Raw genomic sequence first — 56,949 nt, forward strand, 5'->3', positions numbered from 1 at the left:
GTGGCACGCTTCGCGCCGGACCTGCGCGCCAATCTGGATGCCGGCGACGCCAATTACCTGGCCCTGCTCGATGGCGCCGACGCCTATGTCGAGCGCAATGGCCTCGATCTACCGCCGGAGCCGGAGGCGCGGGTCATCCCGTCGGACCCGGACTGCGTGACGCAGCCACTCGCCGAACTCGATCTGGCCGAAGCCGGGATCAGCACCATCATCTGGGCCACGGGCTTCTCGCAGGATTACGGCTGGCTCGAGGTCGATGCGTTCGATAGCGACGGCAGGCCCGACCACCAGCGCGGCGTCTCCAGCGAGCCCGGCGTCTATTTCCTGGGGCTGCCGTGGCTTTCCCGTCGTGGCTCGAGCTTCATCTGGGGTGTCTGGCACGATGCCAAGCACATCGCCGATCATATCGCCAAGATGCGCGGTTATCTCGCCCACTACGACGCGGCCGAACTCGCACAATCGGCACCGGCGGACGACGAGACGATCCCGCACGCCGCGCCACGTCCTCAGAGGGTCAGCTGATGCCGACGCATACGCGTATTCGCATGTTCAACACCCAGGAAACCTACCCCAACCAGACGCTGGACAATGACCTGTGCCAGGCGGTGCGCGCCGGCAACACCGTCTATGTCCGCGGCCAGGTGGGCACGGATTTCGACGGCAATCTGGTCGGCCTGGGCGACCCGCGCGCCCAGGCCGAGCAGGCGATGGCGAACGTCAAGCAACTGCTCGAGGAAGCGGGCAGCGATCTGTCGCATATCGTCAAGACCACCACCTACATCACCGATCCGCGCTTTCGCGAACCGGTCTACCGCGAAGTCGGCCAATGGCTGCGCGGGGTGTTTCCGATCTCGACCGGACTGGTCGTCGCCGGTCTGGCGCAGCCGGAGTGGCTGATGGAAATCGACGTGATCGCGGTGATTCCCGAGGAGGACGCATGACCTTTTCGATCGCGGCGCGCTGCGCCGAAACCGGCGAGACCGGCTGCGCGGTCAGCTCGTCGAGCATCTGTGTCGCGGCGCGCTGTGCCTTTGCCGGCCCCAATGGCGCGGTACTGACCCAGAATGTCACCAATCCGGCACTGGGCCCCAAGGGGCTCGAGCTGATGGCGGGCGGACATTCCCCGCAGGAGACGCTACAGCAACTGCTGGCGGGCGAAGCGGCCCCCGAATACCGGCAGCTGTTGCTGATCGACGGCCAGGGCCGCACCGCGGTCTACGATGGCGACAATGCGCTTGGCGTGGTCGGTCGTGGCGATGGCGTGGATTGCGTTGCGGCGGGCAACCTGCTCGCCGATGCCAAGGTGCCGCAGGCCATGGTCGAGGCATTCGAGCAGAGTGAAGGACCGCTGGCGGAGCGACTGCTGGTCGCGATGGAGGCGGGGCTGGCTGCCGGCGGCGAAGCCGGTCCGGTCTACTCGGCGGGGCTCGTCGTCGCTCGTCCCGACGAACCGTGGCCGGTGATCAACCTTCGCATCGACTGGGCAGAGGCCCCCATCGCCGGTCTCCGCGAGCTGTGGTCGCGTTATGCCCCGCAGCTCGAGGACTACGTGACGCGAGCCAGAAAGCCCGACGCGGCGCCCAGCTACGGCGTGCCGGGAGATCAGTAACGCGGCGTGCCCCGCCGCGCGGACCGATTCAACAAGTGAATTCTCAACAACAAGGTAATGACACCATGCTTGACGCAGCCCAGATCGAACAGTTCCACCGAGATGGCTATCTCGTCGTCGAAAACGTGCTCGATGCCAGCGAGCTGAACGCCCTGAACGAGGCATTCAATCACTGGGTCGACGAAAGCCGCGAGCAGACCGCCGCCTACGGCGAGACGCTGGATCACCGGGCCCGCTTCGACGTCGGCAGCGACCACAGTGCCGAGCACCCTTCGCTGCGCCGCGTCGCCTCGCCGACCGAGATCTCGCCGGCGTATCTCCAGGTGGCGGCCGACTCCCGCATGACCGACATGGTGCATGAGCTGATCGGTGCCGCTGGCGTGCGCCTGCATCACAGCAAGGTCAATTCCAAGCTGCCCAGCACGGAAACCCAGGTGAAATGGCATCAGGATTTTCTGTTCACGCCGCACAGCAACGACGACCTGGTGACGGCGCTGCTGATGGTCGGCGAAGTGACCGCCGAGAACGGCCCGCTGCAGGTCATCCCCGGTAGCCACAAGCAGCCGCTCTATTCGCACTGGCAGGGGGGACGTTTCACCGGCAGCGTGGATGACGAGGTCGTCGAGCGCGAGTGCCAGTCGCCGGTCGAGTGCATCGGCCCGGCGGGCTCGGTGTGCTTCATGCACACACGGTTGCTGCACGCCTCCGCACCGAATGCCTCGAACCTGCCACGGACCCTCTTCATCACCGTGTACGCCGCCGAGGATGCCCTGCCCTACGGCGACAATCCGCTGCCGAGCCAGCATCAGGGCATGCTGCTGCGTGGCGAGGAGACCGGCACGGTACGCACCACGGCCAACGTGCTCCGGCTGCCCCAGAAGCCGAAGGGGGCGTCGTTCTTCGTTCAGCAATCGGGGCTGGATGCGGCGAGCTGAGGCGATCGGCCCGGCGGCCGATGCGAAGGCGGCGAGATAGCGACTGCGTGTCGAGGGCTGGAACCTGCCGTGGCTGGACGCTGTTACGGGTCCAGCGCATGATGCCTCGGCGATAGCTCGTATCAAGGAATTTCCATGCTTCATGCCACGCTAAAGCAGTTGCGCTATTTCGTCATCGCCGGCGAGCTGGGGAGCGTGACGCGCGCGGCCCAGAAGATCAACGTGTCTCCACCGTCGATCTCTGCCGCCATCGCGCAGCTCGAGGATATGGCGGGCGTCCAGCTCTTCGTGCGCCACCATGCCCAGGGCCTGTCGCTGACCCGAGGGGGCGAGCTGCTGTTGACCCGGGCGCGCTCCCTGCTGCACGACGCCGAGGGGCTCATGCAATTCGCCGTGTCGCTGGGGCAGGACGTGGCCGGGCCATTGAGCATGGTCGCCTTCCCGACCTTTGCTCCCATTTTCATGCCCCGGCTCATGCAGGAGTTTCTGAAAGCCTACCCGCGGGTCGAGCCACAGTGCGACGAAGGCCATCAGATGGACATCATCGAGGGGCTGCGCAGCGGACGCTACGAGCTCGGGATCGTCTACGACATGCAGGTCCCCGACGATATCGAGTTCCAGGCGCTGTGCCGTTTCCCGCCCTATGCCGCCGTCGCGCCGGATCATCCGCTGGCCGCGCACGAGCGTGTATCCATCGAGACGTTGAGCGACTACCCCATGGTACTGCTCGATTGGCCGATGAGCCGGGACTACTTCCTTTCGCTGTTCGTCGACGCGCCGCATCAACCAAAGATCGCCCACCGCGCGACATCGATCGGCATGGTCAGGGGGCTCGTCGCCAATGGCTTTGGCTTCACGCTGCTGAACGTGCCTCCCGGCCGCCACCTGGCGCTGGACGGCAAGGCCTTTCGGGCCATTCCGCTGGAGGGCGAGGTGCGGGCGCTGACGGTCGGAATCGCCACCTTGAAAGGCATTCGCCTAAGCCCCGTCGCCCAGGCAATGCAGGATTTTCTGAAGGAAAGCGAGTTGGTAGACCTCATGAGCGACGGCGACAAGCCCCCGAAAGAGACCGACGGCTAAACACAGGATCACACCTTCAAGAAACGCCATGAACAAGAAAGGGTTCTGTCAGGGGATATCGAACCCGATCACTCATCAGCCGGCTTCACATTACAATCACCAACAGGAAGACCTATCATGACCGAATCGACACACCCCGACGAATGGCAGTTGCGCGTGGACATGGCCGCCCTGTTCCGTATCGTCGCCAAGCAGGGTTTGCATGAAGCGGTGGCCAACCACTTCAGCGCAGCGGTTTCCGCCGACGGTCGGCGCTTTCTGATGAACCCGAAGTGGAAGCATTTCTCCACCATTCGGGCAAGCGATCTGGTGCTGTTCGATCTCGATGGCGAAGCGCCGGATCTGAACAAAGTCGTCGATCCCACGGCCTGGTCGATCCACGGCCAGATGCATCGATTGATGCCGCAGGCCCGCGTTGTGCTGCACCTTCATCCCCCTTATGCCACCACTATCGCCACGCTGAAAGATCCCAGGGTGCTGCCGATCGACCAGAACACCGGGCGTTACTTCAACCGCGTCGCGATCGACGATGGCTTCAGCGGCATGGCCAACAGCGAAGCCGAAGGCGAACGCCTCGCCGGGCTGCTGGGCGACAAGACCCGCCTGATGATGGGCAATCACGGCGTCATGGTCGCGGCCGAGACCGTCGGCGAAGCATTCGACGACATGTACACCCTGGAGCGTGCCTGCCGCACGCTGGTGCAAGCCTACGCGACCGGCCAGCCGCTGAACGTACTGCCCGATGAAGTCGCCGAAGCCACCGCGCGCGACTGGGAGTCGATTCGGGACTTTTCGATCGCCCATTTCGAAGAGATGAAGGCGATTCTCCATGCCGAAGATCCCACCTTTGCGGAGTGAGAAGATCGATCACCATTTGCAATCGACTTCGTTCAAGGGGTGACTCCCCTTCCCAACGCATCGAGGTGACACGGCTTTTGCTCGTCGTGCCGCCCGAACAGGCGGCCCAAAACGACACACGGCGCCTCCCGAAGGAAGGCGCCGTGTGGTTGAGACGCTGGTAAAGATAGCGCCAGACCTGGACGACTATCTGGCCATCTACAACACGCAACGGCCGCATCAGGGCCGCAACATGAAGGGGGCGACGCCCTATGCCGTCTTCAAGAAGGGACTCCCTAAGGCGACGAAGAAGGAGCCCAGGAAAACGGCAGAAAACACTGCTTAACTATAGGGAGCCCACGGGGGCATGTGTCAGGCGAATACCATCACTGTACATATCGATATTATCGGTCAAAGACTGGAATCCGATAATACGGGTCTCCAGCTCACTGACCACCTCTATCAGATGCGGCAGCGAGCGTCCTAGCCGATCCAGTCGCCACATGACCAGCACGTCTCCATCGCGTAAGAAATCCAGGGCGGCCGTCAGGTCCTGTCTATCCGCCTTGGCCCCAGAAATGGTGTCATCGAAGGCGTGCAATGACGCCTTCATAGACATATATAAATTATTTATGCTACAAAACGATTACCTCTCGCGACTAGTCTTATATTTAATAACAGACTCCTTTTTATTAACTTTAGATGGCGCTGTATTTATTCCTTTACCTGACTTTAACTCTAAACCTAGAAGCTCTTCATCAAGAAGGCTTTCGTTATGAGAACTATTATTAGACCAGAGAACTTCGCTGCCAGATGACGCACGAATTCTAGACTGAAAAAGCCTTCCAATTTTTTCCATACGCTCGGGATCTGTAGTTATCTGACCGACAGGCACTGTGACACTGCTGTTACTATTAGGCTGAACATGGTATTGGGCAACTGCCAACAAACCAGGAACGATAAGGATTTCAACACGATCTTGAGGACTTCCGTCTCTTATAGAAACGCCATGTGGAAGGCGGGCATTAAACGCCTTTTTGACTGTTTTAATCTCACTTGAATCTTGTATATTGAATAAAGTAACTAAGTTTTGTTTTCTATCCGCAGAAGAGCTAAGTTCGTTTTCGAAACTCCTAACAAAATTTTCCAGGTCTGTGCCACTAGCTCCCCATAAAGGGACCGAAGCGGAATACCAATACGCATTAGGAACATCTTCAGCATGTTCGCTAGCTGCTTCACCGAGAGATCGATATATTGTTCTAGCATTTGTCGGCAGGTAAACAGGACCTAGAATTCCTCTTGTAGAGCTAGACCCATAACCAGTCTTTCTTTTATCTCTATCACTTAACCATGACGCAAAATCAAAACCCTTTGAATCGACATAGTTAAGCAATACCTCGTCACCGATAGCCTCGCAGAAATCATTAAAACTAAAGCTATTTTCTGGGATAGAAAGACTAGCGAGATAGTCTGCAACTTGTGCCTCTAATTCATTAGAAAGTGCATGCTTTCGGATGTCGCCAACACGCTCTACAACATCACGATAAACGCGGACCCCCTCCCCGGGTACAACGTCAAGATAAATCTCCATATCAATAGGAACTTGCACTGTTCTAACAGGGCGGCAATGGGATACCTTATATAATCGTGTATTATCGGCCCGCCCACCTCTTGTGCTATCTAAGTGAGCCCTGTACTGCCTTCCAAACTCCTCTACAATAGATTCAATATTTACAGATCCAAACTTAGAAGGCGGAGGAATCTCTGGCAAACCGTATTTAACACCTTGGTAGTTCCGGCGAGGAATTAAACTCAACGTCAACATGTCAAAAATAACATTTTCCTCCCGTATACTATACGTTGTTAGGGTAGGAACACCTTGACCACCATTGGACTTCAATCTAAGAACTGAAGATGCTTTAATCAAGCCCTCAGGATCTATCTCTACAAGACGTTTTTTTAATAGGCTATCTAGAAGACCGTTAAACTCAAATTCAGATAAGCCAAAGAACTCCCTAATTTCAAAGGGAGTGACGCTATCAAAAATAAGTATCAGTTTACATGAAAACTCTTCAATAGCCGGCAGCGGCCTCTCAGTTGTCCACGAACAATTTAGACTAAACTGTTTTGCGGGGAGCAGCAAAGAAACAGTATTGACATGTCGCTTTAGACCAGAACCATTACTTTGGAAATCACCAGAATAATTATCCATTGTTCATGATCTCCACCTGTGAGTTGCTCAGCTGATCGAAAAATGTAGAATTTGAAACAATCTGGTAGCTGGAATTACCCTCGCCAGATCTAGCTCGAATGTAAGAAAGAACCTCACCGAGAGCGCTTGTCACGTTGCGTTTTTCCCACATATGAGCAGCTCCAACTATTACCAGTCTTTCCTGTGCGCGAGATATTGAAACGTTTATCCGCGCTCGATCTTTAAGAAAACCTTGGTTCTGACTGGCGTTATCTCTCACCAAGCTTAGAATAACTATTTTATTTTCTTGTCCTTGATAGGAATCAACTGTATCAATACGTATAAAGTCACGCATTGCTACCGCCCACTCAGCCTTGCTAAGCTCCTTTTCAAGCAAATCTTTCTGTGCACGGTACATTGTAATTATCCCTATAGGGAATCCCTTTTCTCCACTAACAGAGTCACGCAAAAAACCTACAGTTTCAGAACCAGAAAGAAGCTTTAAAAGCTCCATGATTTGATTAACTTCATTGTGATTAACATAGCGCCCTTGCCCTAGTTGGGATTCACCTGTTGCTAAACTCCCTTTTGAACTATCTAGCCAAACCACTGATGAGTTCCAGGGTGAGGGCAGGCTATTAAACCAGCTCGGAGAAGGGCCTCTGCCAGTTATTAATGAACCCACTTCGTCACGATAAAAACAGCTGGACACTAACTTTCCTATAGGCTCAACCATTCTATACTGCGTATCAAGCGTAACCCCCTTTGTCGCATGAAATGCACGCTCAAAATCAGTAACCCTAAAAATGGACGTGTCGGCACCATTACCAACCTCACGGGAAGCTGCTCGCAAGTGAGGTTTCTCATAATGTGGAGGAAGTTGTCGATGGTCACCGACCAAAAGGACGCGCTTTGCTGACTGAAGTGCTATCATTAACTCACTTGCTTGAGCCCTTGCAGCCTCATCGACTATCACCCAGTCGAACTCGGCATTTGCAACTCCATATCTAGTTTTACCCATGCCTACAAGTGTTCCACAAACTAGCTGACGGGTTTGAATCAAAAACTGATCATAATTCGCATCACCAGTTGCCAATACATCAAGCCACTCGTGACTAAGATCTAGCAAGTTTGTTAGTTTTGATACGGCAGCAGGATTATTTACATTGTACTCCTTGCACAATTGGCTCACTATACCTGGCATTAATTCATCTTGCTTTAATAATTCATCTGCAGTATCAGGATAACGCTTGAGCAATATTTTCCTAACAAGATCTTTCAGGCTTTTTTCTTGTCCATCAAGATCATGGGCAGCTTCGCCGCCAGCCCCACCATTAACATCAAGGTGCCTTTTACTTATCTCATCTTTAAAATATTTAAGCGAAGTTAAAATGGGAGATAGTGTGCGGTGCACCGCAAGCAATTCATTAACCAAGGAATCTGGAAGACCGAAACGATTCGAAAATACTTTTATCCTTTGGTCGTACTCTCTATGAAAAGCATGCCTCATCTGTCTTTGAAGAGCACTCGAATGAGTATCCAGCATGTCCGTTGCTACCATGCGTTCCTGTCCCATCCTTACTACAGAAAGGTCAGTATTTTTATCGCTACAAACTTCCCTCGCTTTAATTGCGACAGCATCTACGGAAGTATGGGATTGGCCTACGAGCAAAACATTTCTAGCCCCTAAAGAATCAAATATATAGTGTATGAACTGAGATACGAAAGAGGTTTTACCTGTACCCGGAGGGCCCTGTAGAACACCGACTGGTCCATATTTAACTAGCCTTTGAAAGGCCTCTATCTGTTTATCATTTAATTTTTTATCATCATCATCATATTTTTCCCTAAGAAACTCGCTTGTAGGCGGCTCATTTTTGGCTTCGAGTTCGGGGGGGGTTGAAGGATCGAAATATTGTGACAGCCGAGGTATTACAGAAGCATGTTCAAGCACCCGCTCTAAAGCCTTCTGCTTTCTATCCCGTGAAGCTTTACTCTGTAAAGACTCCAATTGTAGGGACACACCTTCTTTTAGCATCTTCTGAATACGTGAACGGAAAGGCTTTATAGCCACATGGTCTGGAGTAGTTTCTGAAATATCAAGCTCACCTAAGCTTTGATCTTCATCAGCTAACGTGACAAACACTTTCTCATCACTATCGAAATCTAGAGGTTTACCATCCAGTGTTTGATAAGGAACAACAATCCTCCCGGTCTGGCTTTCATTAACCTCCCCCTTGCTAACTTCCAAAGTTAATAAGTTCTCACCTTCAGTTGCTAAGAGAGAATTCCAAATAACACGCGGGGGAATTGAAGGCATCATGCCATCAATGGAATATTCCTCGTCCTCACCATCGCTACCAGAAGAATACTTTTCTTCAAGCAAAGTAAGAACAGGATCAAGACTTAGCAATAAGTTCAAAAGGTTTGTTGAAGCTTTGGCATCAAGATTACCGCGACCAACTTTTATTGGAGTGGATAATTGGGCGCTGGATTTACTAGCAGCACTTATCAGGTCACTTAAAGGTAAGTTTTTTGTTATACGGATTTGATGAATTCGCCGGACCTCAGGATTTATAACAACTGTTAATGAGGCATTGACAGCAGTTATATAGCAAAACATCAGATCTGGATCTCTACGATCCCATTTGCAGTTAAAGTAATATATTCCCGCATCAGCTTCAAAATTTATTGGCTGATCAGGGAAGTTCTGTCCGCCCCAAAAAATAGTAAGCGGCTCAGCCGCAATTTTAACCTCAGATTTATTAGCATCTTCAACAGGGTTAATTGAATTTTCCAAAGCCTCTTGTAGAGGAGATAATGAAACAGGGATTCCCCTTGGCTGAGAAAGGCCTCGTGAAAGTTCTTCATTTAGGGCAGTCGATGAGGCACTCTCGGGAACAACTTCTCGCACTAACTTATATACGGCGTAGCGGTCCCTTGCCATAGCATCAGCCGCAGCCGGATTTTCGGGGCCATATTCAAGATTATATGGTTCAGATGAACCACCAAAATCTAATAAATCCAGGAGAAGAACTTCTGGGAAATAATCAATCTCTTGATTGGAATCATCTTCAGGTCCAACAGCCGACACTATCAATAAGTTCTCAGGATGGATATCACCATGAGCGACACCTTGGTCATGGCATTGTTCAACAACCTTAATCAGGGACAACCCCAATTTAAAGATCTGAATACTACTGAGTTTCTTTGAACATTCAATCCAAGATTCACCCGATTCAAATTTAGTAACAATATAGAGCCCCCCAGCCTCTAATAGCCCATGATCTAGAACTTTAGGTGTTGATAGCAAGCTATCTTGTACTTTTTCCACCCTAGAACGAAAATTTACGACTCTACGGTTTATACCAGGCAAACTAGGATTGACAACAACCTGAGGCCAAAGTTTGCACAAAGCTTTTTCATTCTCAAAAGTGCATCTATATGTCAACTTACTTCCTGCACCTGGGTTTTCACCGGGCAAAGGTGGAAAATACTGGTATATATTAAACGTGCTCCACCCTCTTTTAATAAAATTACCTTTAAAAAGAGACGCAAGAAGGTCGGATGTATCCACCTCACCTTCATACTCACGCTTCGTGATTGAATTAAAGTCTGCCAATTGTTGGCTAGCACTTGAGAAGCGTTCATCAGGACTCCAATCAAGTCCCTTTTTAAACCATTCATCCAAGAGACCATCGTAAGGATCTTCCTTTGGAGGCGCCCAAGTTGGAACCGAATTTTCTTCAAATTCGAGGCTGGATTCAGGATAGCAAATCCGATATGCCACAGCTGCTAACATGAAAACATCAAGTCGAAATGGATCTATAATGTCCCCATCTTCCCACAATGCATCTTCTGGCAGGTGCAAATGGGAGCCTTGAAGATGAATACGCAAATCATTAACTGTGCCTCGCTCAGGGAAAAAAGAAGCAGAAAACCCTGAGACAAGTATGCTGCTTTGTTCAGTGGCGTACCATAAGTTATGCAGGTCTATATCTCTATGGCCAATACCTAACCCATGTAACTCAGCAAAAGGTGCAAGTAAAGCACGGACCCAATCCAAGCGAACCTCAGGGGATGATTTCGCGCCTTTACTACTTACATACTCGTCTAATCGTACGAAAGTTCTTCGCAACTCATAAAGTTCAGTAACATCTTCTGTAATATCACTCTCACCCAGAGGAACTAACGGCTTAAGCAGGTACTCTTCTAAAGGTGAGCTATTTTGTTTTGCGTGCCTAATTACTCTACTTTCTCGGAGAGCAATCTCACCCCACTGGGATTGAGTAGCATTACCTATCCCTAACTGGGTGAAGTTCCAGCGCCGAATAAGGGCTATATCATTAGCCTGTTCTTCATGATATCCTTTGTACTCTTTATACAAACCATTTCTATGGTTAAACCAAGGTATATTTTCTGCAATAAAATGATGGGGGCGATATTCTTTTGGCTTAACTCTATGCCCTCCAAAAAAAGTACGGAAAATGGGGAGGCATTCTTGACTATTAGGTCTTGGCTTGCCACTTTTATCAAAAATGAAGTATATTGCTTTGCTTTTGTCTTCGACTAAAGCCTCGTACTTGTCTCTACCAGATATCTCTAAGAAATCTTCAAGATTATGAACGTACCGTTTTTCTGAAGAAGACAGATTATCTGGTGTTGCAGTACCACACAGCACCACGTGGGCTTCAACTTGGGGAAAATAGCCTAATTTGTGCTCTAGCTCTCTCTTAATTAGGTTTTGCAACCGTATGGCATGCACACGCTTAATTTCATAAGGACTTTTCCCCCTGGATTTTCCATTTATGTACCACTGCCCATCGGAACTCTCAAGCTTCCCATTCCACTCTTTGAGCTCAACAAGAAGCAGTCGATCATGAGTGATTATTAGTGTATCTACATCCATTGACCCTTGGTCATCAGCTACTAACAGGCTGGCATATGCAAACCAGCTCGCTCTTAACTCAGCCTCCATCCTTTCTACAGCTTTTCTTTCGCTGGCATGAAGGCCAGTCCCACCTAGTATTTTTACTTCCATTTCCCCTGCTCCTTTCTAAATCAGCGGAAAATATTTTTTGACACATGATTATGCCGAAAAAAATAAAAACGAGTTAGAGGCTTAGAGCGCCTTTCAAAACCTGAAAGCGGCTCCAGCCCTTCCTAGATTTTGAGCATGGCTAAGAAGATCGTATCCGATGAACTCTGGTCTATGTCGAGCCGCTACTGCCACCGCCTCAGCCCAAGCCGCGTGGCGGTCGGCCTCCCGTTTCCAATCGCGCAGCCCTGACAGGGCCGCAACATGAAGGGGATGATATCCTATACCGTCTTCAAGAAAGGGCTCTCCAAGGCAACGAAGAAAGCCCCCAAGAAAACGGCAGAAAATACTGCTTAACTAGAGAGAGTCCACGGGGGCATATGTCAGGTGAATACGGTTACTGTACACTCTTTTCGTACTCGATAGTTCAGAGTTCCGCGTCGTCGGCAAACGGAGCAGTCACACACGCGCGTGGTCAATTTCAGCTTCGACCTCAAAACGAATTCTGCCACAGTGACACGAACCTCGGTACGTTTTCATAGCACATAACGCCGCCATAAGCGGCGAGAAACAGTTTGATAAAGTGTGGAGCGAAGCGGAGCCGAGCAAATTGTTACGAATCCGACTTGATAGCTTTGTTATAAATTACTTACGGTAATCGTAGGTGTCTACAATGATCTCTCCCGCATGAACTTTATCATGACAAACCTTACATACTACGAGTATGTTTTCGGGGCTAGCTTCACCACCAAAGCTATAGTCCAAAATATGATGCCCATGAATATCTAATTCAGATGGACATAACTCGCAACCATACCCTTCTCGGATTTTTGCTAATGCTATTGCTTTTCTATGTTCACTAGGTCTAGCTACCATTTCCACTTGACTCCAGCTTTATATTTAACGAAGGCTTAGGAAGACTTGTTTTTTCTGAAACACTTTCGATTACGGACTCGAGAAATGTTTCAACAGTATTCTCATCACCAGTAACAGATATTTTGAGATCTTTAGCTTTTTTGCTTTTAACTTTTTCTTTTCTGACTTTATCGGGTACAGCTCGAACTGTTTGGGTATCTGGCAATAGACCTAAAATCTGAGCTTCTTCTTGAACTTGGCTTAAAAAATCTTCAGCTAACTCATTAGAACCAGAAACACGAATAATTACATCCTTTTTACTCATGTCATTTCTCAATTATGTTAATTATCAAGCCCATTTCCCTTGCCTTTTCCTTGGCAATTTCTTTAAGTTTTTTCCTATCTTCAGGTGAAATCATTCTATAAATAGCAGAACCAGTAACTTTAGAATCAGGGGCAATATTTGGAGATTCTTTCTTCGTGACCTTACTCATCAGAACTTCCCCACAGTTCTGATAGATCATTTAGATCAGCACCTTTCGCAAGCTCAATAGAGCCAAACCCTTTTGTTATTGCAAAAACATTAAAGTCTACAACCTGATTCTCTTCATCAAGTTTTAGAGTATAAATAACATATTCGCCACTTGTTTTTCTCACATGGACTTGGTTGGCTTCCACTTTCACCACCTCGTCATTGTCTTCTAAAATCTCAAACTTTATTATATCCATGACTTACCCCATGACTAAATTTTTAATTTATAACAGGTATTAGATAGTTTGCACTGATAACAACTTGAACAAGCGCATGCGTTCAGTTGTTATACTTTCACGGCCATCCTATTGATTTTCCACGGCTATCCGCTAGATTTCACTATATAGTACCAATAAACGCGCCTGCCACCTTTGCCACTATGCCGGCGTCGGGCCGACTTCCGCCCTATCCCACTCGCCCGATACCGTTTCGCCCACGCTACCGCCAGGCGAAGCACTGAACGCTCCACCGCCTGGGTCATTAGGTTGTATCGGCAACCTCTAACCAGACTTAACCTATCGCGAATCCGCGCCGAGTGACACGGCGTTACACGAAAGACGTACACACAAGAACGCCCGCGCCGTCTGGGTGGCGCAGGCGTGGGGTCAGGCTTGCGGGGCTTGGGTTACGAGGGGAAGTTGAACTGCGCGCTTTCCTGGGCGCTGTGCTGCGGCCAGCGTTGGGAGATGGCCTTGCGGCGGGTATAGAAGCGCACGGCGTCGGGGCCGTAGGCGTGCAGATCCCCGAACAGCGAGTCCTTCCAGCCGCCGAAGCTGTGGAAGGCGACCGGCACGGGCAGCGGCACGTTGATGCCGACCATGCCGACCTCGATGGCATCGGCGAAGCGCCGCCCCGCCTCGCCGGCGCGGGTGAACACGCAGGTGCCGTTGCCGTACTGGTGGGCGTTGATCAGGGCGATGGCTTCGTCGAAGGTTTCGACGCGCACCACGCACAGCACCGGGCCGAAGATCTCGTCACGGTAGATGCTCATTGCCGGCGTGACGCGGTCGAACAGCGTGGCGCCGAGGAAGTAGCCAGGCGAGCAGTCCACCAGTGGATGCTCGCGGCCGTCGACCACCAGCTCGGCACCAGCGGCGGCGCCCTGCTCGATGTAGCCGGCGACCTTGTCGCGCTGGCCGGCGTTGATCAGCGCGCCCATGTCGAGGCCGCGCTCGGTGCCCGGGCCGATCTTCAGCTCGCTGGCCTGGGCGGCCAGGCGCTCGATCAGGGCATCGGCGGTGGCGTCACCCACGCACACGGCGACGGAGATCGCCATGCAGCGCTCGCCGGCACTGCCGAACGCGGCACCGATCAAGGTGCTGGCGGCATTATCGATATCCGCATCCGGCAGGACCACGGCGTGGTTCTTGGCGCCGCCCAGGGCCTGCACGCGCTTGCCCTGTTGGGTGCCGCCCTCGTAGATCCTGCGCGCCACCGGGGTGGAGCCGACGAACGACAGCGCCCGCACCTCGGGGGCCTCGATCAGCGCCTCGACGGCCTCGCGGTCACCGTGGACGACACTGAACAGTCCCTTGGGCAGCCCGGCCTCGTCGAGCAGTTCGGCCATCTTCACGGCGGCCGAGGGCGCCTGCTCGGAGGGCTTGAGGATGAAGGCGTTGCCGCAGGCCAGCGCCATGGGGTACATCCACAGCGGCACCATGGCCGGGAAGTTGAACGGCGTGATGCCGGCGACCACGCCCAGCGGCTGATGGTTGGACCAGGTGTCGATGCCCGGCCCGGCGTTGTGGGAATACTCACCCTTGAGGAGTTCCGGCACGCCGCAGGCGTACTCGACGTTCTCGATGCCGCGCTTGAGTTCGCCCATGGCGTCCTCGAGCACCTTGCCGTTTTCCTCGCTGATCAGCGCGCAGATCTCGTCGGCGTCGCGTTCGAGCAGGCTCTTGAAGCGGAACATCACCTGGGCGCGCTTGGCCGGCGGCATGTCGCGCCAGGCGGGCTGGGCCTCGCGGGCGGCGTCGATGGCGCGCTGCACGGTGGCGGTGTCGGCCATCGCCAGGCGGCGTACCGGCTCGGCGGAGGCGGGGTTGAGCACATCGATGGTGCGCTGGCCCGCCAGGCGTTCGCCGGCGATCCAGTGGCATACGTCTGTCATAGCGCCTCTTTATACTCGAGAAAACTTGCGAATCGTTGGTGTCGGTCAGGGGTACGGGTCAGCCTTAGAATTCTCTGCCAAGCAGGGCCTCATCGAACGGATACCGCGAGAGCTTCTCGATGCCGGTCTCGGTGACCAGCACTTCTTCCTCCAGCTTGACCCCGTCGGCGGCGCCGACCTCGCCGATGTAGCTCTCCACCGAGACGACCATGCCCGGCTCGAGGACGCCGTCCTTGGAGAAGCGGTCGAAGTCCATGTGGTGGGCGACCAGCGGCGTCTCGCCGTGCATGCCCACGCCGTGGATGATCGACGGATAGCGGCGGTCGAGGAAACGCTCGGGAATCTTCCAGGCGCGCTCGGCGATCTCGCGATAGTTCATGCCCGGAGCGAGGATCGCCATGTTGTGATGGACCTGCTCGTAGGCCATCCGGTAGAGGCTCTGCTGGTAACCGCTGGGGCGGCCCGGGCCGACGTGGAAGGTACGCGAGAAGTCGGAATAGTAGCCGTGGCAGCCGATGGTATCGGTATCCAGCGCCACCAGCTCGCCGGGGCGAATCACCCGGCTGCTGGCCTCGTTGAACCAGGGGTTGGTGCGCGGGCCGGACGACAGCAGGCGGGTCTCGATGAACTCGCCGCCCTGCTGGATGACGTTGCCGTAGAGGATCGCGAACAGGTCGTTCTCGGTCACGCCCGGCTTGATCGCCGCCTCGACCTCGGCCACCGCGGCCTCGCTGCCGGCCATCGACTGCGCCAGACAGGCGATCTCTTCCGGGGTCTTGATGCGCCGGCAGTGCAGGGTGTCCTGCATGCAGTCGTAGACGTCCAGCCCCTGGGCTTCCAGCGAGCGGGCCAGGTTCAGCGCGCAGCGGTCCAGGCCGATCTTCCGGTTGCCCTTGCCGTGTTCTTCCATCAGCTCGGCGATCTCGATGCCAAACGGGTCGGAGGACAGGTTGTCGCGCTGGTTGACCGCCGACCATACCACCTTGGAGGTGCGCGATTCGTCGATGGTCTCGAGCCAGGTCGAGACGTGGGCGCTGCCGGGGTATTCGAAGAGGATCACCGGCCCTTCCAGCGGCACGTAGATGTAGCGCGTGGAGTTGCGCAGGAAGTAGCCGAACATGTTGCGCGAGCCGGTCGCGTAACGCTGGTTGTAGGGGTCGAACAGCACCACGGCGGCGTAGCCCTGCTCGGCCATCATCGCGCGCAGGCGTGCCAGCCGCCCGGCGCGCAACTGCCTGGGATCGAAGGCGGTGGGAATACTGTCGCCGTTGGCCATCGGCGCGGAGGGCACGACCGGGATGCTGTCCGGTTCGTTGTCGGTCAGTCGATCGGATTCGATGGTGTTCATGGTCGGTCCTTGCAGACAGACACCCGGCACGCCGCAAGACGTGCCGGGTGTCCCGGAATGGGGATCAATCGGCGAGGCTGTCGCTGCGCCGGGTGGCGCCCTCTTCGAGCAGGCGCTCGTGCACCGGTGCCATGCGCCCGAAGATGCGCTGGGCACGCTCGGGCCGGCCGACGAAGCCCGGCTCCTTGGCGTAGGCGAAGATCACGGTGTGGCGCTCGCGGTCGCCGACCACTGGGGTGACACGGTGCAGGGAGTAACGGCCGAAGAAGACCTGCAGGTCACCCGGCTGGAGAGCCAGCGACTTCAGGCGCGACCGGCCGCCGTCGAGCACCTCCTGCACACCCTCGAAGTTCTCGCCCTCGGGGCTGCGGATGCCGGGGGCGTATTCGAAGCGTCCGCCACCCTGCGACTGGCGGGTCATCATGGTGACGATGAACTCGTTGGTGTCGTAGTGCCACGGGTGCTGGCAGCCCTCGCGCAACACGTTGACCACCAGGTCGGCCAGCGGGTCGGCGTATTCGTGAATCTCGTCGACGCCCACCACGGTAGCGATGAAGCGCTGGAAGTCCGGGTTGCGATAGATCTGGCGGATGATCGTGGTCTCGTCGATCCGGTCGCCGGCGACGAAGCCGTTGGTGCGATCGTCGAAGCGGTTGCGCGGGTGCGAAGCCGGGAGGCTCGGATCGCCCGACGAGTTGTAGGGGTTGGTCTCGTTCTGGTTGTAGTGCGCCTCGGGCGAGAGCCGCTCGGTCTCGCGTTCGAGACGCGCCAGCGCCTCTTGCGGCACGAACTGCTCGAGCACCACGCAACCATCCTCGGCGAGTTGCCGGCGGCAGCGTTCGATCAGCGCCTGACCGTCAGCCTGGTCGAGCCGGGCGATGGGATACTGCGCGAGGTCGACGAGTCCGTCCAGCGACGTCTCGCGTCGTTCTGCCCCGGCGGTGGCGTGCATGGTGAAATCTCCTTTACATCGTGGTTTCACCTGGACAGCCTAGAGCCGGCAGTTTCATAATAAAAATGAATGATTAAGATATAATTAATTACGGGGTCTCATAGATCATGGATACCGACCTGCTACGCGCCTTCGTCACCGTGGCCGAGTGCGAAGGCTTCAGTGCCGCCGGGAAGATCCTCTGCCGGACCCAGTCGGCGGTCAGCCTGCAGATCAAGCGCCTCGAGGACCGCATGGGCGAGGCGCTGTTCGAGCGCACCAGTCGTAGCGTGCTGTTGACCGCGGCCGGGGGGCGGCTGTTGCCTTATGCGCGACAGATCCTCAAGTTGCAGGACGAAGCACAACGGGTAATGGGCGCCGACCGCAAGGGTCAGTCGATTCGGCTGGGCATTTCCGAGGAACAGGCCAGCGCCTACCTGCCCGGGCTGCTGCCCCAGTTCGCCGAGAGTCATCCCGACGTGCGCATCGAGATCGTCTGCGACATCAGCGCCAGCCTGGTGGAACGCTTTCAGGAAGGCCTGCTGGACGTGGTGCTGGCGATTCGCCACGCCCCGACGCACACCGGCGAGCTGCTGGGCCGCGAGCCGATGGTCTGGGTGGCCGCCGAGCACGTCGACCCCAACGGCTGGTCACGCCTGCCCCTGGCGCTGAACCCCGAGGGCTGCATCTTCCGCGCCCACGCCTTCGCCGCGCTGGGCCGGGAATCGCGTACCTGGGACGTGCGCTACACCAGCCCGTCCCCTACCGGCATCAACCTGGCCGTGCAGGCGGGCCTGGCGATGACCGTGAAGACGCCGCGCAGCGTCCCCGCCGGGTGTCGCGTCCTGGGTATCGACGAGGGCCTGCCCGAGCTGGGCCACGTGGAGATCGAGATCCACCGCAGCCCGGGGCAGATGAGCGAGGCCTTCGACAGCTTCTGCAACGCCCTGCGCGCGACGGTGACCGGCACCGACTGCGTGGAAGACGTCGGGATGTTGAGCGAGGAACCCCCCCGCTAGAGGTAGGTCCCCTGCCGATTGGTTGGCCTCTGTTGGAGCGAATTTATTCGCGATGGCGGCGGGCATTGTAGTTTCTCCGGCCATGCCGGGCGCCTGCGGCGCCAATCGGGAACGAGTTCCCTCCCACAGGAGACCCCATGCGCCAGTGGGCCATCCAGGCTGGTTTTCGCGGGAAGGATTTCATTCTCCGTAGCGGGGCCTTGACGTTTCACGCTGTCCGCGAAGAACCCAGATTTAGACCGAAGCCCGCAGGCGCTCGATTCCGGTCTCCCCGGCCCGCGCCAGATAGATACGCAACCAGGGCGTGAAGGCGTCCGGGTTCATCGCCACTTCCTCGCGCAGCGTCGTCACGTCGACCCAGCGATAGGCGTCGACTTCCTCGGGGTCGGGAGCCACCGTCGGCGCCGGCGTCGGCCAGTCGGCCGCAAAGAAATGCACGCGTTCGTTCTCCACCAGGCCACCGCCCACCTCGGCGCGATAATCCATCACGGCGGCGGGCGTCAGCGGCAGTTCCAGCCCCATCTCCTCGCGCAGCCGGCGTGCCGCGCAGGTGGCGATAGCCTCTTGCCAGTCCGGGTGGGAGCAGCAGGCATTGGCCCACTGGCCGGGCGAGTGATACTTGCCCGGGGCGCGGCGTTGCAGCAGGGTCTGCCCGCCGCGGAAGACGAACACGGAAATCGCCAGATGCGGCAGGGCCCGACGGTGTGCCTCGAGCTTGCCGACGGGATAGACGTCTCCGCGTTCATCGATGGCGGTGATGAGTCGCTCGCTCAAGGGTAGCCTCCCGCTTAGTCCGTGAGGCGCCAGTGTAAACCACCCGCGTGCGACAAGCCCCGTGACTGGCCGGCAACGCCTGCGATGACTAAGCTCGGGGCTCGGCAATCGCAACGCAAGCAAGGAGGCTCGAATGACCGTACTGCTGGGGTGCCTGCTGGTGGTGGCACTGATTCCCTACGCCCTCGCCATGCTCGGCGGGATCTGCCGTCGCCGTCAGTTGGGCAGCTTCGACAATCACTACCCGCGCGCCCAGTATGCCGAGATCACCGGGCTGGGCGCCCGCCTGTGGGCCGCCCAGCAGAACGCCTGGGAGGCGCTGATCCTCTTTACCGCGGCGGTCGCGGCCGCGCTGCTGGCCGGCGTTCAGGGCGCCGTGGCCGAGGGCGCCGCCCTGCTGTTCGTGGTGGCCCGGCTGCTGCATGCCCTGTGCTACGCCGCCGACTGGGCGACGGCCCGCTCGCTGGTGTTCATCGTCGGCTTTCTCGCCGCCATGGCCCTGTTCGCCCTGGCGCTATCGTGAATGGCGACTCACCGCAAGAACCCCCAGCGAAGGGCAACCTTGCGCTAGGATGGGAGAACAACGACGCAAGAGGCGGCCAACGCCCGATAACGACGAGCCTGGGTACGCCGGGGCGGGAACCGTAAAGCAAGGAGGCCTGCATGGGATACGACATTCGCCTCAAGCGAATCTACGCTGACGCCGATACGGAGGACGGCGCGAGGGTGCTGGTCGACCGGCTGTGGCCACGCGGCAAGCGCCGCGAATCGCTGCAACTCACCGACTGGTACCGTGACGCCTCGCCCTCCAACACCCTGCGGCGGCAGAAGCATCAGGGCGAGATCAGCGACGCGGTCTTCGCCCGGCGCTATCGCTGGGAGATCCAGGATGCGCCGGACTGCCTGCTGCCGTTGATGCGCTGGGCCCGGGAGGGTCGGCTGACCCTGCTCAGTGCCGCGCGGGATCTCGACGACTCGCACCTGCCGATCCTTCGCGACATGGTGAGCGAGGCCCTGGAACACGAGGACGACGCCAGCCGGGATTCACCGAGTTCGTCGCCCTGCTACGCCAGCCATCGATAGGTATACGGTCCCGCGAAAAAGACGACACCCGTCACGAGTGTCGCCTTGTCGTTCGGGGCGGGCCGTGCGCCGAATCACGCGGGCGCGGGCCGCGGGAACTCGCCCACTGCCAGACGATGGGCCTCGGGGCCGGCCAGCGTCGCCGCCAGCCGCGCCAGGAAGCGCTCGCAGCGGGCCAGCTGGTCGCGGGTCACGAATTCATCGGGCTGATGGCCCTGGTCCATGCTGCCGGGCCCGCAGACCAGCGTCGGAATCCCCAGCTCGCGCTGGAACAGCCCGCCTTCGGTGCCGTAACCGATGCGCGTCAGGGCCCGGTCGTCGAGCAGCGCCATGATGAAGTCCACCAGGGCATGGTCGTCGGCCATCGACAGTCCCGGGTAATCGCCGAGCCGTTCCAGGCGAATGTTCGCCTCCGGCGCGGTCTCGGCCATTTCGGTTTCCAGCGTGGCGGCGACGGCCATCAAGCTGTCGAGCAGCGCCTCGGGGTCGTCGGCGGGGACGTTGCGGATCTCGATGTCCAGTTGGCAGTCCTGCGGCACGATATTGAGCGCCGCCCCGCCCTGGATGGTGCCGACCTGCAAGGTGGTGTGGGGCACCGCAAAGCGCGCGTCGAAGGGGCCCTCGCTCGCCTTGGTTGCGGCCGTCTGCTCGACCCAACCGATCAGGCGGGCAGCGGCGTGGATGGCATTGACGCCCTGGGGCGCCATGCCGGAATGACAGGCCTTGCCTCGCACATGCAGGCGCACCGCCAGTTTCCCCTTGTGGGCGGTGGCCGGCCGCATGGACGTCGGTTCACCGACCAGGCAGGCGACCGGCAGCACCGGCTGCTGAGCCAGGTCCGCCAGCAGCGTGCGCACGCCCAGGCACCCCACCTCTTCGTCATGGGAGAACGCCAGGTGCACCGGCACCGCCAGTTCGGTCGCCACCAGCGTGGGGACGGCGGCCAGCACGGCGGCCAGGAACCCTTTCATGTCGGCCGTGCCGCGACCGAACAGGCGCTCGCCCTCGACGCTCAAGCGAAACGGGTCGAAGCGCCACTGCTGGCCGGTCACCGGCACGGTATCGGTGTGCCCGGAGAGCATCACGCCGGGACGATCCGCGGGGCCGATGGTGGCATAGAGATTGGCCTTTTCCCCGCTCGCGTCGGGCACGCGGCGTGACGCCACGCCGTGACGGGCCAGGTAATCCTCGATGAAGGCGATCAGCGCCAGGTTGGAACGCTGGCTGGTGGTGTCGAAGGCCACCAGGTCGGCAAGCAGCTCGACGACGGTGTCTCGGGCCATGATATCCCCTCGAACGCGGTCAGGATGGGCATCGCCCGGCACTGTCGGACGACCGTGCGCGGGGTGCGAGGCGTCGGCGCTCGTCTCCCGGCACCCCGGCGTTGGGTGACGACCATCATAGAAGGCGCGCCCGGGTCGTTAAATGATAGTTATCGACGCCAGAGGATCAGAAAAACCGATTCAAGGCCGCCCCACGAACGCCAACGGCGCCCCGCGGGGCGCCGTTGGTGGTCTGGCTGGCTAGACAGGCCGCAGCGGATTACTTCAAGCGCTCGAAGACCGTCGCCACGCCCTGGCCCATGCCGATGCACATGGTCGCCAGGCCCAGGGTGGTGTCCTGCTGACGCATGACGTTGAGCAGCGTGGTGCAGATACGCGCCCCGGAACAGCCCAGCGGGTGGCCCAGCGCGATCGCCCCGCCGTGCAGGTTGACCGCCTCGTCGAGCCGGTCGATCAGCTTGAGATCCTTGAGCACCGGCAGCGACTGGGCGGCGAAGGCCTCGTTGAGTTCGACGGTCTGGATGTCCTCGATCTTCAGCCCCGCCGCCTTGAGCGCCTTCTTGGTGGCGGGCACCGGGCCGTAGCCCATGATCGAGGCGTCGCAACCGGCCACGCCGGTCGAAACCACCCGCGCCAGCGGCTCCAGCCCCAGCGCCTGGGCGCGTTCGTAGCTCATCACCGCCAGGCCGGCCGCGCCCACCGACAGCGCCGAGGAGGTCCCCGCGGTCACGGTGCCGCTGCGCGGATCGAAGGCCGGCTTGAGCTTGGCCATGTCGTCGAGGTTGGCGTCGGTGCGCACCACCTCGTCGCGATCCACCCGGCAGCGGAAGCCGTCGGCGTCGTGGCCCTCGACACCGATGATCTCGTCGTCGAAGTAGCCCTTCTCGTTGGCGGCGAGCGCGCGCTGGTGGGAGCGCACGCCGAACTTGTCCTGCTCCTCGCGGGTGATGCCGTGCATCTTGCCCAGCAGTTCGGCGGTCAGGCCCATCATCATCGCCGCCTTGGCGGCGTACTTGCTGGCCGCCGGGTTGACGTCGACGCCGTGGGTCATGGGCACGTGTTCCATGTGCTCGACGCCGCCGATGATGTAGAAGTCGCCCATGCCCGCGCGGATGTTGGCGCTGGCGATGTGCAGGGCGCTCATCGACGACCCGCACAACCGGTTGACGGTCTGCGCCGGCACGCTGCGCGGAATGCCGGTCATGATCGCGGCGTTGCGGGCGATGTTCATCGCCTGCTCGAGGGTCTGGTTGACGCAGCCCCAGATCACGTCGTCGACCTCGGCGGGGTCGAGCCGGTCGTTGCGATCGAACAGCGCCTGCATCACCGCCGCCGACAGGTTCTCGGCGCGAACGTGACGGAAGGCACCGTTCTTGGCCTTGGCCATGGCGGTACGCACGGCGTCGACCACCACGATATCCCTGGGATTCAAACTCATCGTTGCTCTCCTGAAAATCGGATCCGAAGTGGTGGTCAGGCCGAGGCGTCGGCCGGGTCGGCGTAGAAACGCTCGCCCTTCTCGGCCATGTCGCGCAGGCGCTGGGTGGGCCGATACAGGGCGCCGAGTTCATCGGCGAGACGGTCGGCCAGGGCCACGAACTCGGCGAGTCCGGTGGCGTCGATGTAGCGCAGCGCGCCGCCCCGGAACGGCGGGAAGCCGATGCCGTAGATCAGCGCCATGTCCGCCTCGGCGGGGCTGCCGACGATGTCGTCTTCCAGGCAACGCACCGTTTCCAGGCACAACGGCACCATCAATCGGGCGATGATCTCGTCGTCGCCGAATTCCTGCTTGCCCGTGGCGTGCTCGGCGACCAGCGAGCGGGCCGCGTCGTCGGAGACCTTCCTGGGCTTGCCCTTCCTGTCCTCTTCGTAGCGATAGAAGCCGCGGCCGTTCTTCTGGCCCAGCCGGTCGTTGTCGACCATCACCTTGATCACGCTCTCGCCGTCCTGGGCCATCCGCTCCGGGAAGCCCTCGGCCATCACCTCGCTGGCGTGCAGGGCGGTGTCCATGCCCACCACGTCGAGCAGGTACGCCGGACCCATCGGCCAGCCGAACTTCTCCATCACCTTGTCGACGCGTTCATAGTCGGCGCCCTGCTCGACCAGCTTGGTGAAGCCGCCGAAATAGGGGAACAGCACGCGGTTGACCAGAAAGCCCGGGCAGTCGTTGACCACGATCGGCGTCTTGCCCATCTTGCGGGCATAGGCGACCGTCGCCGCCACCGCCGCGTCCGAGGTCTTCTCGCCGCGAATCACCTCGACCAGCGGCATGCGGTGCACCGGATTGAAGAAGTGCATGCCGCAGAAGTTCTCGGGGCGCGTCAGGTTCTGCGCCAGCCGCGATATCGAGATGGTCGAGGTGTTGCTCGCCAGGACGGTGTTCTCGCCGACGGCCTGTTCCGCCTCGGCAAGCACCGCGCCCTTGATCTTGGGATTCTCGACCACCGCCTCGACCACCAGGTCGACGTCACCGAAGTCGCCGTAGGAGAGCGTCGGGCGGATGTTGGCCAGCCGCTCGCCCATGCCATCGGCATCCAGCTTGCCGCGCTCGACCTGCTTGGAGAGCAGCTTGCGTGCCTCCTTCAGGCCCAGCTGGATCGCCTCCTCCTTGATGTCCTTCATCAGGATCGGCGTGCCCTTGTAGGCGCTCTGGTAGGCGATGCCGCCGCCCATGATCCCGGCACCCAGCACCGCGGTACGTTCCACCGCGGCGGCCTGCTTCTCGTAGGCCCCCGCCCGCTTCTTGACCGCCTGGTCGTTGAGGAACAGCCCCACCAGGTTGAAGCAGACATCGGTGAGCGCCAGCTTGGCGAAGGCCTTGGCCTCGATCGCCTGGGCCCGCTCGCGGCTCTCGCCGGCGCCCTTCTGGATCACCTTGATCGCCTCGATCGGCGCCGGATAGTGCGGCCCCGCCTTGCCCGCCACGTAGCCCTTGGCGGTCTCGAAGGCCATCATCTGCTCGATGGCGTTGAGCTTGAGCGGCTCGGTCTTCTCGGCGCGCCGGGCGCGATGGTCGAGTTCGCCGCGATTGGCGCGGGCGAGGATGTCGCGCGCCGCCGCCTCGAGCCGTTCGCCGGGGACCACGGCATCCACCGCGCCGATCTTCAGTGCCGCCTCGGCGTCGTTCTGGCTGCCGGCGGCGATCCACTCGATGGCATTGTCGGCGCCGGTGATGCGCGGCAGGCGGACACAGCCGCCCCAGCCCGGCAGGATGCCCAGCTTGGTCTCGGGCAGGCCGACCTGCGCCGAGTCGGCCATGACCCGGAAATCGGTGGTCAGGGTGATCTCGAAACCGCCGCCCAGCGCCAGCCCGTTGATGGCGGTGACGGTGGGGAACGCCAGGTCCTCGATACGGTTGAACAGCGCATGAACCCGCTGGTTCATGTCGACCAGATAGTCCTCGCCCTTGGCGAACAGGCCATGGAACTCGGTGATGTCGGCACCGACGATGAAGGCCGGCTTGGCGCTGGCGATCACCAGGCCCTTGAGCCCTTCGTCGGCCTCGATGGCCGTCACGGCCTCCTGCAGCTCGCCGATGACGCCGCTGGATAGCTTGTTGACCGACTCGTCGGCCAGGTCGAAGGTCAGCGTGGCGATGCCATCGCTGTCTTTGGCCACCGTGAGGGCACTGCCTTGGTAGATCATGGACCTATCTCCACGGGTTGGAGGGGAACGGTATTCATACAAGCGTTTGAATACGGCTAGCTTGAGCCAAGCCCGGCCACGCCGTCAAGCACGGATCGCGGATTTCATCGCGGCCGGATCACGGCGAGAGTGTAGCGATCCGGCGACTCCCGCCGCTTCCCGACACCTGTTAGCATGCGCTGCGTCCTGGCCCCGGAGACTGCAGTGAGACTTCATCGATGACGACCGCCACTTTTTCGCGGCTGCTGCGCCTGCAACGCGTCACCGAACGGGTCGTAAAGCGGCTGCGCCCCTACGCCTGGCTATGGCCGCCGCTGGCTTTCCTGATCGGCGCGTTGAGCTTCTTTCTGGTCGATCGTCAGCAGTCGCTCGGCGCCCTGCTGGCGCTGGGGCTGCTGGTCGCCTGGATCCTGCTGCTCTCCGAGAGCATGATAGGCCGTCTTCTGGCACGTCGCGGCTACCCGACGCTGCCACGCGGCGTGACCACCTTCATCGCCCAGATGATCCATCAGGAGACGCTGTTCTTCACCCTGCCGTTCCTGCTGGCGACCACGGTCTGGGCCAGCGGCCAGGCGTTTTTCACCCTGGCGATGATCGCCTGCGGGATCGTATCGATCCTCGACCCGCTCTACTTCCATCTGGCCGAACGCCACCGCTGGCTGTACTTCGGCTTTCACGCGCTGTGCGTGTTCCTGGTGATCCTGGTCACCCTGCCGATCATGCTCCAGTTGACCACCGGCGAGACGCTGCTGCTGGCGGTGCTGGCGACCATGGTCTTCAGCCTGCCCAGCCTGATCCATCTGCTGCGTCCCAAGGGGCTGTTGCGGTGGCTGGCGATGATCGGCCTGGCCATGCTGCTGGGTGGCGCCGCCTGGGCGGGGCGTGCCTGGATCCCGCCGGCGACGCTGTGGATCACCGGCAGCGCCCTGTCGCCGGGCTTCGACACCGGGCAGCGTCGGCCCGAGGGCAGCCTGACACTGACCCAATCCGCCCTCCAGGCCCAGGGGCTGTATGCCTATACCGCGATTCGCGCCCCCCGGGGGCTGCGCGAGAAGATCTATCACGTCTGGCGCCACGAGGGCGAGGTGATCGATCGCATTCCGCTGATCATTCACGGCGGCCGCGACAAGGGCTATCGTGCCTGGACCCACAAGCAGCACTTCCCCGGCGATTCCGCCGGTGACTGGCGTATCGACGTGATGACCGCCACCGGCCAGCGGCTCGGCGTCATGCATTTTCGTGTCGCCACCTCGCCCCAGGGCGCCGAACGGGCCGATGGCGCCATCCGTCCGCCGCCCGGGATCCCGGGTCTTGACGTTCGTCAGCTTTTGCCCGGCGGCGATTGATTCATGCACCGTGCAGGGGGTTGCAATGCACGGTGGTTCACGGACAATCTAGGATGATATTAGCCTGCGAAACGACAACTCCAATGCCTGAGACTATCGGATTCAAGCTCACACGCCTGCCTCGCCTCTGGCGCGCCATCCTCGATGAACGCCTGGCGCCGCTCGACCTCACCCAGACCCGCTGGGTGACGCTCTACCATCTATGGCAGATGGGCGACGGCCAGCCCCAGTGCGACCTGGCTCGCGCCATTGGCGTCGAGGCACCGTCGCTGGTGCGCACGCTCGACCAGTTGACCGACCAGGGGTTGATCGAACGCCGCCCCTGCGCCAGCGATCGACGCACCAAGCGCGTCTACCTGACACCCCAGGCGACGCCGCTGCTGGAAAAGATCGATGCCATCGCCAGCCAGGCGCGCACCGAGATTTTCGCCGGCATCAGCGAGGAGGAACTCGCCACGCTGGACGACCTGCTCTCGCGCATCGAGAAGAACGGCCTGCGCCTGCAGACACGGACACCCGATCACGACGACTGCTGACCGCCCGGCGGCGGGGCCTGTTGGCCCCGCCAGCCTCTTTCAGGGCGGCGGCGCCGGCCCGCCACAGCGAGGCGCGTCGCCCTCCAGCGCATCGCGCAGCCCGGCGATCGCCGGCTCGTGATGGGCGAACTGTGTCGCGTTCCATGATTCCCTCCACCAGACCCAGAGCTGATCGCGGGTCGACTCCAGCACCAGCGCATCCCCCGGCAACGCAGCCAGCACGGCCTCGAAGGCATGACGGGCCGATTCGTCCATCGGCCGCAGCGGTTCGATGCGCCAGCGCCAGCCGTGGGCGCAGGGCTTGAGCGCCTCGCTGGCGTGAGCATCGCGCACCGCGACGAAGCGCGGCCCCGGGCGGGTCTGCGGGTAGCGCCAGCGATAGGCCACCAGCCCGCTCGATTCGTGCAGCGGCGCCTTGCCGAAATCCACGCTCACCCCTGCCTCGCGCGCGGCCCGGCGCAGGTCGATCAGCCGCCGATCCCGCGGCGAGGGACGCAGCCACAGGACCGGCGAGAGGATCGCCAGGATGGTGAAGGCCAGAACCAGCCAGAATGTCATCGACATGTCCTAAAACGTTGATATGGATCGTTGTGAAGCGCAAAACCACGCCTTAGAGTGAAGGCATGTTTCGTCGAAAGGGAGGGCTTTCCCATGAGCAGTGAATACCATCACGTCCTGGTGGCCGTGGACCTCACCAAGGATTCCACCCGGGTCCTGGAGCGCGCGATCCCCATTGCCCGCCGCAACCATGCCAAGCTGTCCATCATCCATACGCTGGAGCCCCTGGGTTTCGCCTACGGCGGCGACATCCCCATGGACCTGACCAGCATCCAGGACCAGCTGGATGATCATGCCAAGCAGCGCCTGGCGGAGATCGCCGACCCCCACGACGTCCCCCGCGAGGATCAGCACGTCGTGGTCGGCATGCCGGACACCGAGATTCACCGCTTCTCCAAGGAGAACGACGTCGACCTGATCGTGGTCGGCTCCCACGGCCGTCACGGCTTCGCCCTGCTGCTGGGCTCGACCTCCACCGGCGTGCTGCACGGCGCCGAGTGCGACGTGCTGGCGGTACGCGTCGGCAAGGACGGCGAAACCACCGCCGAGTAACGCCGTCGCGGGCACCGGCATCGACGCCGGTGCCCGCCGCTCAGCCGTCGCCCTCGGCCATCGCCTCCAGTTCCATCCAGCGCTCCATGGCGGCATCGAGTTCCGCCTGCTTGGCAGCCATCGCCTCGAGCGTCGCGGTCACCCTGGTCGCCTCCTGCTGGTAGAAGCCCGGATCCCCGACCGTGCTCTCGTAATCGGCGATCTCCGCCTCGAGCCGTTCGATCGTCGCCGGCAGCGCATCCAGTTCGCGCTGCAGCTTGTAGGAGAGCTTGACCGGCCGCTTGGGTCGCTTGCCATCGTCCGCCGCTTGCGCGTCGCTCGCCGTGTCGTTCGCTTCGCCGGACCCTGCCTGAGCGCCCTGACGCGCCGAGCCCTCGATCCCCTGCGCGTCGAACGCCCAGGGCGCCGGCGGCAGCTTGCCGCCCTGACGAATCCAGTCGCTGTAACCGCCGACGTACTGGTGGACCCGGCCCTCGCCCTCGAAGGCCAGCACGTCGGTGACCACGTTATCCATGAACACCCGGTCGTGGGAGACCAGCAGCAGCGTGCCGGAGAAGTCGAGCAGCAACTCCTCGAGCAGTTCCAGCGTCTCGACGTCGAGGTCGTTGGTCGGCTCGTCGAGTACCAGCACGTTGGCCGGCTGAGTGAACAGCTTGGCCAGCAGCAGGCGGTTGGACTCGCCGCCGGAGAGCGCCTTGACCGGCTGGCGCGCCCGCTCGGGGGTGAACAGGAAATCCTGCAGGTAGCTGATGACGTGCTTGTCCTTGCCACCCACGGTGACCCGGTCGCGGCCCTGGGCGACGTTGTCGTAGACGCTCTTCTCCGGCTCCAGCCCCGCGCGCAACTGGTCGAAGTAGGCCACCTGCACGTTGGTGCCCAGGCGCACCCGACCCTCGGTGGGTTCGAGCTCGCCGAGCAGGATCTTGAGCAGCGTGGTCTTGCCGGCGCCGTTGCGGCCGATCAGGCCGACCCGGTCGCCGCGCTGGATCTCCAGGTCGAGGTCGCGGATGATCCAGTCGTCGCCATAGCGCTGGCTGACACCGGTGAGTTCCACCACGCGCTTGCCGCTGCGCTCGCCGGTGTCGACACGGATCGTCGCCCGCCCCTGACGCTCGCGCCGGTCGGCACGGTCCTTGCGCATCTGCTGGAGGGCACGCACGCGCCCCTCGTTGCGGGTCCGCCGCGCCTTGATGCCCTGGCGAATCCACGCCTCTTCCTGGGCCAGCTTCTTGTCGAACTCGGCGTTCTCGCGGGCCTCGACCTCGAGTTCGTGGGTCTTGAGCTCCTGATAACGGGCGTAGTCGCCGGGGTAGCGGCCCAGCCGGCCACGGTCGAGCTCGAGAATGCCGGTGGCCAGCCGCGACAGGAAGGCACGGTCGTGGGTGATGAACAGCACCGCCCCGGTGAAGTTCGCCAACTGCTCCTCGAGCCAGGTGATGGTATCCAGATCGAGGTGGTTGGTGGGCTCGTCGAGCAGCAGCAGATCGGGCTCGGCGACCAGGGCACGGGCCAGGGCCACGCGCCGCCGCCAGCCGCCGGAAAGCCCGCTCATCGCTGAGTCGGCGGGCAACCCCAGGCGGGTCAGCACGGTGTCGATGCGCTGATGGAACGACCAGCCGTCGATCGACTCGAGTTCGGTCTGCAACTGGGCCAGGCGCGACATGTCGGGGTCGTCGGCCTGGATCAGGTGGTGATACTCGGCCAGCAGGGCCCCCGCCTCCGGCAGCCCCTGGGCGACGACGTCGAAGATGGTCTCGCCACTGGCCACCGGCAGGTCCTGTTCTAGCACGCCGATGCGCAGCCCCGGGGCACGCCAGATATGCCCGTCATCGGGCAGGTTGTCGCCGGCGACCAACCCCAGCAGGGTCGACTTGCCGGTACCGTTGCGCCCCACCAGGGCCAGGCGTTCGCCCCGCTCGAGCACCAGATCGGCGCCATCGAGCAACACGTGCGGGCCATAGGCCAGGTGCAGCTGTTCCAGACGTAGCAGCGTCACGCACTACCTCGCTTCGCGAATGTCAAAAGCCCATTGTAACGCAGCCACCGTGGCGCTGTGGCCCCGCCTTGCATCGCGTTACAATGGTCGGCCCACGCACCGAGGAGCGGCGAATGTCCCTAACGACGCCCGACACCCGCGACGAGACGCCCCTGCCGGAGGCGCTGCGCTTCACGGCGCCGGCTCCGCTGGTCGACATCGGCGCCAACCTGACCCACGACAGCTTCGCCCGCGATCGCGAGGCGGTGATCGAGCGTGCCCGCGACGCCGGTGTCGATACGCTGATCGTCACCGGCACCGACCTGCGCCATGCCCGCGAGGCCGTCGCCCTCGCCGTCGCCCACCCGGGGCTCTACGCCACCGCCGGCGTTCACCCCCACGAGGCCAGCCAGTGGAACGCCGAGCTGGCCGCTGGCTTCGCCGAGTTGTATCGCCGCCCCGAAGTGGTCGCCGCCGGTGAATGCGGCCTGGACTTCAACCGCAACTTCTCCGCGCCGGCCGACCAGGAGCGCGCCTTCGAGGCCCAGCTGGGCCTGGCCGCCGAGGCCGGGCTACCGCTGTTCGTCCACGAGCGCGACGCCGGCCGACGCATGCGCGAGATGCTGGCGAGCTGGCGCGACGACATCGCCGATGCGGTGGTGCACTGCTTCACCGGCGACCGCGAGACGCTGCACGGCTATCTGGACCTCGACCTGCACATCGGCCTGACCGGCTGGCTGTGCGACGAACGCCGCGGCCACCATCTGCGCGAGCTGCTCGCCGACATCCCGCTCGAACGGCTGATGGTCGAGACCGACTGCCCCTACCTGCTGCCGCGCAACCTGCCGGCCAAGCCCCGGGCGCGCCGCCACGAACCGGCCCTGCTGCCCTGGATCGTCGACGAGATCGCCCACTGGCGCGGCGACGACGCGACCACCATCGCCACGGCCACCACCGCCACCGCCCGGCGCTTCTTCCGACTCGAGGCTTGCCACCATGAGTGATTTTCCCGGCTTCATCGCCGTCGAGACCGGCGAGGACGACGCCCTGCCGCTGGCCATCGCCTGGGCGCTGCCCGACGGCCTGATCAAGCACACCCTGATCCAGCCCGACGACGACTGGCTCGACGACGAACTGCTCAAGCTCGGCGACTACAGCCTCGACGAGCTGCGCACCTTCGGCCTGAGCCCCCTGGACGTGCTCAAGGAGCTCGAACAGGATCACTTCAGCGCCACCCTCTACACGGCGGGCGTCAGCGACGACGAGGCGGCGCTCTCGCGGCTGTTCGACGACTTCGGCGTCGACCCGTTCGTCGAGCTGGCCCCGGTGGACGATCTCTATCCCGATCTGGCGCCGGGGGAATGGGCGCGGGCGCGCAACGAGCTGTTCGCCGACCTGGGTCTCGAGCCGCTGCGCCCCGACCACGAGGTGCAGGTGATGCTCTACCTGCACCAGCGGCTGGCGGAGGCGTCCCACGCCTGAGCCGAAAAACGCGGCCCGGCGGGACTCACGGCGATTCGGCCAGGGCGACCGTCAGCCCCTCGCGTCCCGCCGCGATCGCCGCCTCCCGGCGCGCCCCGCGCCGGTAATAGGCGTCGAGAGCGTCGCGAAACGCTGCAGCACGGACCGGCAGTCCTTCGCGCTCGTAGCGCAGCGCCCGCGCCTCGACCCGCTCGCGGAAGGCATCACGATCGACGGGCACGTCGCCGAGGTTGTCGACGCTGACATGAAAGCGCCGCCCGCAGGCCCGCGAGAACAGCAGTTCCAGCGCCTGGGGCGCCACCTCGGCGTTTTCGAAGGCAGCCTGCTGATCGGCGTCGCGCCCGTCGGGCAGGTACCAGTAGCCGTAATCCTCCTGCTGGCGGCGTCGGGCGCCGGCGATGCACCAGTGACTGATCTCGTGCAGCGCGCTGGCGAAGAAGCCCCGGGCGAAGATCACCCGGTGCCAGGGGCAGTCGGCATCCGCCGGCAGATAAAGCGGTTCGTCACCGCCGCGCACCAGGCGCGTGTCGAAGGTGTCGGCGAACAGGCCGTCGAAGAGCGCCACGGCATCCGTGATGCGGTGGGGGGTGGAAGGCGTGTCGTTCATGGCGCGCATTATACGGCGCCGGGCGACGCGCGGAAATGTACCGCGGTTGTTAGACTGGCCCTTTCATGACCTGCGTCGATAGGGAGCATCGACATGACCGAAACGTGGCGTCGACACTGGCGAGAGAGCCGCCGCGAAACCCGTGACCTGCTGCGCCTGGCCTTGCCGATCTGTGGCGCCCAGCTCGCCCAGTCGGGGATGAGCGTGGCCGACGTGATCATGGCCGGGCGGGCCAGTGCCCGCGATCTCGCCGCGGTCTCGGTGGGCTCCAGCCTGTGGCTGCCGCTGATGCTGTTCATGACCGGCACGCTGATGGGCCTGACGCCGATCGTCGCGCAATTGCTCGGCGCCCGGCGCGACACGGCGATCCGCCCCTTCGTGCATCAGGCCCTGTGGCTGGCGCTGCTGCTCGGCGGGCTCGCCGCGGTGCTGCTCGTCTGGGGCGTCGCGCCGGTCTTCCGGCTGATGGCCGTGCCCGGCCCCGTCGCCGAGCTTTCCGGCGATTACCTGGCGATGGTCGCGCTGGGCATGCCCGGGGTGGCGATCTACCAGGCCCTGCGCGCCTTCTCCGACGGCATGAACCATACCCGGCCGACGCTGTGGATCAGCCTGGTGGGCCTGGCCGCGAACATTCCCTGCAATTACCTGCTGATCTACGGCGGCGATGGCCTGGTCGCGCTGTTCGGCGACGCCCTGCCCGCCCCGCTGGCGACCCTGCCGGCACTGGGCGCCCAGGGTTGCGGTATCGCCACGGCGATCGCCATGTGGGTGATGTGCCTGACGATGATCGGCTTTACCCGGCGCAGCAAGGTCTTTGCCCCGATTCAGCTGTGGCTGACCTGGCATCGTCCGCAGCGCGAGCAACTGGCCGAACTGCTGCATGTGGGCATTCCCATCGGCGTGGCGATCTTCGTCGAGGTGACGCTGTTCACCCTGATCGCCCTGCTGATCGCCAGCTTCGGCGAGATCACCGTGGCGGCGCACCAGGTGGCACTGAACTACACCTCGATTCTGTTCATGCTGCCGCTGTCGCTGGCGATGGCGCTGACGGTCCGCGTCGGCAACACCCTGGGCGGGGGCGCGCCGCGCCGGGCACGCTTCGTGGCCGCCAATGGCGCGCTGGTCGGCCTGCTGGTGGCGCTGATCAACGACCTGCTGCTGTGGCTCACCGCGGGGCCGGTGGTGGCGCTCTACACACCCAATCCGGCGGTCCAGGAACTGGCGCTGTCGCTGATCTACCTGGCCCTGCTCTATCAGGTCTCCGACTCCCTGCAGGTCACCCTGGCGGGGGCGCTGCGCGGCTACAAGGACACCCGGATCATCATGGCCATCACCCTGATCTCGTACTGGCTGGCGGGGCTGGGCAGCGGCTATCTGCTGGCCGGCGGGCACTGGCCGGGAATTCCCGCGCTGGGCGTCTACGGCTACTGGATCGGCATGATCGCCGGACTCAGTGTCGCCGCAGTGCTGCTCGGCTGGCGGCTGTGGCGCATCAGTCGGGAGTGGTGCCATGACGCGCCGGCCATGGCAGGCGATTGAACGGCCGAGGCGTCGCCGGCTGCCGGCCCTGCTGCCGGGTGTTCTGCTGCTCGGTGCCCTGCTCGCCGGTTGTCAGGGCGGCAGCGAGGCCGACCACCGGCTCATCGACTACCAGCAGCGCCTGGCCGCGGCGTTGGGGGTCGAGGCGCCCGCCACGCCGCCGCCCCGCAACATCGCCGCCTTCCCCGGGCGAGACGCACGCCGGTTCACCATCGACGAGATCCGCGAGGGGCTGCTCGACGTCTACGCGCTGCGCCGCTGCGGCATCGTCCGCCTGGTCGCCCAGCGCAACAGCCAGCTCGGCAAGGTGGCCGCCCCCAGCCAGCGCTGGCTCTACGAACTCGCGCTCTGGCGCCAGTTGCAGGCCTGCTGGAACGACACCAGCGCCGACGACCTCGCGAAGGACGACCGCCAGCGACTCGCCGACCTCCTCGCGCGCAAGACGCGCCAGTTGCCACGGGCGAGCTGGAACGGCCTGTTCGACTCCAGCGAATGGACGGGCAACTTCTCGCGCGCCAGCGCACCGCTGCCTCCCGGTGGAATACCTTCCCTCGAGGCACAACTGGCGGCGCTGGGCTATCTGAGACGGATGGTGCTGCATCAATACGATCCGCGCTGGACGCCCGACTCCGCCACGCTCGAGAACCACCTCAAGGCGCTGCGCGACGCGCCGCTGACCGCGCGGATCCTGCGCAGCCTGCTGCTCGCCACGCGGCGCCTCGATGACCTCGACCAGGTGATTGCCGCACGGCTCGCCGACCCGGCATTCTGCGCGCCCGACACCGCCGCCGAGCCCCCGGTGGACGAGCGTCTGGCCGCCGCGCTCGACGGGCAGGAAAGCCAGCGCCTGCGGGCCGACCTCGACAGCCTGGCCCGGGATGCGCAGCGCTGGCTGACGGCCGTGGACGCCCTGCTGAGCGCGTTCACGGTCTCGCGCCCGGCCATCGACGCCTATCGCCGTCACTGGCTGTCGCTCACCCATCCGGAGGCACCCTGGCCGGCCTTTCGTACCGCCCGGGCCCAGCACGCCGCGCTGCGTGAGCGCCTGCGGCAACGCTGTCTCGCCCCCGCCGGGCCGAGCGGCGATCGCGGGGCTTAACTTTCCGGGTCGAGCTGTGCTAATAGTGAGGCGAGGCCCTGGCCGAAACATTGCCGATGAGGAGGATAACCATGGGTAGCCCACTATCCCCCCGCTCCGCCCAGGTCATCGACCTGGACGCCATGCGACACCGGCTGAGGGCCAAGCGTCGCCTGATCCGACTGGCGCCCGAACTCGACGGCCTCGAGATGGTCTACCATCTGGCCTCGGATCCGGAGACGCTCTACGGCATGCCCGTGCTCGCCTGGGGCTTGCGCGAGGACGGCGAGGTGGTCGGCATGGTGCCGTGGATGGAAGCGCTGACCCCGTGTCACGATCTCGACGATCCTGAGCATGGGCATTTCGTCGGCTATCGCGACCCGGAGACCGAGGAAGTCTTCCTCAGCCCGCCCGAGCACAAGATCTACGAACTCGAGCACGCCGCCGCCTACTTCGATTACGAGGAGAGCGGCGAGACCACCCTGCTGCAGCAGCTTCCCGAGACGCTGGGCACGCATGCCCTGTGTCTCGACGACCAGCAGTCCACCTGGCAACTCAAGCTGGTCTTCGGCTGGCGGCTCTACAGCAATGGCGAGGTCGAGGCACTTCTGGTCGATGAAAGCCGCGTCGAATCGACCCCGGTGGTCGCCGGCGACGACTGTCTCTACGCCGGCCACAGCCGCCATGCGGTGGTGTACTTCTTCCAGCGCGCCATCGCCAATCGTATCCGCCAGGAGGATCCGGCCACGCTGGAGGCCCTCGCCTGCATGGTCGCTCAGGACGACTGACCCCGTCCGGGCGGCGCTCAACCCAGCCTGATGAAGTACCGGTAGGTATTGTCGGCCTGCGTTTCCTGGGCCAGCAGTTCGTGGCCCAGGAAGGTACAGAACTGGGGGATGTCACGGGTGGTCGCCGGGTCGGTGGCGATCACCTTGAGCACCTCGCCGGGCTGCATGTCGCGGACCCGGTTGTGCATCAGCATTACCGGTTCCGGGCAATACAGCCCGCTGGTATCGAGTTCGGCATCGAAACGGGGGGAAGACTCCATCGCAATTCTCGCGTTGATGATCCGGTCTTAATGTAGCCGTACGTGAACGGTGACTTCCTCGCGGTCATGGTAGAGCTGCTTGCAGGCGATCTCCGCGGCGACGCCGACCGCCTCCAGCGACTGCGCCAGCCGCGTCAGGCAGCGCTCGACCTCGTCCCAGCGGCGTTTCATGGGCAGCTTGAGGTTGAAGATCGCTTCGCGGCACCAGCGCCGGATCAACCAGCGCTCCACCATGTCGATCACGCGCATCGGCTTGTCGACGATATCACACACCAGCCAGTCGAGCCGCTGGGGCGGTTCCCAGGTGAAGCCATCCTCGCGCAGGTGCTCGACCAGCCCGGTGGCCATCAGCGCCGGCGCCATCGGCCCGTTGTCGATGGCGTAGGTGTGCATGCCGCGCCGCACCAGTTGATAGGTCCAGCCGCCCGGCGCCGCGCCGAGATCCGCCGCCTGCATGCCCTCGTGCAGCCGTGCCGGCCATTCGTCACGCGGCACGAAGACGTGCCAGGCTTCCTCCAGCTTGAGCGTCGAGCGGCTCGGCGCCTCGCGCGGGAACCGTAGCCGCGGAATACCGCCGGGCTGTTCGCTGCGATTGCCGGGGAAGCTCATGCCCGCCTGGACCCGATCGCCGCGCGTCCAGTACAGGTGCAGGCGCCGCCCCTGGGCCTTGCGACGCAGCGCGCCCCGCTTGCGCAGGGCCGACTCGAGCGGGCGCTGCAGCGCCTTGGTCAAGCCGCTCAGCGCCTTGGCATCGTTGTTGTCGGGGGTCTCCTGCCACAGCGATTCGAAACTCCAGCCGCTGGCGACGACCTGCTCGACGATCGGCGTGACCCGATCATCGCGGGACAACGCCTCGAGCACCGGCAACGCCACCAGCGACTGGCGGGCGAAGATCAGCGCGTCCAGCGGCAACTGCCGGTGCAGTAGGTTGGCGGGTTGTTCGTCGAGGGTCACGAAGCGCACGTGCGACTCGTTCGCGGCGGCGATCGGGTAGCCGGGATGGCCGAGCGCCTCGGCCTTGGCCTGCAGCTCGGCACTCAGATCGCCTTCGAATCCGGCGCGGCAATACAACAGCAGCTCGCGGGGGGCGAGCCGGCTCTCGGACGTCGCGGGCGACGACTTCGGCGAACGTGACATGGGGCCTCCTTGGAAGGCCAAGCAGTCTAGCCGGACGACCCGCACGGAGACAACCCGGCGCTCCCTCGTGCCCGGCGACACCCTCGCGTAAACTGAGCCCCTCCCCGACCAAGGCAAGTCCGATTCATGCTCGACAACATCCGCATCGTTCTCGTCCAGACCTTTCACCCCGGCAACATCGGTCAGGCCGCCCGGGCGATGAAGACCATGGGCCTGACGCAGCTCACGCTGGTCAATCCGCGCTGCTTTCCCGATGACGAAGCTACCCGACTGGCCGCGGGCGCCGACGACGTCGTGGCCTCGGCCCGCGTCGTCGACGGCCTCGCCGAGGCGGTGAGCGACTGCGTCCAGGTGGTCGGCGCCAGCGCGCGGCTGCGCAGCCTGCCGCTGCCCCACTACGACGAACCGGACCTCATGGCCGGCGAGGTCGTCGACAACGCCGACCAAGGGCCGGTCGCGCTGGTCTTCGGCCGCGAGCGCTTCGGGCTGACCAACGACGAGATCCGCCACTGCACCCATCAGGTGAGCATTCCCGCCAACCCCGATTACGGCGTGCTCAATCTCTCCCAGGCGGTCCAGGTGCTGGCCTACGAGGTCCATCGTACCTGGCGACAGCGCCAGCGCCTGACCGGCGCGTCCCCCGGCCGCGGGCCGCTGCCCACCCAGCAGCAACTGACGCATTTCCACGCGCACCTGCAGCGGGTCATGGAAGATGCCGGTTTTCTCAACCAGCCCCACGCCCGCACCTCGGACCACCTGCACGCGCTGTTCGCCCGCGCCCAGCCCAGCCGCAAGGAGCTCTCGCTGCTGCGCGGGCTGCTCAGCGCGCTGGAGCGCCATATCGACGGGGAGTAATCGGCCCCGTCACCCGAGACTGGCAGCTCCCCCGGGCGAGCGTCACACATAAAAAAACCGCGGCCCGTAGGCCGCGGTTTCATGGAGCGCTCGGCGCTCGCGTTCAAACAGCGCGTTCGATCAGTCCTGACCCATCTGCTGCTTGATCAGGTCGCCGATGGTGGTCGGGCCACCGCCGGTCTCGGGCTCCTGATCGCGCAGACGGCTCAGATTGCGACGGGTGTCCGCCTGGTCCTTGGCCTTGACCGACAGGTTGATCGCGCGGTTCTTGCGATCGACACCGACGATGCGGGCTTCGACGCTGTCGCCTTCGTTGAGCACGTTGCGGGCATCCTCGACGCGATCGGCGCTGATCTCGGAGGCCTTGAGGACACCGATGACATCGGTCGCCAGCTCGACGTGAGCTTCCTTGGCGTCGACCTCGACGACACGACCGGTGACGATCGCGCCCTTGTCGTTGACCGCCAGGAACTCGGAAACCGGATCGGTCTCGAGCTGCTTGATGCCCAGCGAGATGCGCTCACGCTCGGGGTCGATCGACAGGATGACGGCTTCCGCCTCGTCGCCCTTCTTGAACTGGCGCACGGCTTCTTCGCCGGTCTCGGACCAGGAGATGTCGGACAGGTGCACCAGGCCGTCGATGCCGCCTTCCAGACCGATGAAGATACCGAAATCGGTGATCGACTTGATGGTACCGGCAACGCGGTCGCCCTTGTTGTAGCGCGCGTTGAAGTCTTCCCACGGGTTGGTGGTGCACTGCTTGATACCCAGCGAGATACGACGACGTTCCTCGTCGATATCCAGCACCATCACCTGCACCTCGTCGCCGACCTGAACGACCTTGGACGGGTGGATGTTCTTGTTGGTCCAGTCCATTTCGGAGACGTGGACCAGACCCTCGACACCCTCTTCCAGCTCGGCGAAGCAGCCGTAGTCGGTGAGGTTGGTGACGCGGGCGTTGACCTTGGTGCCTTCCGGGTAGCGATCCTTGATGTTGACCCAGGGATCTTCGCCCAGCTGCTTGAGGCCCAGCGAGACGCGGTTGCGCTCGCGGTCGAACTTGAGCACCTTGACGTTGATCTCGTCGCCCACGGCAACGATCTCGGAGGGGTGCTTGATGCGCTTCCAGGCCATGTCGGTGATGTGCAGCAGGCCATCGACGCCGCCCAGGTCGACGAACGCACCGTAGTCGGTGAGGTTCTTGACGATACCCTGGATCTGCTGACCTTCCTGGAGGGTCGCCAGCAGCGCTTCACGCTCGGCGCTGTTCTCGGCTTCGAGCACGGCACGGCGAGAGACGACGACGTTGTTGCGCTTCGGGTCGAGCTTGATGACCTTGAAGTCGAGTTCCTTGTTCTCCAGGTGCGTGGTGTCGCGCACCGGACGCACGTCGACCAGGGAACCCGGCAGGAAGGCACGGATGGAGGACACGTCGACGGTGAAACCGCCCTTGACCTTGCCGTTGATCACGCCCTTGACGATCTCGTCCTTCTCGAAGGCCGCTTCCAGCTCTTTCCAGGCTTCGGCGCGCTTGGCCTTCTCGCGAGACAGACGCGTCTCACCGAACCCGTCCTCGACGGCTTCCAGTGCGACCTTGACTTCATCGCCAACACCGATGGTCAGTTCGCCGTTCTCGTCGCGGAACTGAGCAGCGGGGATCTGCCCTTCGGACTTCAGACCGGCGTTGACGGTAATCCAGTCACCTTCGATGTCCACCACGGTCGCCATGACGATGGCACCGGGTTCCATGTTGATGTCCTGGAGGGACTGTTCGAACAGTTCAGCAAAGCTTTCGCTCATGAGCATCCTACGTGATCAACGTTAATGGCGATTATTCGCCCTCTCCGCACCACCAGCGAGTGCGGGCCTACTCTACATATCCCCGGGGACGTTGGCGCTGGTTCGACCTGGACCGGCTCTCGGAAGCAATCGTCAGGTTGCCGGTGCCACGTCATCACGTCGGGCCGGGGGCGCCGGAAGCGTTATCGCATCGGGACACGTCAAAGCTGGGTCGCGAGACCCCGATCTTCAAGCAGTCGCAGAATGTGATCGACCACATCCGGTATCGTCAGCTCGGTGGTGTCCAGCTCGACGGCATCGTCTGCCGGCTTGAGTGGCGCCACGGCGCGCTGGGTATCGCGCGCGTCACGAGCCTGAATCTCTTTCAAAAGACTCGGTAGACTAGCATCCACGCCCGCTTCCTGCAACTGAAGCAGGCGTCGCCGGGCACGCTCCTCGGCGCTCGCGGTGAGGAAGATCTTCAGCGCGGCGTCCGGAAAGACCACCGTGCCCATGTCGCGGCCGTCGGCCACCAGGCCGGGCGGCTGGCGAAAATCGCGCTGGCGCGCCAGCAGCGCGCTGCGCACCTCGGGGATCGCCGCCACCTGGGAGGCCCGCTCGCCGACCGCCTCGGTGCGGATCGTCTGCGCGACGTCCTCGCCCTCGAGCAGCACGTTGGCGCGCCCCTGTTCGGCGATGAAGGCCACGTCCAGGGTCTCGGCCAGCCGCGCCAGCCCGGCGACGTCGTCCAGCGCCACGCCATGCTTGGCCGCGGCCTGGGCGGTGAGCCGGTACAGCGCGCCGGAGTCGAGCAGGTGCCAGCCCAGCCGCTCGGCGACCCGCCGGCTCACCGTGCCCTTGCCGGCGCCGCCCGGCCCGTCGATGGTGAGCACCGGGTGCTGCGCTCGGGATGCCGTCATGCCGTCTCCTCCTCGAGTTGCAGGCCGACGCGGCACGCCAGTTCGACGAAGCTGGGGAACGAGGTGGCGACGTTGTTGCAGTCGTCGATGACCACGGCTTCGCCGGCGCGCAGCGCGGCGACGGCGAAGGCCATGGCGATGCGGTGATCGCCCAGGCTGTCGATCCGGCCACCGCCGTAGTTGGCGCCCTCGCCCGAACCGCCACGACCGACGATGTCGATGCCGTCGTCGTGGAGCGTGTTGTCGACGCCCAGGGTCGTCAGGCCGTCGGCCATCGCCGCGAGACGGTCGGATTCCTTGACGCGCAGCTCGGCGGCCCCGCGCAGGCGGGTGGTGCCCTCGGCGTTGGCGGCGGCGACGAACAGCGCCGGGAACTCGTCGATCGCCAGCGGCACCTGATCGGCGGGGATCTCGATGCCCTTGAGGGCCGAATGACGCACGCGAATGTCGGCCACCGGCTCGCCGCCCACCTCGCGCGGGTCGAGCAGTTCCAGGTCGGCGCCCATCGCCTCGAGGATATTGATCACGCCGATCCGTGTGGGGTTGATGCCGACGTGTTCGAGCGTCAGGTCGGCGCCCGGGGTGATCGCCGCGGCGACCAGGAAGAAGGCCGCCGAGGAGATGTCGGAGGGCACGTCGATCGGCCCGCCGCTGAGCGTGCCTCCGCCCTCGAGCCAGGCCAGATCGCCGTCGCGCCGCACCGGGTAGCCGAAGCCGTTGAGCATGCGCTCGGTATGGTCACGGGTCGGTGCCGGCTCGCGCACCCGCGTGGTGCCCTCGGCGTACATGCCGGCCAGCAGCAGGCACGACTTGACCTGGGCACTGGCCATGGGCATGTCGTAGTCGATGCCGACGAGCCGCTGACCGCCCCGGATCGTCAGCGGCGGGCGGCCGCCCTCGGCGGTCTCGATCACCGCGCCCATCCGGCGCAGCGGGTCGGCGACCCGGCCCATCGGGCGCTTGGTCAGCGAGGCATCGCCGGTGAGTTCGGTATCGAAGGCCTGCCCGGCGAGCAGCCCGGCAAAGAGCCGCATGGCGGTGCCGGCATTGCCCACGTAGAGCGGCCCGGCGGGCGCCTGCAGGCCGTGCATGCCCACGCCATGAATGGTCACGCGGCCCTGGTGCGGCCCTTCGATCGCCACGCCCATCTCGCGGAACGCCTGCAGGGTGGCCAGGCTATCCTCGCCTTCCAGAAAGCCCTTGACCTGGGTCACCCCGTTGGCCAGCGCGCCGAGCATGATCGAACGGTGCGAGATCGACTTGTCGCCCGGCACGCGAATGGTGCCCTGAACGGCTCCCCCGGGGCTGACCCGGTAGCGGATGTTGCGTTGTTCCATCGCCTGATATCTCGTCTGATTCAGAAGGGTGTCGAAATAGTGCCGGGCATGGCTGGCCCGATCCAGGGTCGCCAGCATGGCATCGCCGTCGCTCTCGACGATCGCCGTGCGCAGCCGCGCCACGCCCGCCTCGAAATCGTCCAGCGCCGCCAGCACGGCGTCGCGGTTGGCGGTGAAGATGTCGCGCCACATCACCGGATCGCTGCCGGCGATCCGCGTGAAGTCGCGAAACCCGCCGGCGGCATAGCGAAATATCTCGAGACGTTCGTCCTGGCGCGCCAGGGTGTCGACCAGCGAAAAGGCCAGCAGGTGCGGCAGGTGGCTGGTCCGCGCCAGCACCTGATCGTGGCGCTCGATCGCCATTTCCAGCACCTCGGCACCGCAGGCCGCCCACAGGGCGCGGACACGCCTCACCGCCGCCGGATCGCTGTCGGGCGCGGGGGTGAGAATCACCTTGTGATGGCGGTACAGCGCGGGATCGGACGCCGCCACCCCGCTCTTCTCGGACCCGGCGATCGGATGGCCGAGCACGAAGCGCGACGGCAGCGCGCCGAAGACCCGCTCGGCGGCGGCGCGAATCGCCACCTTGGTGCTGCCCACGTCGGTGACCACCTGATCGGTGAGCAGCGCACCCAGTTCGCGCATCACCGCTTCCATGGCCAGCACCGGCACGGCGAGCACCACCAGGCTGCTCGACGCCACCCAGTCGGCGAGCCGCGTGCCGCCGTCGTCGACCACGCCCATGGCGATGCCGCGGGCGATCTCGTCGGGGTCGCGATCGCAGGCGACGATCTCGCCGGTGAAGCCGTTCGCCTTGAGCGCCGCGGCCAGCGAGCCACCGATCAGGCCCAGGCCGACGATCAGGATGCGCGGCTCGTCGGGCGCCGCCGGGCGCCGCCGTGCCTGGCTCGATGCCATCTACAGCACACCCTGCGGGTAGGAACCCAGCACCTTCATCTCGGCGGCGCGCAGGCGCACCTCGTCGAGCACGGCGGCCACCTCCGGCTGGTCGAGATGGCCCTTGAAGTCGATGAAGAACACGTAGTTCCAGACGCCGGTCCGCGAGGGCCGGGTCTCGAGACGGGTCAGGTCGATCTGGTGCCGGTGGAAGGGCTCGAGCAGGTCGTGCAGCGCCCCGGGCTGGTTGCGCATCGCCACCACCAGCGAGGTCTTGTCGTCGCCGCACATCGGCACCGCCTCGTGGCCGATGATCAGAAACCGCGTGGAGTTGTCGGGGCGGTCCTCGATCTTCTCGGCGATTCTCTCGAGGTCGTAGAGCTTGGCGGCCATGTCGCCGGCGATCGCCGCGCTGTGCCACTCGCTCTTGATCAGCCGCGCGGCCTCGGCGTTCGACGACACCGGTACGCGCTCGGCATGCGGGTAGTGGCCGTCGAGCCACTTGCGGCACTGGGCGAACGACTGCGGATGCGAGTAGATGCGCGAGATCTTGTCGCGGCGCGTGGTATTGGCGACCAGCAGATGGTGGTGAATGCGCAGCACCACCTCGCCGCTGATGTGCAGACCGGAGTCCATGAACGAGTCGAGGGTATGGTTGACCACGCCCTCGGTGGAGTTCTCCACCGGCACCACGCCGTAGTGGACAGCGCCGGCCTCGACCTCGCGGAACACCTCGTCGATCGCCGCCATGGGCAGGCTCTTGGCGCTCTCCCCGAAGTGCTTGAGCGCCGCCTGCTGGGTGAAGGTGCCCTCGGGACCCAGGTAGGCGACCTTGACCGGCTGTTCCAGCGCCAGGCAGGCGGACATGATCTCGCGGAACAGGCGCGCCATCTCCTCGGCATCCAGCGGCCCGTTGTTCAGCGCCATGATCCGGCGCAGCACCTGGGCCTCGCGCTCGGGACGATAGAACACCGCCTGGGGGTCCTCGGCGGTCTTGACCCGCGCCACCTGCTGGGCGCATTCGGCACGCTCGCTGATCAGGCGCAGGATCTCGCCGTCGATCTGGTCGATACGGGTGCGCAACGCATCGAGATTGATGGGGGTGTCGTCACTCATAAGCTGGCTCCGCTCAACCGTGGCGTTTCTCGAAATCGCCCATGAAGTCCACCAGGGCGTCCACCGCCTGCTGGGTCACCGCATTGTAGAGGCTCGCCCGCATGCCACCGACACTGCGGTGGCCCTTGAGGTTGAGCAGCCCCGCCGCCTCGGCCTCGTCGAGGAAGACGCCATTGAGCGCATCGTCGGCCAGCGTGAACGGCACGTTCATGCGCGAGCGATTGGCCGGCGCGATCGGGTTGGCATAGAAGTCGCTGGCGTCGATGGCGTCGTACAGCGTCGCCGCCTTGCGCCGGTTGATCGCCGCCATGGCGTCCAGGCCGCCGATGTCGTTCTTCAGCCAGTCGAACACCAGGCCCGCCAGGTACCAGGCGTAGGTCGGCGGCGTGTTGAGCATCGAGCCGTGATCGGCGAAGGCCTTGTAGGTGAGCAGCGTCGGCGCCGTGGCCAGCGCGCGGTCGAGCAGGTCGTTGCGCACGATCACCACGGTGATCCCGGCCGGACCGATGTTCTTCTGGGCCCCGGCGTAGATCACCCCGTAACGCGACACGTCGAGCGGGCCGGAGAGGATCGACGAGGACATGTCGCAGACCAGCGGCACCTCGACCTCGGGCACGTAATCGTAGGCCAGGCCGCCGATGGTCTCGTTGTGGCAATAGTGCAGATAGGCGGCATCGGCGGAGAGCTGCACGGCCTCGCGCCCCGGCACCCGCGCATAGCCGGCATCCCGCGAGCTGGCGGCGAGGTGCGCGCCGGCCAGGTGCTCGGCCTCCTTGATCGCCTTGGTCGACCAGATGCCGGTGTCCAGGTAGTTGGGCGTGCCGCCCGGCCCCAGCAGGTTGAGCGGCACGCAGGCGAACTGCAGCGTGGCTCCGCCCTGCATGAACAGCACGCTGTAGTCGTCGGGAATCGCCAGCAGGTCGCGCAGATCGCGCTCGGCACGGGCGGCGATGGCCTCGAAGGTCGGACTGCGGTGGCTCATCTCCATGACCGACAAGCCATGGCCCCGATAGTCGAGCATTTCCTCCCGGGCCCGCTCGAGCACCGGGGTCGGCAGCGCCGCCGGTCCGGCGCAGAAGTTATGGTGACGTGTCATCAGCGTTGGGTCTCACTGGTTCTTGAAGAACGACCGCCGCAGAGGCGGCGGTCGCAATCGGTCAGGCGATCACTCGGCGTCGTCCGGCGCCCCGGTCGGCGTCTGTGCATCGGCGCCATTGGCATCGTCTTCGCCGGTGGTCTCTGCCACCTCGTCGTCGCCGTCGTCGCTGGGCTCGTCGACCCGCACCGTCTTGACCAGCGTCTCGGCCTCGCCCAGACGGATCAGCATCACCCCCTGGGTGTTGCGCGAGGTCACCGAGACTTCTTCGACGCGGGTGCGCACCAGGGTGCCGCGATCGGTGATCAGCATCATCTCGTCGCAGCCGTGGACCTGGATCGCCGCGACCATCGCGCCGTTGCGGCTGCTGGTCTGCATGGCGATGACGCCCTGCCCGCCACGTCCGCGCAGCGGGAACGCCTCGAGCCGGGTGCGCTTGCCGTAACCGTTTTCCGAGGCGGTGAGGATGTAGATCTGTTCCTGGTTCGCCGCCTCGTCGGCAGCGGCAACGTTCGACGCCGCATCGCCCTCGCCGTCACCTTCGCTGTCGATCAGCGTCGAGCGCGGGATGATCAGGCTGATCACCTCGGCGCCCTCGGTCAGGCGCATGCCGCGCACGCCGCGGGCGGTACGTCCCATGGCGCGCACATTGGTCTCCTCGAAGCGGATCGCCTTGCCGTTGGAGGACAGCAGCATCACGTGGTCGTTGCCGGTGGTGACCGCCGCGCCCACCAGGCGATCGCCCTCGTCGAGATCGATGGCGATCAGGCCCACGCTGCGCGGCCGCGAGAACTGATCCAGCGAGGTCCGCTTGACGGTGCCGTTGGCGGTGGCGAAGAAGATGTAGCTGTCGAGGTCGTAGTCGCGCACCGGCAGCATGGCGTTGATCGACTCGTCCTCGTCGAGCGGCAGCAGGTTGACCAGCGGCTTGCCGCGCGAGCCGCGACTGGCCGCCGGGATCTCGTAGACCTTGAGCCAGTAGACCTTGCCCTTGTTGGAGAACAGCAGCACGGTGTCGTGGGTCGAAGCCACCAGCAGATGCTCGATGACGTCCTCGTCCTTCATGCTGGTCGCCGACTTGCCGCGACCGCCGCGACGCTGGGCCTGGTAGTCGCTGATCGGCTGGGTCTTGGCATAGCCCGAGCGGGAGATGGTGACCACCATGTCCTCTTCGTTGATCAGGTCCTCGATGGTCAGGTCGAGGCGGCTGATCTGGATCTCGGTCTTGCGCTTGTCGCCATACTGCTCGCGCACCGCGATGAGCTCCTCGCGGATCACCTCGAGCAGGCGGTCGGCCGAGGCGAGAATCTCGCTGAGTTCGGCGATCTTCTCGAGAATGCCCAGGTACTCGTCGAGCAGCTTCTCGGTCTCGAGACCGGTCAGGCGATGCAGGCGCAGTTCGAGGATCGCCTGGGCCTGGGCCGGCGAGAGACGGTATTGCGCGCGGTCGTCGGACAGCCCGAAGCCCGCCTCGAGATCCTCGGGCTTGCAGGAGTCCGCACCGGCGCGTTCGAGCATGCCGGTCACCTGACCCGGCTGCCAGGCACGCTCGAGCAGCTTGTCCTTGGCTTCCGCGGCGTTCGGCGAGGCCTTGATCAGTTCGATCACCTCGTCGATGTTGGAGATCGCCACCGTCAGGCCTTCGAGGATATGGCCACGCTCGCGGGCCTTCTTGAGCTCGTAGAGGGTACGCCGGGTGACCACCTCGCGGCGGTGGCGGACGAACGCCTCGAGCATCTCCTTGAGGTTGAGCGTCTTGGGCTGGCCGTTGTCCAGCGCCACCATGTTGATGCCGAACACCGTCTCGAGCTGGGTGTGGGCGAACAGGTTGTTGACCACCACCTCGCCGGCCTCGCCGCGCTTGACCTCGATCACCACGCGCAGGCCTTCCTTGTCGGACTCGTCGCGCAGCTCGGCGATGCCCTCGACGCGCTTGTCCTTGACCAGCTCGGCGATCTTCTCGATCAGCCGCGCCTTGTTGACCTGGTACGGCAGCTCGGTGATGACGATGTGGTCGCGACCGGACTTGTCGTCGTGCTCGATGGTGTGGCGGGCGCGCACGTAGATGCGTCCGCGGCCGGTGCGGTAGGCGTCGAGGATGCCCGCCTTGCCGTTGATGATGCCCGAGGTCGGGAAGTCCGGGCCCGGGATGTACTCCATCAGGTCGTCGACGCTCAGGGTGTAGTCGTCGATCAAGGCCAGGCAACCGTCTATCACCTCGGCCATGTTGTGCGGCGGGATATTGGTGGCCATGCCCACCGCGATGCCCGAGCCGCCGTTGACCAGCAGGTTGGGCACCTTGGTCGGCAGCACGTCGGGAATGCGCTCGGTGCCGTCGTAGTTGTCGACCCAGTCGACGGTGTCCTTCTCCAGGTCGGCGAGCAGCTCGTGGGCCAGGCGCGCCATGCGCACCTCGGTGTAACGCATCGCCGCCGCGCTGTCGCCGTCGATCGAGCCGAAGTTGCCCTGACCGTCGACCAGCACGTAGCGCATCGAGAAGTCCTGCGCCATGCGCACGATGGTGTCGTAGACCGCACTGTCGCCATGCGGGTGGTACTTACCGATCACATCGCCGACGACACGCGCGGACTTCTTGTAGGGCTTGTTCCAGTCGTTGCTCAACTCGTGCATCGCATAGAGCACCCGGCGGTGCACGGGCTTGAGCCCGTCACGCACGTCCGGCAGCGCTCGGCCGATGATCACGCTCATCGCGTAATCGAGATACGACTGCTTGAGCTCGTCCTCGATATTGACTGGCAGAATCTCTCTGGCGATGTCACCCATGTGTGGTCAAATCCTTTGCACTGCGACTGGTAAGCCCCGGCGTTGCAGCCGGCGAACGACATCCGCACGCCGGGTGCGCCCGACGAAGGGATTCGCGGTAGCCCGGGAATCGCGAGATTATACCATCGTAGCGGCGGTTTAGGCAGCGCCGGGGCGACTCACTCGGTGCCGGCGGGGGCGTCGAGCACGTGGCGCTGCAGGGTCTCGCGCAACTCGCCGTCGATCGCCATGGCGCGACCGCTGCGGGTATCGAGCAGCACGAAGGTGAAGTCGGCATCGGCGATGCGCTTGCCATCGGCGATCCGGTTGATGACCTGATGGATCACCGCGCTGCGGTGGTTGAGCGACGACAGCGAGGTGAGGATCTCGAGTTCGTCGTGCATCACCGCCGCCCGGCGGTAATTGATGTTGAGGTTGACCGCCACCGCCGCCAGGCCCTCGTTGAACAACTTGGCTAGATCGAACTGCTTCTCGAAGTAGGCCCAGCGCCCCTCCTCCAGGAACTCCAGGTAACGGGCGTTGTTGACGTGCTGATAACCGTCGAGATGAAAGCCGCGCACACGAAGGGTCGAGCGGGCAATGCGTTGGTCCATGACGAGACGATCCTTTGCCGGGTCAGTAAATGTCACGATTCTAGCCAGCGCTCCGCCCCGTAACAAACGTTGGTTTCAAACCCCGGCCACCCTCGACTTCCGTGGTAGGTCGGCGCATGACGACTGGTAGGGAAGGGACCAATTCGCCATAATGTGCGTCCTTTGCCTGGGGACGACGCCATGTGGTTCAAGCACTTGCATTTATATCGCCTGCACGACGCCCCTTCGCTGACCGGCGACGAGCTGGAGTCGGCGCTCGACGAGAACGGTTTCCGGCCGCTGGGCGGCAGTGAAGCCAAACGCCTGGGCTGGAGCACGCCGGCCGGCCGCAACGGCCAGCAGCACGTGCACGAACTCCAGGGGCACCGTCTGCTCGCCGCACTGCGCCAGGAACGCCTGCTGCCGGCGTCCGTGGTCCGCGAGGAACTCGAATCGCGCGTCGCCGACCGCGAGGGTAAGGAGGGCCGCCCGCTGCGTCGTCAGGAGAAACAGGCCCTCAAGGAGCAGATCTACGAGGAGTTCCTGCCGCGCGCCTTCGTGCGCACCCAGCGCGTCGACCTCTGGTGGGACACGCGCAACGCGCTGATCGGCGTCAACGCCTCCAGCCGCGCCCGCGCCGAGGATATCCTCGACCTGCTGCGCCAGACGCTCGGCTCGCTCAAGGTCACGCCGCTCGCCACCCGGACGACACCGGTGCGCGCCATGACCGACTGGCTCAAGCAGCCCGACGAACGCCCCGCGGGGCTGGAACTCGGCGATCAGGTCGAACTCAAGGCGACCGGTGACGAAAGCGTGCTGCGCGGCCGTCAGGTCGACCTCGACGGCGAGGAAATCCAGACCGCCCTCGAGGCTGGCCGTCAAGTCACGCGCCTGGCGCTGACCGTCGACGAGTCGCTCTCGCTGGTGCTCCACGACGATCTCGCGCTCAAGTCGCTGCGCTTCGCCGACGCGGTGCTCGACGAGGCCGCCGATACCGAGACCGACGACGACCCCGTGCTGCGTCTGGAAACCGACTTCCTGCTGATGGCCCAGGTGCTGACCCGCACCACCGAACAACTCATCGACTGGCTGGGCGGCGAGGCCGCTCCCGCCGCGACGACACCATGACACGACAGCTCACCCCCGATACCTTCGACAAGATCCGGCCCTATCACGACGATGAGGTGCCCGGCGTGCTCGACCGGCTCGCCCACGACCGCGAGTTCCTCGACGCCATCACCCGCTACCGCCTGCCCCGCCTGTCGCGCCATGCCCCCTGGCTGGCCCGACGCCTGGCCGGCTTCGGCCTGCAGCGGCAGATGCGCGGCATCGCCAGCGTGGGCGATTTCCAGGATCACATCGCCCATTACATGCGGCGCATGCTCGCCAACACCACCGATGCCTTCGAGGTCGCCGGGCTCGAGGCGCTGGATCCGCGGCGCGCCTACCTGTTCATCGGCAACCATCGCGACATCGCCCTCGACCCGGCCTTCGTCAATTACGCGCTCTATCAGGCCGGGCGCAGCACGGTGCGCATCGCCATCGGCGACAACCTGCTCCAGAAGCCCTTCGTCACCGACCTGATGCGTCTCAACAAGAGCTTCATCGTACCCCGCTCGGCCCGCGGCAAGCGCGCCATGCTGGCCGCCTACCAGACGCTGTCCAACTACATCCGCCACTCGATCAGCGTCGACAACCAGCCGGTCTGGCTGGCCCAGCGCGAGGGGCGCGCCAAGAACGGCATCGACCGCTCCGATGCGGCGATCATCAAGATGCTGACCATGGCGCGCCGCCAGGAGGACAAGAACGCCGACTTCGCCGAGGCGATCCGCGAACTGCGCCTGGTGCCGGTGTCGATCAGCTACGAGTACGACCCCTGCGACCTGCAGAAGGCGCGCGAGCTGCACGCCGTCCATACCGCGGGCCGCTACGAGAAGGTCGAGTTCGAGGACATCCGTTCGATCGTCGCCGGCATCACCGGCTACAAGGGGCGCATCAAGCTGACCTTCGGCACCCCGCTGGAGGGCGAGTTCGCCAGCCCGGATGCGGTGGCCGCCGAGATCGACCGACAGGTGCTCAGTGGCTACCGACTATTCCCCAGCCACCAGATGGCCCTGGAAGCCAGCGGCCTGGCACCCGACCTGGTCGATCTCTCCGAGGTGACCGACGCCGACCGTCGGCGCTTCGACGAACGCCTGGCCGGCGTACCCGCCGAACTGCGCGACTGGTGGCTCGCCCAATACGCCAACCCGGTGCTCAACCGCGCCGGACGAGTCAGCGAAGAATAGAGACGGAAGACAACTAACCGCCTTCCAAACGCAAAAAGCCCCCTGCTGAATATTTGGCGGGGGCTTTTTCTTCGCTCTTACATCTTCCCTCTTCCCTCTTCCCTCTTCCCTCTTCGCTCTTCGCTCTTCCCTCTTCGCTCTTCCCTCTTCGTTCTTACCTCTTCGCTCTTACCTCTTCGCTCTTACCTCTTCGCTCTTGTTTTCACTTCTTCCAGAACATCGGCGTCAACAACACCAACACCGTCAGAATCTCCAGCCGCCCCATCAGCATGCCCACGCACAACAGCCACTTGGCGGCGTCGGGCAGCGTGGCGAAGTTGCCGGCCGGACCGATGATGTCGCCGAGTCCGGGGCCGACGTTGGCCACCGCGGTCGCCGCCCCGGACAGCGCCGTCACCAGATCGAGCCCCAGCATCGACAGCCCCAGCGCGATGCCGGCCACGGTGAGGAAGAAGAAGAACGAGAACGCCACCACGCCACGGCCGATCTCCTCGTTGAGGATGCTGCCGTTGTAACGCTGGGCGAACACCCCGTTGCTGTGGATCAGGAAGCGCAGCTGGTTGCGCAGGGTCAGCAGGGCGATCTGGAAGCGGAAGATCTTCATCCCACCGCTGGTCGAACCGCTGCAGCCGCCGACGAAGGTCAGATAGAAGAAGGCGACGATCGGAAATGCGCCCCATTGGGTGTAGTCGTCCGAGGCGTAGCCGGTGGTGGTAACCACCGAAACGACGTTGAAGCTCACCTGGGTCAGCGCCTCGAAGGCCGGCGTGCCCTGCAGCACCCGGTAGAGGGTCAGCGCCACGATGGCCAGCACCAGCAGCAGCAGCATGCCGCGCACCTGCTGGTCGTTCCACAGCACCCCGGGCGAGCCGCGCGCCGCGCGAATGTAGAGCACGAACGGCAGCGCGCCGCTGAGCATGAACAGCGTGCCCAGCCACAGCAGCACCGGCTGCTGGGCATAGGCGCCGAACGAGGCGTCGGAATTGGCGAAGCCCCCGGTCGACAGCGAGGTCATCGCCAGCACCACCGCATCCAGCGGCAGCATCCCCGCCAGCCAGTAACAGAGCACCGCCGCGCCGGTCAGCCCCAGGTAGACGCTCATGGTCGCCTTGGCGATACCCCCGGTGCGTGGCATCACCTTGTCGGACCAGTCGGAGGACTCGGTATGGAACAACCGCATGCCACCGACCTTGAGAAACGGCAGGATCGCGATCGCCATGACGATGATGCCGATGCCGCCCAGCCACTGCATCATGCCCCGCCACAACTTGAGACCATCGGACAGCCGCTCGATCCCCACGAGTACCGTCGAGCCGGTGGTGGTGATCGCCGAGATCGACTCGAAGACCGCATCGGCGAACGACAGCTGCGGCGCGCCCAGTACCAGCGGCAGGCTGGCGAAACCGCTCACCGTGACCCAGCTCAGCGTGGTCAGCACGAACATCTGGCGCGGCTTGAGCTCGATCGGCACCCGCCGGGTCAGCAGCAACGCCATGGCCACCGTGGCCAGAATGATCGCCAGCGACACCGCAAAGGCCCGCGCATCGGGGTCGCCCTCGGTGATCAGCACCAGCCAGGGCATCACCATGAAGGCGGCCAGCACCAGCCACAACACCGCCAGTACCCTGACCACCGGTGCCCACGGCGCAAGCGCCATCCGCGGCATCGCGAGTGAAGCCATTCGGTCGATCCCTTGATTCCCTGTGTTTGGGCGGCAACTATAACGCAGAAATTTTTCGCCTTCCCGGACCACCGCGCATGAATTCGACATCGCCCCAGCCCGACGGCCTCCGCGCCGCCCACCGCATCACCCTCATCGGGGGTGTGCTGAACACCCTGCTGGGCATCGCCAAGATCGTGGTCGGCCTGCTGGTCGGCTCGGCGGCGCTGGTTTCCGACGGTATTCACTCCTTCTCGGACCTGGTCACCGACGCCTTCGTGATCGTCGCCACCCATTTCGGGCGCCAGGAACCCGACTACAACCATCCCTACGGCCATGGCCGCATCGAGACGCTGGGCACCCTGCTGCTCGGCAGCGTGCTGCTGTTCGTCGCCGGCGGCATCGCCTGGGCCAGCCTCAGCCGGCTGATCGCCGGGGCTCCCATCCCGCCGGCCGGGCCGGTGGCGATCGGCCTGGCGGTGATCGCGCTACTCGCCAAGGAGTGGCTGTTCCGCTATACGCTGACCACCGCGCGGCGCATCAAGTCGCCCCTGCTCGAGGCCAACGCCTGGCATCACCGCAGCGACGCCCTGTCGACGGTGGCGGTACTGGTCGGGCTGATCGGCACTCAGTTGGGGCTGGGCTGGATGGACGCTGCCGCAGCGGTAGTGGTGGGCCTGCTGGTCGGCAAGATCGGTGCCGCACTGCTCTGGGATGCCGGCAAGGAACTCATCGACACCGCCCTGCCCGAAGACGACCAGCGCCGCATGCGCGAACTGGCCCTGGCCGTGCCCGGCGTGCACGACCTGCATCAGTTGCGCACCCGCAAGGTCGCCGAGCGGGTGCTGCTCGACCTGCACCTGGTGGTGGCACCGCGCCTGACCGTCTCCGAAGCCCACGAGATCGGCAACGAGGTCTGCCGCGACCTCTATGACGCCTATCCGGAGCTCGCCGACATCACCTTTCACATCGACCCCGAGGACGACTCCCACGACGAGGTGCCGGCCCGCGACGCCGCCCTGCCCCTGCGCGAGGACGTCGAGCAGGCCCTGGACGACGCCTGGGGCGGCCTCGACTGCTGGCAACGCCGTGTCGCGCTGGACCTTCACTACATCGGCAACCGCATCGACATCTCGCTCTACGTCGCCGAACGCACCACGCCCGGCAATCTCGACACCCAGGCCAGCCGGCTGCGCGAAGCCGGCCGGGAACTGCCCTGGCTGGGGCGCCTGCGCGTCTGGGAAGGCCCGGGGCGGGCGTGAAACGCGTGGCGCTCACATCCGCTGCGCGACAGACTCATCCAAGGCCACTGCCAGGAAATGGCCGGCGTTAATACCGCATATGCTGGCTTCGCACCTGGCGTTAATCGCTTATTCTGCTGGGTGAGCAAAATCGCGCACCACCTCGGATTCTTGACTTGCCTAGAGCCAGACGCCAACGAGAGCCTGCTTCCGCCGCATTACGGTGGCGCGCGTTGCTGTTCTTCATGATCGTGCTGCTCTCGACCGGCGGCGTCTTGAGTCTGGCCAGTGCGGCCATGGATGTCTCGCGAATGCGAACGTTCATGACCGGCGAATATGGCCAGGATGGCACGCGCGTTCTGGACGCCTGGCTGCAATTGCTCGATACGCTCGACGGGCAGCCGACCTCCCGGAAGCTGAGAGACGTCAACGACTTTTTCAACCGGCATGTCCGTTGGCTGGACGACATCGACGTGTGGAAGGAAAAGGACTACTGGGCGACCCCCCTCGAAACACTCGGGCGCGGCGCGGGGGACTGCGAGGACTACGCCATCGCCAAGTACGAGACACTCAAGAAGCTCGGCATACCCGGAGAACGGTTGCGCATGATCTATGTCCGTGCGCGCATCGGCCTCGGTGGCCGCTCCCAGGCACACATGGTCCTGGGTTATTATGAGTCTCCCGAGGACGAGCCCGTGGTACTCGACAATCTGCTTCCCACCATCCTGCCCGCCAGCCAGCGCGATGATCTGACCCCCGTGTTCAGTTTCAACAGCGACGGCCTGTGGGCCGGTGGGGCCACGCGCTCGCTGGCCGACCCGACACAGCGCCTGTCCCGCTGGCGACGCGTTCTGCAACGCATGGCGGCACAGGGTTTCCTATGAGCATCAGGTGTCGCGGCACTCACATTCCCGGGCCCGGCAGGAGCACGCTTCAATGTCCTTGATCAAGCAATTATGGCTGACCATCCTGGTATTACTCCTGCTCACCCTCGGCGGCAGCCTTTTCATCGGCACGCTGACCAGCAAGCAATACATCGAGCAGGAACTGCGCATCAAGAATGCCGACAACGCTCATGCCCTGGCACTCTCTCTCAGCCAACTCGACAAGGACCCCGTCACGGTCGAACTGCTGGTGTCGGCCCAATTCGATACCGGCCACTATCGACGCATCGAGCTGACCTCACCGGAGGGTGAGACACTCGAGCAGCGAGTCAGCGATGCCGTCACCACCGACGCCCCGGCGTGGTTCGTCGATCTCGTCGATTTCGATGTTCCGCCGGGAACAGCGGTCGTTCAGGACGGCTGGAAACAATTTGCCACCATAACCCTGGAAACCCATGTCGGTTATGCCTATAGCGCGCTATGGCGTAATGTCCTGGATCTCATGGCGTGGTTTGCCGTCGCCGCCCTGGTCAGTGCCGTGCTGGCCTGGTGGATCGTGCGGACCATTCGTCGCCCCCTGCAGACCGTGGTCACCCAGGCCCGCAACATCGGCGAGCGGCGTTTCACCATCAGCAGCGTGCCACGCACCCGGGAACTGCGCGATGTCGTTCAGGCCATGAACCAGTTATCCACGGTGGTCAGTCGCATGCTCGCCGAGGAAACGCATAAGCTGGACAAGCTACGGCGACGCTTGCAACACGACGAGGTGACCGGTGTGGCAAAACGCGACACCCTCATCCACCGGCTCGATGCCATGCTGACCAGCGACAGTCAGCGTTCGGCGGGTCATCTGGTCATGGTTCGTATCGCCAACCTGGCTGCTCTCAACGATCGCCTGGGATACCTGGCCACCAATCAGTTGTTGGTCGAGGTAGCGGACAAGCTCCGCCGCCTGGCCGACGACTACGACGATGGTCTCGTCGGTCGACTCAACGGCACCGATTTCGGCATGATCCTGCCGGGATGCGATGACTCGGTTCAGCTGAGGGCGGCCATAGCGCACCGGCTGCACGAGCAATCCATCACCGAACACGGTGATGTCGAACTGCCCGTCTCGCTGGTCGCCTATACCCGCGACAATACCCGCGGTGAATTACTCAGCGCGCTGGATGGCGCACTCGCCAAGGCCGAGGCCCGGGGCGACATGGCCATCGAGATCGCCACGACCGACGCCGGACAATTGCCGTACCATACCCATGACGACTGGCGCCGGGCTCTCGACGAAGCCCTGACGACCCAGGGTGTCCAACTGGCCCGCTATCCGGTACTGGATGACCATAGACGATTGCTCCACCATGAGAGTCCGGCACGCCTCATGCTCGGCGGCGACTGGCAACCGGCCGGCCTATTCCTGCCCTGGGCATCACGCGCCGGATTGAACCAGGCTATCGACCTGGCCGTGGTCGACACCGCCTTGCACACCATCGCGACCGACGCCATTCCGCTGGGCATCAATCTGTCCAGCGAATCCATCCGTGACACCGGGTTCGTCGCGGCACTGCGTCAGCGACTGCAAGCACACCCGCAGTCGGCAAGCCACCTCTGGATCGAAGTTCCCGAGTCGGCAGCGGTCCGGCACATGGCCGCCTTCCGCGCCCTGTCGCAAGAGATCCGTCCCTTCGGCTGTCGACTGGGTATCGAGCATGTCGGCCCGGAGTTCGCCAAACTCGAGTCTCTCCATGACCTGGGACTGGCCTATCTCAAGGTCGATGCGTCCTTGGTCAGGCATATCGACAAGGACGACCAGACCCACCCCTTCTTGCGCGGCATCGCCACGCTGAGTCATTCCATTGGCGTGTTGGTCATTGCCGAGGGAGTCGGCAATCGCGCCGAGCAGGAGACACTCTTCGATCTCGGTTTCGATGGGGTCACGGGGCCAGGGGTCACCGACCGGCAGGATTGAGCGGACCCCTCGCCCGCCAGGCCGACACAAAGGGGGCGAAACCCTATCGGCGGATGTCAGCCCGACAGGCAGCGAGCAAGGCGCCCCGGCATAGGCTTCGCGCCGGGGCCGGGGCCGGGGTCGAAGTCAGATCAACCACTCATCGTCTTCATCGCCGAGCAACTCGACACTATTGACCTGCCGGCGAAGTGTTTGGCGCTTGAGGAGCTTTTCACGGGCGGCCTCGGGCAGTTCCGTAAAGCTTATGACGCCCTTGGCAATCAATAACTCGATGACGTCTTCCAGGACGCGCACGAATGCCAGATCGGTATCGCGAAGCTTGCGATGCTGCCCCATCAGGCCCTCTCGTTCGAAAAAGGCCAGGATTTCAGGATCATTGGCTTCCAGGGCTTCATGACAATCTTCACCAGGTTCACGCGCCACCAT

49 protein-coding genes and 3 pseudogenes (2 of these 52 cut by a window edge) are annotated in these 56,949 nt (G+C 63.2%); 25 read left to right on the plus strand and 27 right to left on the minus strand.

Annotated elements, in window-relative coordinates:
• The 7 genes and pseudogenes from KGR00_RS10335 to KGR00_RS10365 all read left to right on the plus strand — a co-directional run.
• Window positions 1–522: the 3' portion of an NAD(P)/FAD-dependent oxidoreductase gene (locus KGR00_RS10335; protein ID WP_224424406.1), read on the plus strand. It extends 810 nt beyond the left edge of the window; the window shows 522 of its 1,332 coding nt (coding positions 811–1,332); its start codon lies off the left edge, out of view; it ends in the stop codon at window positions 520–522.
• The gene (locus tag KGR00_RS10340; protein ID WP_224419780.1) at window positions 522–941 is read left to right on the plus strand and encodes a RidA family protein; all 420 of its coding nucleotides are present in this window, start codon (window positions 522–524) and stop codon (window positions 939–941) included. Before KGR00_RS10335 ends, KGR00_RS10340 begins: the two co-directional genes overlap by 1 nt.
• Window positions 938–1,609 (plus strand): DUF1028 domain-containing protein, encoded by a 672-nt coding sequence (locus tag KGR00_RS10345; protein WP_224419779.1) that lies wholly within the window; start codon window positions 938–940, stop codon window positions 1,607–1,609. The genes KGR00_RS10340 and KGR00_RS10345 overlap by 4 nt, the downstream gene beginning before the upstream one ends.
• A 65-nt stretch (window positions 1,610–1,674) precedes the next feature.
• Entirely contained in the window at window positions 1,675–2,544 is an 870-nt protein-coding gene (locus KGR00_RS10350; protein ID WP_224419778.1) for a phytanoyl-CoA dioxygenase family protein, read from the plus strand.
• 135 nt (window positions 2,545–2,679) lie between these two features.
• The gene (locus tag KGR00_RS10355; protein ID WP_224419777.1) at window positions 2,680–3,624 is read left to right on the plus strand and encodes a LysR family transcriptional regulator; all 945 of its coding nucleotides are present in this window, start codon (window positions 2,680–2,682) and stop codon (window positions 3,622–3,624) included.
• 117 nt (window positions 3,625–3,741) lie between these two features.
• Window positions 3,742–4,482, plus strand: a complete 741-nt coding sequence (locus KGR00_RS10360; protein ID WP_224419776.1) for a class II aldolase and adducin N-terminal domain-containing protein — start codon at window positions 3,742–3,744, stop codon at window positions 4,480–4,482.
• Between the two features lie 151 nt (window positions 4,483–4,633).
• Window positions 4,634–4,807, plus strand: a pseudogene (locus tag KGR00_RS10365) (IS481 family transposase); the annotation flags it as partial.
• A 27-nt stretch (window positions 4,808–4,834) separates the two neighbouring features.
• On the opposite strand, the pseudogene KGR00_RS10370 reads toward KGR00_RS10365, so the two are convergent.
• From KGR00_RS10370 to KGR00_RS10380, 3 genes and pseudogenes are all read right to left on the minus strand, one after another.
• A pseudogene (locus tag KGR00_RS10370) lies at window positions 4,835–5,053 on the minus strand (recombinase family protein); the annotation flags it as partial.
• A gap of 54 nt (window positions 5,054–5,107) precedes the next feature.
• Complete coding sequence (locus tag KGR00_RS10375) at window positions 5,108–6,673, minus strand: hypothetical protein (protein ID WP_224419775.1); 1,566 nt, start codon at window positions 6,671–6,673, stop codon at window positions 5,108–5,110.
• Entirely contained in the window at window positions 6,666–11,693 is a 5,028-nt protein-coding gene (locus tag KGR00_RS10380) for an AAA domain-containing protein (protein ID WP_224419774.1), read from the minus strand. Before KGR00_RS10380 ends, KGR00_RS10375 begins: the two co-directional genes overlap by 8 nt.
• A 135-nt stretch (window positions 11,694–11,828) precedes the next feature.
• Between KGR00_RS10380 and KGR00_RS10385 the strand changes: the two are divergent.
• Window positions 11,829–11,947: pseudogene (locus KGR00_RS10385) on the plus strand (IS5/IS1182 family transposase); the annotation flags it as partial.
• A gap of 608 nt (window positions 11,948–12,555) precedes the next feature.
• Here KGR00_RS10385 and KGR00_RS10395 read toward each other — a convergent pair.
• The 6 genes from KGR00_RS10395 to KGR00_RS10420 all read right to left on the minus strand — a co-directional run bounded on the left by KGR00_RS10395 (window position 12,556) and on the right by KGR00_RS10420 (window position 17,490).
• Entirely contained in the window at window positions 12,556–12,870 is a 315-nt protein-coding gene (locus KGR00_RS10395; protein WP_224419773.1) for a hypothetical protein, read from the minus strand.
• A 1-nt stretch (window position 12,871) separates the two neighbouring features.
• Window positions 12,872–13,039 (minus strand): hypothetical protein, encoded by a 168-nt coding sequence (locus KGR00_RS10400; protein WP_224419772.1) that lies wholly within the window; start codon window positions 13,037–13,039, stop codon window positions 12,872–12,874.
• Window positions 13,032–13,274, minus strand: coding sequence for a hypothetical protein (locus KGR00_RS10405; protein ID WP_224419771.1), 243 nt, complete (start codon window positions 13,272–13,274; stop codon window positions 13,032–13,034). The genes KGR00_RS10400 and KGR00_RS10405 overlap by 8 nt, the downstream gene beginning before the upstream one ends.
• 428 nt (window positions 13,275–13,702) lie before the next feature.
• Window positions 13,703–15,190 carry a CoA-acylating methylmalonate-semialdehyde dehydrogenase gene (locus KGR00_RS10410; RefSeq protein ID WP_224419770.1) on the minus strand — a complete coding sequence of 496 codons (1,488 nt, stop codon included), beginning with the start codon at window positions 15,188–15,190 and terminating at the stop codon, window positions 13,703–13,705.
• Window positions 15,191–15,254: 64 nt separating this feature from the next.
• Window positions 15,255–16,538 carry a Xaa-Pro peptidase family protein gene (locus KGR00_RS10415; RefSeq protein ID WP_224419769.1) on the minus strand — a complete coding sequence of 428 codons (1,284 nt, stop codon included), beginning with the start codon at window positions 16,536–16,538 and terminating at the stop codon, window positions 15,255–15,257.
• A 64-nt stretch (window positions 16,539–16,602) separates the two neighbouring features.
• The gene (locus KGR00_RS10420; RefSeq protein ID WP_224419768.1) at window positions 16,603–17,490 is read right to left on the minus strand and encodes a hypothetical protein; all 888 of its coding nucleotides are present in this window, start codon (window positions 17,488–17,490) and stop codon (window positions 16,603–16,605) included.
• 107 nt (window positions 17,491–17,597) lie between these two features.
• Here KGR00_RS10420 and KGR00_RS10425 point away from each other — a divergent pair, with 107 nt between their 5' ends.
• Window positions 17,598–18,488: a LysR substrate-binding domain-containing protein gene (locus tag KGR00_RS10425; RefSeq protein ID WP_224419767.1), complete on the plus strand. Its 891-nt coding sequence runs from the start codon at window positions 17,598–17,600 to the stop codon at window positions 18,486–18,488.
• A 234-nt stretch (window positions 18,489–18,722) separates the two neighbouring features.
• Here KGR00_RS10425 and idi read toward each other — a convergent pair whose 3' ends face one another.
• Window positions 18,723–19,262, minus strand: coding sequence for an isopentenyl-diphosphate Delta-isomerase (idi, locus tag KGR00_RS10430; RefSeq protein ID WP_224419766.1), 540 nt, complete (start codon window positions 19,260–19,262; stop codon window positions 18,723–18,725).
• A 133-nt stretch (window positions 19,263–19,395) separates the two neighbouring features.
• Here idi and KGR00_RS10435 point away from each other — a divergent pair, with 133 nt between their 5' ends.
• Together KGR00_RS10435 and KGR00_RS10440 are read left to right on the plus strand one after the other, a co-directional pair.
• Window positions 19,396–19,785 (plus strand): MAPEG family protein, encoded by a 390-nt coding sequence (locus tag KGR00_RS10435; RefSeq protein WP_224419765.1) that lies wholly within the window; start codon window positions 19,396–19,398, stop codon window positions 19,783–19,785.
• Between the two features lie 140 nt (window positions 19,786–19,925).
• On the plus strand, window positions 19,926–20,345 hold the full coding sequence (locus KGR00_RS10440; RefSeq protein ID WP_129139574.1) for a DUF488 family protein: 420 nt from the start codon (window positions 19,926–19,928) through the stop codon (window positions 20,343–20,345).
• A 74-nt stretch (window positions 20,346–20,419) separates the two neighbouring features.
• Here KGR00_RS10440 and argE read toward each other — a convergent pair whose 3' ends face one another.
• The 3 genes from argE to fadB all read right to left on the minus strand — a co-directional run bounded on the left by argE (window position 20,420) and on the right by fadB (window position 25,273).
• On the minus strand, window positions 20,420–21,628 hold the full coding sequence (gene argE, locus KGR00_RS10445) for an acetylornithine deacetylase (RefSeq protein ID WP_224419764.1): 1,209 nt from the start codon (window positions 21,626–21,628) through the stop codon (window positions 20,420–20,422).
• A 259-nt stretch (window positions 21,629–21,887) separates the two neighbouring features.
• Window positions 21,888–23,066, minus strand: coding sequence for an acetyl-CoA C-acyltransferase FadA (gene fadA / locus KGR00_RS10450; RefSeq protein ID WP_129139572.1), 1,179 nt, complete (start codon window positions 23,064–23,066; stop codon window positions 21,888–21,890).
• A 35-nt stretch (window positions 23,067–23,101) separates the two neighbouring features.
• Complete coding sequence (gene fadB, locus KGR00_RS10455) at window positions 23,102–25,273, minus strand: fatty acid oxidation complex subunit alpha FadB (RefSeq protein ID WP_224419763.1); 2,172 nt, start codon at window positions 25,271–25,273, stop codon at window positions 23,102–23,104.
• A 218-nt stretch (window positions 25,274–25,491) separates the two neighbouring features.
• Between fadB and KGR00_RS10460 the strand changes: the two genes are divergently transcribed.
• Together KGR00_RS10460 and slyA are read left to right on the plus strand one after the other, a co-directional pair.
• Complete coding sequence (locus KGR00_RS10460) at window positions 25,492–26,619, plus strand: DUF5924 family protein (protein ID WP_129139570.1); 1,128 nt, start codon at window positions 25,492–25,494, stop codon at window positions 26,617–26,619.
• 83 nt (window positions 26,620–26,702) lie between these two features.
• Window positions 26,703–27,155: a transcriptional regulator SlyA gene (slyA, locus tag KGR00_RS10465; RefSeq protein ID WP_224419762.1), complete on the plus strand. Its 453-nt coding sequence runs from the start codon at window positions 26,703–26,705 to the stop codon at window positions 27,153–27,155.
• 39 nt (window positions 27,156–27,194) lie between these two features.
• Here slyA and KGR00_RS10470 read toward each other — a convergent pair whose 3' ends face one another.
• Window positions 27,195–27,719 (minus strand): preprotein translocase subunit YajC, encoded by a 525-nt coding sequence (locus KGR00_RS10470; protein WP_224419761.1) that lies wholly within the window; start codon window positions 27,717–27,719, stop codon window positions 27,195–27,197.
• Window positions 27,720–27,806: 87 nt separating this feature from the next.
• Here KGR00_RS10470 and KGR00_RS10475 point away from each other — a divergent pair, with 87 nt between their 5' ends.
• On the plus strand, window positions 27,807–28,265 hold the full coding sequence (locus tag KGR00_RS10475; RefSeq protein ID WP_129139567.1) for a universal stress protein: 459 nt from the start codon (window positions 27,807–27,809) through the stop codon (window positions 28,263–28,265).
• Window positions 28,266–28,305: 40 nt separating this feature from the next.
• Here KGR00_RS10475 and KGR00_RS10480 read toward each other — a convergent pair whose 3' ends face one another.
• Complete coding sequence (locus KGR00_RS10480; protein ID WP_224419760.1) at window positions 28,306–30,261, minus strand: ATP-binding cassette domain-containing protein; 1,956 nt, start codon at window positions 30,259–30,261, stop codon at window positions 28,306–28,308.
• 113 nt (window positions 30,262–30,374) lie between these two features.
• On the opposite strand from KGR00_RS10480, the gene KGR00_RS10485 reads away from it, so the two are divergent.
• Together KGR00_RS10485 and KGR00_RS10490 are read left to right on the plus strand one after the other, a co-directional pair.
• Window positions 30,375–31,244 carry a TatD family hydrolase gene (locus tag KGR00_RS10485; protein ID WP_224419759.1) on the plus strand — a complete coding sequence of 290 codons (870 nt, stop codon included), beginning with the start codon at window positions 30,375–30,377 and terminating at the stop codon, window positions 31,242–31,244.
• A complete protein-coding gene (locus KGR00_RS10490) occupies window positions 31,237–31,722 on the plus strand; it encodes a hypothetical protein (protein WP_129139564.1) in 486 nt (161 codons plus the stop codon). Before KGR00_RS10485 ends, KGR00_RS10490 begins: the two co-directional genes overlap by 8 nt.
• Before the next feature lie 25 nt (window positions 31,723–31,747).
• On the opposite strand, the gene KGR00_RS10495 is transcribed toward KGR00_RS10490, so the two are convergent.
• Window positions 31,748–32,329, minus strand: a complete 582-nt coding sequence (locus KGR00_RS10495; protein ID WP_224419758.1) for an elongation factor P hydroxylase — start codon at window positions 32,327–32,329, stop codon at window positions 31,748–31,750.
• A gap of 93 nt (window positions 32,330–32,422) precedes the next feature.
• Between KGR00_RS10495 and KGR00_RS10500 the strand changes: the two genes are divergently transcribed.
• The 3 genes from KGR00_RS10500 to KGR00_RS10510 all read left to right on the plus strand — a co-directional run bounded on the left by KGR00_RS10500 (window position 32,423) and on the right by KGR00_RS10510 (window position 35,734).
• Complete coding sequence (locus KGR00_RS10500; RefSeq protein WP_224419757.1) at window positions 32,423–33,868, plus strand: MATE family efflux transporter; 1,446 nt, start codon at window positions 32,423–32,425, stop codon at window positions 33,866–33,868.
• Entirely contained in the window at window positions 33,840–34,967 is a 1,128-nt protein-coding gene (locus KGR00_RS10505; RefSeq protein WP_224419756.1) for a DUF3080 family protein, read from the plus strand. Before KGR00_RS10500 ends, KGR00_RS10505 begins: the two co-directional genes overlap by 29 nt.
• 71 nt (window positions 34,968–35,038) lie before the next feature.
• Window positions 35,039–35,734: a hypothetical protein gene (locus KGR00_RS10510; RefSeq protein WP_129139560.1), complete on the plus strand. Its 696-nt coding sequence runs from the start codon at window positions 35,039–35,041 to the stop codon at window positions 35,732–35,734.
• Window positions 35,735–35,751: 17 nt separating this feature from the next.
• Here the strand turns inward: KGR00_RS10510 and tusA are convergent, their stop codons facing one another.
• Together tusA and rlmM are read right to left on the minus strand one after the other, a co-directional pair.
• Complete coding sequence (tusA, locus tag KGR00_RS10515) at window positions 35,752–35,994, minus strand: sulfurtransferase TusA (RefSeq protein ID WP_129139559.1); 243 nt, start codon at window positions 35,992–35,994, stop codon at window positions 35,752–35,754.
• A gap of 27 nt (window positions 35,995–36,021) precedes the next feature.
• Entirely contained in the window at window positions 36,022–37,131 is a 1,110-nt protein-coding gene (rlmM, locus tag KGR00_RS10520; RefSeq protein WP_129139558.1) for a 23S rRNA (cytidine(2498)-2'-O)-methyltransferase RlmM, read from the minus strand.
• Window positions 37,132–37,257: 126 nt separating this feature from the next.
• On the opposite strand from rlmM, the gene KGR00_RS10525 reads away from it, so the two are divergent.
• Window positions 37,258–37,986, plus strand: a complete 729-nt coding sequence (locus KGR00_RS10525) for an RNA methyltransferase (protein WP_224419755.1) — start codon at window positions 37,258–37,260, stop codon at window positions 37,984–37,986.
• Window positions 37,987–38,106: 120 nt separating this feature from the next.
• Here KGR00_RS10525 and rpsA read toward each other — a convergent pair whose 3' ends face one another.
• From rpsA to KGR00_RS10560, 7 genes are all read right to left on the minus strand, one after another.
• Window positions 38,107–39,786: a 30S ribosomal protein S1 gene (rpsA, locus tag KGR00_RS10530; protein ID WP_129139556.1), complete on the minus strand. Its 1,680-nt coding sequence runs from the start codon at window positions 39,784–39,786 to the stop codon at window positions 38,107–38,109.
• Between the two features lie 200 nt (window positions 39,787–39,986).
• A complete protein-coding gene (cmk, locus tag KGR00_RS10535) occupies window positions 39,987–40,685 on the minus strand; it encodes a (d)CMP kinase (protein ID WP_224419754.1) in 699 nt (232 codons plus the stop codon).
• A complete protein-coding gene (locus KGR00_RS10540; protein ID WP_224419753.1) occupies window positions 40,682–42,940 on the minus strand; it encodes a bifunctional prephenate dehydrogenase/3-phosphoshikimate 1-carboxyvinyltransferase in 2,259 nt (752 codons plus the stop codon). Before KGR00_RS10540 ends, cmk begins: the two co-directional genes overlap by 4 nt.
• Window positions 42,941–44,035 carry a prephenate dehydratase gene (gene pheA, locus KGR00_RS10545; protein ID WP_224419752.1) on the minus strand — a complete coding sequence of 365 codons (1,095 nt, stop codon included), beginning with the start codon at window positions 44,033–44,035 and terminating at the stop codon, window positions 42,941–42,943. It abuts the gene before it with no gap.
• 13 nt (window positions 44,036–44,048) lie between these two features.
• Complete coding sequence (gene serC / locus KGR00_RS10550; RefSeq protein ID WP_224419751.1) at window positions 44,049–45,131, minus strand: 3-phosphoserine/phosphohydroxythreonine transaminase; 1,083 nt, start codon at window positions 45,129–45,131, stop codon at window positions 44,049–44,051.
• Between the two features lie 69 nt (window positions 45,132–45,200).
• The gene (gyrA, locus tag KGR00_RS10555; protein ID WP_224419750.1) at window positions 45,201–47,915 is read right to left on the minus strand and encodes a DNA gyrase subunit A; all 2,715 of its coding nucleotides are present in this window, start codon (window positions 47,913–47,915) and stop codon (window positions 45,201–45,203) included.
• 158 nt (window positions 47,916–48,073) lie between these two features.
• Window positions 48,074–48,508, minus strand: a complete 435-nt coding sequence (locus KGR00_RS10560) for a thioesterase family protein (RefSeq protein WP_129139550.1) — start codon at window positions 48,506–48,508, stop codon at window positions 48,074–48,076.
• A 180-nt stretch (window positions 48,509–48,688) separates the two neighbouring features.
• On the opposite strand from KGR00_RS10560, the gene KGR00_RS10565 reads away from it, so the two are divergent.
• Both KGR00_RS10565 and KGR00_RS10570 read left to right on the plus strand, forming a co-directional pair.
• Window positions 48,689–49,615, plus strand: coding sequence for a recombination-associated protein RdgC (locus tag KGR00_RS10565; protein ID WP_224419749.1), 927 nt, complete (start codon window positions 48,689–48,691; stop codon window positions 49,613–49,615).
• On the plus strand, window positions 49,612–50,775 hold the full coding sequence (locus KGR00_RS10570; RefSeq protein WP_224419748.1) for a 1-acyl-sn-glycerol-3-phosphate acyltransferase: 1,164 nt from the start codon (window positions 49,612–49,614) through the stop codon (window positions 50,773–50,775). Before KGR00_RS10565 ends, KGR00_RS10570 begins: the two co-directional genes overlap by 4 nt.
• Window positions 50,776–50,977: 202 nt before the next feature.
• Here the strand turns inward: KGR00_RS10570 and KGR00_RS10575 are convergent, their stop codons facing one another.
• A complete protein-coding gene (locus KGR00_RS10575; RefSeq protein ID WP_224419747.1) occupies window positions 50,978–52,456 on the minus strand; it encodes a TrkH family potassium uptake protein in 1,479 nt (492 codons plus the stop codon).
• 77 nt (window positions 52,457–52,533) lie between these two features.
• Here KGR00_RS10575 and KGR00_RS10580 point away from each other — a divergent pair, with 77 nt between their 5' ends.
• The 3 genes from KGR00_RS10580 to KGR00_RS10590 all read left to right on the plus strand — a co-directional run bounded on the left by KGR00_RS10580 (window position 52,534) and on the right by KGR00_RS10590 (window position 56,523).
• Complete coding sequence (locus KGR00_RS10580) at window positions 52,534–53,697, plus strand: cation diffusion facilitator family transporter (RefSeq protein ID WP_224419746.1); 1,164 nt, start codon at window positions 52,534–52,536, stop codon at window positions 53,695–53,697.
• A gap of 212 nt (window positions 53,698–53,909) precedes the next feature.
• Window positions 53,910–54,560 (plus strand): transglutaminase-like cysteine peptidase, encoded by a 651-nt coding sequence (locus KGR00_RS10585; RefSeq protein ID WP_224419745.1) that lies wholly within the window; start codon window positions 53,910–53,912, stop codon window positions 54,558–54,560.
• Window positions 54,561–54,612: 52 nt separating this feature from the next.
• A complete protein-coding gene (locus KGR00_RS10590) occupies window positions 54,613–56,523 on the plus strand; it encodes an EAL domain-containing protein (RefSeq protein ID WP_224419744.1) in 1,911 nt (636 codons plus the stop codon).
• Window positions 56,524–56,649: 126 nt separating this feature from the next.
• On the opposite strand, the gene KGR00_RS10595 is transcribed toward KGR00_RS10590, so the two are convergent.
• Window positions 56,650–56,949 carry the 3' portion of a tryptophan synthase subunit beta like protein gene (locus tag KGR00_RS10595; RefSeq protein WP_224419743.1) on the minus strand. It continues 69 nt past the right edge of the window, so 300 of the gene's 369 nt are visible here — the last part of the coding sequence; its start codon lies off the right edge, out of view — the gene reads right to left on this strand; the stop codon is at window positions 56,650–56,652.

It is taken from the genome of Modicisalibacter sp. MOD 31.J (genome assembly GCF_020147985.1).
Classification (GTDB): Bacteria; Pseudomonadota; Gammaproteobacteria; order Pseudomonadales; family Halomonadaceae; genus Modicisalibacter; species Modicisalibacter coralii.

Excerpts from the sequence above, each read along its gene's own strand:
- KGR00_RS10340 (WP_224419780.1), top strand. The coding sequence starts at position 522 with ATGCCGACGCATACGCGTATTCGCATGTTCAACACCCAGGAAACCTAC.
- KGR00_RS10345 (WP_224419779.1), top strand. The coding sequence starts at position 938 with ATGACCTTTTCGATCGCGGCGCGCTGCGCCGAAACCGGCGAGACCGGC.
- KGR00_RS10350 (WP_224419778.1), top strand. The coding sequence starts at position 1,675 with ATGCTTGACGCAGCCCAGATCGAACAGTTCCACCGAGATGGCTATCTC.
- KGR00_RS10355 (WP_224419777.1), top strand. The coding sequence starts at position 2,680 with ATGCTTCATGCCACGCTAAAGCAGTTGCGCTATTTCGTCATCGCCGGC.
- KGR00_RS10360 (WP_224419776.1), top strand. The coding sequence starts at position 3,742 with ATGACCGAATCGACACACCCCGACGAATGGCAGTTGCGCGTGGACATG.
- KGR00_RS10375 (WP_224419775.1), bottom strand. The coding sequence starts at position 6,673 with ATGGATAATTATTCTGGTGATTTCCAAAGTAATGGTTCTGGTCTAAAG.
- KGR00_RS10380 (WP_224419774.1), bottom strand. The coding sequence starts at position 11,693 with ATGGAAGTAAAAATACTAGGTGGGACTGGCCTTCATGCCAGCGAAAGA.
- KGR00_RS10395 (WP_224419773.1), bottom strand. The coding sequence starts at position 12,870 with ATGAGTAAAAAGGATGTAATTATTCGTGTTTCTGGTTCTAATGAGTTA.
- KGR00_RS10400 (WP_224419772.1), bottom strand. The coding sequence starts at position 13,039 with ATGAGTAAGGTCACGAAGAAAGAATCTCCAAATATTGCCCCTGATTCT.
- KGR00_RS10405 (WP_224419771.1), bottom strand. The coding sequence starts at position 13,274 with ATGGATATAATAAAGTTTGAGATTTTAGAAGACAATGACGAGGTGGTG.
- KGR00_RS10410 (WP_224419770.1), bottom strand. The coding sequence starts at position 15,190 with ATGACAGACGTATGCCACTGGATCGCCGGCGAACGCCTGGCGGGCCAG.
- KGR00_RS10415 (WP_224419769.1), bottom strand. The coding sequence starts at position 16,538 with ATGAACACCATCGAATCCGATCGACTGACCGACAACGAACCGGACAGC.
- KGR00_RS10420 (WP_224419768.1), bottom strand. The coding sequence starts at position 17,490 with ATGCACGCCACCGCCGGGGCAGAACGACGCGAGACGTCGCTGGACGGA.
- KGR00_RS10425 (WP_224419767.1), top strand. The coding sequence starts at position 17,598 with ATGGATACCGACCTGCTACGCGCCTTCGTCACCGTGGCCGAGTGCGAA.
- KGR00_RS10435 (WP_224419765.1), top strand. The coding sequence starts at position 19,396 with ATGACCGTACTGCTGGGGTGCCTGCTGGTGGTGGCACTGATTCCCTAC.
- KGR00_RS10440 (WP_129139574.1), top strand. The coding sequence starts at position 19,926 with ATGGGATACGACATTCGCCTCAAGCGAATCTACGCTGACGCCGATACG.
- argE (WP_224419764.1), bottom strand. The coding sequence starts at position 21,628 with ATGGCCCGAGACACCGTCGTCGAGCTGCTTGCCGACCTGGTGGCCTTC.
- fadA (WP_129139572.1), bottom strand. The coding sequence starts at position 23,066 with ATGAGTTTGAATCCCAGGGATATCGTGGTGGTCGACGCCGTGCGTACC.
- fadB (WP_224419763.1), bottom strand. The coding sequence starts at position 25,273 with ATGATCTACCAAGGCAGTGCCCTCACGGTGGCCAAAGACAGCGATGGC.
- KGR00_RS10460 (WP_129139570.1), top strand. The coding sequence starts at position 25,492 with ATGACGACCGCCACTTTTTCGCGGCTGCTGCGCCTGCAACGCGTCACC.
- slyA (WP_224419762.1), top strand. The coding sequence starts at position 26,703 with ATGCCTGAGACTATCGGATTCAAGCTCACACGCCTGCCTCGCCTCTGG.
- KGR00_RS10470 (WP_224419761.1), bottom strand. The coding sequence starts at position 27,719 with ATGTCGATGACATTCTGGCTGGTTCTGGCCTTCACCATCCTGGCGATC.
- KGR00_RS10475 (WP_129139567.1), top strand. The coding sequence starts at position 27,807 with ATGAGCAGTGAATACCATCACGTCCTGGTGGCCGTGGACCTCACCAAG.
- KGR00_RS10485 (WP_224419759.1), top strand. The coding sequence starts at position 30,375 with ATGTCCCTAACGACGCCCGACACCCGCGACGAGACGCCCCTGCCGGAG.
- KGR00_RS10490 (WP_129139564.1), top strand. The coding sequence starts at position 31,237 with ATGAGTGATTTTCCCGGCTTCATCGCCGTCGAGACCGGCGAGGACGAC.
- KGR00_RS10495 (WP_224419758.1), bottom strand. The coding sequence starts at position 32,329 with ATGAACGACACGCCTTCCACCCCCCACCGCATCACGGATGCCGTGGCG.
- KGR00_RS10500 (WP_224419757.1), top strand. The coding sequence starts at position 32,423 with ATGACCGAAACGTGGCGTCGACACTGGCGAGAGAGCCGCCGCGAAACC.
- KGR00_RS10505 (WP_224419756.1), top strand. The coding sequence starts at position 33,840 with ATGACGCGCCGGCCATGGCAGGCGATTGAACGGCCGAGGCGTCGCCGG.
- KGR00_RS10510 (WP_129139560.1), top strand. The coding sequence starts at position 35,039 with ATGGGTAGCCCACTATCCCCCCGCTCCGCCCAGGTCATCGACCTGGAC.
- tusA (WP_129139559.1), bottom strand. The coding sequence starts at position 35,994 with ATGGAGTCTTCCCCCCGTTTCGATGCCGAACTCGATACCAGCGGGCTG.
- rlmM (WP_129139558.1), bottom strand. The coding sequence starts at position 37,131 with ATGTCACGTTCGCCGAAGTCGTCGCCCGCGACGTCCGAGAGCCGGCTC.
- KGR00_RS10525 (WP_224419755.1), top strand. The coding sequence starts at position 37,258 with ATGCTCGACAACATCCGCATCGTTCTCGTCCAGACCTTTCACCCCGGC.
- rpsA (WP_129139556.1), bottom strand. The coding sequence starts at position 39,786 with ATGAGCGAAAGCTTTGCTGAACTGTTCGAACAGTCCCTCCAGGACATC.
- cmk (WP_224419754.1), bottom strand. The coding sequence starts at position 40,685 with ATGACGGCATCCCGAGCGCAGCACCCGGTGCTCACCATCGACGGGCCG.
- KGR00_RS10540 (WP_224419753.1), bottom strand. The coding sequence starts at position 42,940 with ATGGCATCGAGCCAGGCACGGCGGCGCCCGGCGGCGCCCGACGAGCCG.
- pheA (WP_224419752.1), bottom strand. The coding sequence starts at position 44,035 with ATGAGTGACGACACCCCCATCAATCTCGATGCGTTGCGCACCCGTATC.
- serC (WP_224419751.1), bottom strand. The coding sequence starts at position 45,131 with ATGACACGTCACCATAACTTCTGCGCCGGACCGGCGGCGCTGCCGACC.
- gyrA (WP_224419750.1), bottom strand. The coding sequence starts at position 47,915 with ATGGGTGACATCGCCAGAGAGATTCTGCCAGTCAATATCGAGGACGAG.
- KGR00_RS10560 (WP_129139550.1), bottom strand. The coding sequence starts at position 48,508 with ATGGACCAACGCATTGCCCGCTCGACCCTTCGTGTGCGCGGCTTTCAT.
- KGR00_RS10565 (WP_224419749.1), top strand. The coding sequence starts at position 48,689 with ATGTGGTTCAAGCACTTGCATTTATATCGCCTGCACGACGCCCCTTCG.
- KGR00_RS10570 (WP_224419748.1), top strand. The coding sequence starts at position 49,612 with ATGACACGACAGCTCACCCCCGATACCTTCGACAAGATCCGGCCCTAT.
- KGR00_RS10575 (WP_224419747.1), bottom strand. The coding sequence starts at position 52,456 with ATGGCTTCACTCGCGATGCCGCGGATGGCGCTTGCGCCGTGGGCACCG.
- KGR00_RS10580 (WP_224419746.1), top strand. The coding sequence starts at position 52,534 with ATGAATTCGACATCGCCCCAGCCCGACGGCCTCCGCGCCGCCCACCGC.
- KGR00_RS10590 (WP_224419744.1), top strand. The coding sequence starts at position 54,613 with ATGTCCTTGATCAAGCAATTATGGCTGACCATCCTGGTATTACTCCTG.